The sequence below is a fragment of the Pontixanthobacter aquaemixtae genome, from assembly GCF_009827395.1.
Taxonomy (GTDB): domain Bacteria; phylum Pseudomonadota; class Alphaproteobacteria; order Sphingomonadales; family Sphingomonadaceae; genus Pontixanthobacter; species Pontixanthobacter aquaemixtae.
The window spans coordinates 1167410-1225080 of the sequence record NZ_WTYX01000001.1; the positions used below are offsets into that span (position 1 = coordinate 1167410).

Here is a 57671-nt window from a genome sequence, read left to right on the forward strand (position 1 = left end):
CCGATTGATTGTCGGACAGGGCGCGTTTCAGCCCGGCCATTCTGGAAAGGGACAGCTTCTTAGGCATTAGTCACAGATCCCCGCATCAGAGCCATAATTTGCCTGGTCGGCAAAAGGCTGGTTCTTCTTCACTGCTGAAGAGGTGATTTTTCGAGCTCTCGCACCGCCTGGCAGGAAGGGATTGGGAAACAGCGGGTCATAGGTCACGGTAACGGTGTAAATTACAACGTCGCCCGCGCCGCCATTGCCGGACACACCAATGTCCGAATCCCAGTTGCCATTGCCGTTCTCGTCGACATAGGCTTCGCCATCATTGCAGCTGCCATCGTCGTTTTCGTCGTTCCATGATTCCGGGCGCTCGACATCTTCAAAGTCAAAATAGCTAACCCGGCTCGACGTTACCGTCGCGTCAGGCGCAACTGTGCGAATGATCGAGGTCACCGCCGCATCCGCGGTAGTCGTATTCCCGGTTTCCAGCGAGGAATCGCGCGCAGCATCCTGCGTCGCACCGCGGAGAATCGCATTGGCGTAGGCAAGCTGGCCCAAATCAAACAGGCCGAGCAACAGCGTCATGAAGACGGTCACCATCAGCCCGAATTCCATCACGGTGGTCCCGCGCTGGTCCTTCGACAGGTTGGTCAGCAGCCCGCGAAGGCCGGTATTGGCAGTACGAATAGTCATTATTGAACCACCCGCAATTCGCCGACGTCCTTGGCGATTTCCTGGAAAGCAGAGTTCAGCTGCGATGCGCTGGCCGCAGGGAACGCGCTGTCAGCCGAAGCGCAGGATTCGAGATTGGTCGTCAATGCCGAGGCGAAAGCGATAACCCAAACGCGAATACCTTTGGCTTTAGCAGCTTCGCAGACGGCCAGGAACCTTGCCGAATGGCGATCATTGTTGTTGCTGCTGCCGTCATCGGTCACGCGACGATCGTGCCATTCCACACCCCACGCGGTTTGCGAACCGGTGTTGGTCGACATCTGACCGTCCGTCATGAAGATGATGTGGCGCGCCACCGCACCGCCATTTGCAGCGGATGACAACACGTTGGACTGGAAGATACCATCTGGCGACGAAAGCCGTGCGCCCCAGATCATCCCGATATCGTGATAGGTTGAACCCTGAGGATCGAGCGAGTCCGCATAGGCATCAAATTCGGATTCCGACATCACTGTCAAAAGCTGCGCCGCTACAGGGCACGCCTCTGAGGTCTTGTCACCATAGTCACTCGAATTTGCGCTGGAGTAGTAGCGGTTCGAAGAGCTGGTGGTCCGGTAATAGGAAATCTCCGGCCACAGCGGACGCCACTTCCTTCCCGCACTGCCGTTCGGTTCGGTGTCAATGTCCAGATCGTATGCAGCTTGTGGCGTAATTCCGTTGACGCTTGAGTAGCTGAACGTGTCTTGCGCCACCGTGTCGCGTTCCTGGATGCACCCTGCCCAGGTTGACGATTGCGCGGCACCATCTGTTCCTGTTGGCGTCGTTACTGCCGAGAAGGTTTTGTAGGTGCTGGTGTCATATGTGACAGGTGTATAGTTCCACTTGTCGAACACAGTCGTGCTGGTTGTCGTGGTGATCGGATCTTCGGTAGCAATCGAATTTTGATCGTAGCTGCGTTCCTGGGTCCGATAGATGATGTAGTATCTGTTGCTGCGGTACCGGTAGCACGCATAATCGGTGCGGCGCTGTTCTTGCGACGTGGTGGTCGTCGTTACGCGCTGACCGGCACTGTTAATTTCCTGCGACGTGCTCGTGTTGGAGCCGCCGTGGTTCGCCCAGGAGGTATCGTTGGGCTTGTCGTCTTCGCAATCGTCGCTGTCGCGGTAGCGGACACCATCATAGTAATACCAAGAGCCAGAACTGGTATCTGTGTACCCTTCGCTGCTGGTGTAAACTGGGGGTTCCCACCCGGTCGTGGTGGTCGTTTCCTCGACGTCGTAGACCGGCTCTCTTGATTGATAGGTCCAGCTATCAACAATGTAGCTTGGGTCTTCGTCATAAAGCAGCTGGCCGACATTTACCGACTGGCTGTAAGGTACAAAGCCATAGCGAACGCGCGAATTGCCGCCGGACTGGGCCGCGGCGACAGTATCGTAGAAATCTTTCATCGCTGCGCGCAGATAGGTGATCCGGCGCAAGGAATCGTCCGAAGTGGTCGAACCTCCAATGGTCCAATCCATCGAACCCGTGGTGTCGAGCACCATCATCACATCGCTGTTGCCGACAGACATCGAGGCAGAGCAATTAACGGACAGGTTAAACTGGCTAAATCCGAACAACCGCATAACCATGGTGCTGAGCTGCGTCGTTGCGGTTGCTTCTACGCTGTTCCCGCCATCGGGCGTGGTCGGTGTGAAAGTCGTGGCGGTTGTGCCTTCGGTGGTCTGGTCGAAATTGGTGTCAAAATACCGGTCGGCCTGCGCTTTGGCCTGAGTATCAAAACCGTCATCATCAACCGCACGGCGCCCCGCCAGCACGCCCGCATCGCAGGCGTTCTGCAGGCGGTTCTGTACCATATAGGCGCGCGAAACATCGACGCCGCCGCCAACCATGCCGGCCATCGCAATCATACCGATTGCAGCCATAGGCATAATGTTGCCGCGCTGATCGTTCAGAAAACGCAGTAATCCCCTGCAGGAATTCGATCCGTTTTGATGCGCCATTGAGATTTCGCCCCGTTTCATGAGCCGTCGGGATTAGTGGCAACGCATTAACAAAATATAAAATCGGAAACGGAACGGTAATCACCTGATTTTGTTGAGGTGTTGTTAACCACGCGCATTTACCGCGCCATCATCTCCTGCCGCTAATCCGCAGCGCATGTTGGAGAAAAGTGACCCTTTCGAAAACGCATCAGGTTTTCTCACCCGGCTGGCCAAAGACCCGTCGGGCAATACCCTTGCGTTGCTCGCAGCGGCGATCCTTCCCTTGCTGGGATTGGTCGGCAGCGGGATCGATATGGGCCGCGCCTATCTGGCCTCTAGCCGGCTGCAAGCAGCATGCGACGCGGGCGTTCTGGCCGCGCGCAAACAATTGGGCACCGAAGCGGCGGTAACCGGCAACATCCCGAGCGATGTTGCAGCTCAGGGGCAGAAATTCTTCAATCTTAACTTCCGGTCCGGGAATTACGGTTCCGAGAACCGCAAATTCACGATGACGCTGGAGGAAGATTACGCGATCACCGGCAATGCCGAGGTCGAGGTTCCGACCAGCATCATGACCGTTTTCGGCTTTGATCGGGTTCCGGTATCGGTCGATTGTCAAGCGCTGCTCAGCGTTCGCCAGCTTGATGTGATGATGGTGCTCGATGTCACCGGATCGATGCGTCACACCAATGATGGTGACTCCCAGTCGCGGATTGAAAGCCTAAAGGCCGTTGTCCGGAACTTCCACGCGCAATTGGAAAGCGCCAAGTCACCAGAGAGCGAAATTCGCTATGGCTTTGTTCCCTACGCGACGAATGTGAATGTCGGCCATCTGCTTGAAAATGACTGGGTCGTCAGTGATTGGACCTATCAATCCAGGGTAGTGGACAGCACCGAGACTGTATCCTCTCCCAGTACCACCTATGGAAATTGGCAGTATGTCAGCGGCCTGAGAACACCGTGGGTCACAATAAATGAATACGACGCGACATTCACGCCTAGTGAAGGCGACACCGAAGGATCGTGGAGCTGCGGCAATCCTCTTCCACCGAACACTTGGACTTACCAAGACCAACTTGTTTCTACAGAGACAGTGACCAATCCGGATGGCAGCGAGACGGTGACCGAAACCTATCGCCGGACCCATAATGGCACGCGGTATCATCAGTATCGGAGCGGCGAAAACTGCATCGTACAGTCGTCTACTGATACAAACTATATTCAAACCTATGACCGGGTCACATCCGACAACCAGTATGAGCGAAACACATACGAGTATCGCCCGGTTTCTTTCGACGTCAGCAACTGGCGCAATGACTTTGAAGGCTGCATCGAAGAGCGCAAGACCACCGAAATTACCGATTACACCAATGTCGATCTTACGCAGAATCTCGATCTGGACCTCGACACTGTCCCGACGCCTGGTGACACCGATACGCAGTGGCGCCCGGCCAATCCCGGCGTAATCTACGCGCGCTCATTCTATAATTCGGGCAGCGGCTCGTTCACCAAAGAACCAGTCGTCACGACATCGACATTTGCAGCGACAGGAACATGGTGGTTTTCCGATTGCCCAGCCAGAGCACAGAAGCTGCAACCGATGGATGCAGAGGCATTGGATGCCTATCTGTCCACCCTCGCCCCCTATGGCGCGACCTATCACGATATCGGGATGATCTGGGGCGGACGCCTCATCTCGCCCACCGGTCTCTATGCAGCCGAGAATACTGATACCGACGGTTCGGACCGTGCCCGCCATCTGATCTTCCTTACCGACGGTCAGACAGAACCGTTCGATCTGGCCTATGGCGCCTATGGCATTGAAGGACTCGACGAACGCCGCTGGAACCCATCCTCTGCCTTGACGCTGGCCGAAACGATCGAGGCGCGTTTCAGCGTAGCATGTGCCGAAGTGAAAAAGCGCAATGTGACCGTCTGGGTCATCGCGTTCGGCACGCATTTGAACGATGCGATGCTGCAATGTGCGGGCAATGGTCAATATTTCGAGGCCAGCAGCGCGGAAGAGCTCAACAAGGCTTTCACCTCGATCGCGAAGTCGATCGGTGATTTGAGGATATCACAATGATCGCGCGCGCTTTTCAAACTTTGCGGCGTGACGAGCAGGGTGTTTCCATCCTCGAATTTGCGCTGATCGCGCCGGTTCTGCTCACGATGATCCTCGGCTTGTTCGACTTGTCTTACAATATGTATGCGAACTCGATGCTCCACGGCGCGGTGCAACAGGCAGCGCGCGAATCCACGCTGGAAGGTGCGAGCGAACAGGGCGTAGATAGCGCGGTCACAGATGCTGTGCACGACGTGGTTCCGCACGCGACCCTGACATTCGACCGCAAGGCTTACGCCAGCTTCACCGCCGTTGCTCAGGAAGAAGCCTTCACCGATGTCAACGAAGACGGCACTTGTAACGAGGGCGAGCCGTTCGAAGATGCCAATGGCAACGGCATTTGGGACCGCGATCAGGGTGAAGCGGGTATGGGCGGCGCGCGCGATGCGGTGCTTTACAACGTCACCATTTCCTACCCCCGCGCCTTCCCCATCGCGCCTTTCATCGGAATATCGCCATTCCAGCAAACCACAGCGACAACGGTTTTGCGCAACCAGCCATTCGACGATCCCAAAGACCGTTCGGCAATCGGGAACTGCCCATAATGGCTATGCGCAAACTTCTCTCGCGGCTGGCCTCCAGCAAACATGCCGTTGCCATGACCGAATTCGCGATGGCAACACCGCTGGTATTGACGGCCGGACTGTGGGGCCTCGAAACCGGCAATCTCGCAATTACCCATTTGCGGGTGAATCAGGTGACGATGCAGATCGCCGATAATGCCTCGCGCATTGGCGACACTTCCACCCTGTCCAACCAGAAAATCTACGAACACGATATCAATGACCTGCTGCGCGGGTCGGATATTCAGGCGGGCGAACAGCTATCGCTGTATGAATATGGCCGTGTGATCATCAGCAGCCTGCAAGTCGAACCGGGCAGCGACAACGACCAGCAATATATCGCATGGCAGCGCTGCAAAGGCAGAATGCAGGTCGGTTCAAGCTATGGCGTGCAAGACACCGGGAAAGGCGATCCCAGCTTCGTTGGCATGGGCCCTCCGGGTGAAGAAGTCGCGGCCATGCCCGATGATGCGGTGATGTTCGTCGAGCTGCATTATTACTATCAACCGATCGTGACCGACGCCTTCATCTCTGACCGCATCATCAAATCGCGCGCCGCATTTCAGGTCCGCGCCAATCGGGACTTGTCGGAGATCTATCAGCGCGACGATTCCGATCCAGATGAAATCGCGCGCTGCGATGTCTATGATTCCTACAAGGAAATCCCGCCAGAGCATCACAATACCGGCGGCTGGGACTGGATCTTCAGCGACAATCCGGATGTAGGCACAACCAGCTCGAGCACGTCTTCGACCAGCACGGGCGGTTCCACTGGCAACAATGGCTCAAGCGGAAACAACAACGGCTCGAGTGGCAACAACAACGGGTCTAGCGGTAACAACAACGGCTCGAGCGGGAACAATAATGGCTCGAGTGGCAACAACAACGGCTCGAGTGGCAACAACAACGGGTCTAGCGGTAACAACAACGGCTCGAGCGGGAACAACAACGGTTCTAGCGGCAACAACAACAGTTCGAGCGGGAACAACAGCTCCAGTGGCGGCGGAGGAGTCGACGATACGGTTTGTACGTTGCTGCCGTTCCTATGCTAAAACGATAGTGCAGCCAGACACCGGCTCGCTATTCGCAAGCAAGCACGCCGGTCTCGCATCGATTTAGTCCTGGACGTAGCAGACCTTCTTCACCGTCTCGACAATCCGCGCGGTGTCAATCAGAGCCAGCTTCTCGAGATTTGCCGCATAGGGCAGCGGCACATCTTCGTTGCACACGCGCATGACCGGTGCATCGAGGTGGTCAAAGCCTTCTTCCATACAAATTGCGGTAATCTCCGACGCAATCGAGCAGACCGGCCAGCCCTCTTCCGCGATCACCAGACGATTGGTCTTGGCGAGACTTTCGAGCACTGCCTGTTTGTCGAGCGGACGCAGGGTGCGCAAATCGATGACTTCCGCGTCGATCCCCTCACCCGCAAGTTCCTCTGCCGCTTCCAGCGCAAGGCCGACACCGATCGAATAGCTGACGATCGTCACGTCTGACCCTTCGCGCATGATCCGCGCTTTGCCGATGGGCAGAACGTGGTCATCCAGTTCGGGCAATTCGAAGCTGCGACCGTAAACCAGCTCGTTCTCCAGGAATACCACCGGATCTTCGCACCGAATTGCCGCCTTCATCAGGCCCTTGGCATCCGATGAATCGTAGGGCGCAATAACTACCAGACCGGGAACGCTGGCATACCACGGTCCGTAATTCTGGCTGTGCTGCGCGCCCACACGGCTCGCGGCGCCATTGGGCCCGCGGAAAACCACCGGACAACGCATCTGGCCGCCCGACATGTAGTTGGTCTTCGCAGCCGAGTTGATGATGTGGTCAATCGCCTGCATCGCGAAGTTGAAAGTCATGAATTCAACCACAGGACGCAGACCGCCCATCGCCGCCCCTGCCCCGATCCCGGCAAAGCCATATTCGGTAATCGGCGTATCGATCACCCGCTTGGGGCCAAACTCATCAAGTAAGCCCTGCGTCACCTTATAGGCGCCCTGATACTCGGCGACTTCTTCGCCCATAACAAACACGCGTTCATCGCGGCGCATTTCTTCGGCCATACCATCGCGCAATGCTTCGCGAACGGTGACGGTTGCCATATTGGTGCCGTGCGGGATTTCCGGATCCTGTTTTGGCTTCGCTTTGACCGGCTTGGTAATCTCGGCCTTGCTGGGCTCTTGCCCGACATCCTCGCCCTCCCCCTTATCAGCGGGTGTGGCTTCGGGAGATGGCGCAGGCGCAGCATCGCTGCCCTCGCCTTCGAGCATTGCAATCACGGTGCCGACCGCGACGTTCTCGGTCCCTTCTTCGACCATGATCTTGCCAACCACGCCATCGTCGATGGCTTCAAATTCCATCGTGGCTTTGTCGGTTTCGATCTCGGCGATAATATCGCCCGGCGCAATTTCGTCGCCTTCCTTGACCAGCCATCTGGCCAGCGTGCCTTCTTCCATGGTGGGTGAAAGAGCGGGCATTTTGAGTTCGATTGCCATGATCAATACTCCTCCACCAGAACATCGGTGTAGAGTTCGCTCGGTTCGGGTTCGGGCGAGTTTTCGGCAAAATCGGCAGACTCGGCTACCCGCGCGCGGATTGCCTTGTCGATCGCTTTCAAATCCTCTTCGGTCTTTCCGCGCTCCAGCAGCACTTTCTTGATGCCTTCGATCGGATCATGGTGATCGCGTTTTTCCTGCACCTCCTCGCGCGTCCGGTATTTCGCCGGGTCGGACATCGAGTGGCCGCGATAGCGATAGGTGTTGAGTTCCATCAGAACCGGGCCCTTGCCGCTGCGCACATGCTCAAACGCCACTTCGGCAGCATTGCGAACTTCCAGCACATCCATGCCGTTCACATCCATGCCGGGAATGCGGAATGCCGTTCCGCGCCGGTAAAATTCGGTTTCGGCCGAGCTGCGCTTGACCGCAGTTCCCATCGCGTAGCCGTTGTTTTCGATCACAAAGACAATCGGCAGCTTCCACAAGGCCGCCATGTTGAACGTCTCGTAGACTTGCCCCTGGTTCGCCGCGCCATCGCCGAAATATGCAAGGCAGATACCGCCATCGTCATTATACTGATGCGCCAGCGCCAGTCCGCCGCCAAGCGCAACTTGCGCGCCCACGATGCCGTGCCCGCCATAGAATTTATGCTCGGTCGAGAACATGTGCATCGAGCCGCCCTTGCCTTTCGAAATACCGGCTTGGCGGCCAGTCAATTCCGCCATGATGACATTGGGATCGATACCGTATGCGAGCATATGGCCATGATCGCGGTAACCGGTGATCACGCTGTCTTTGTCGTTGTCGAGCGCGCTTTGCAGGCCGATCGCGACCGCTTCCTGCCCGATATAGAGGTGACAGAAACCGCCAATCAGGCCCAGCCCATATAGCTGGCCGGCCTTTTCCTCGAACCGGCGGATCAGCAGCATCTGCTCGTAGAAAGTCAGCAGCTCTTCGTCGCTGGCATCATAGCGGGGCGACTTCTCATGCGCGTCCTGCAGACTGTGCAAAGCAAAGTCATCGTCAGGCGCTGCATCCTTGGCCGCGGCTTTCTTCTTCGCGGCAGGTTTCTTTGCCGGTGTCTTCTTGCTTGTGGTCTTTTTCGCAGTGGGTTTGCGGGTCCGGGCGGGTTTTGCCAAAACGGATATTCCTCAACTGATCTGGGGCCTGGGGAGGCAGGATGCGCGTTGCGCTCTAATGGCTCAGCTATAGCCGCATCGCCGCATCGGGCGCAACGCCTGCAACGCCCGTGAATACGAAATCTCTGTAGGTTTTGGCGGGGTTGGCGCTATGCTTCAGTCCTGCGTTGGCAGGATCAAGACCACTTCATCAGGGTGCAGAACGTTGAGGTCGCTGCGCAACTTTTCGCTGACCAAATCGGGATCGGCGCTATTGGGATCGAGCAGTCCGACGCGGTTCTTCAGAATATCGCGTTCCTCGGTCAGCGCGGCAATTTGCGCATGGCGCTGATCGCGCAGCTGCAGATTTTCATTCCACGCCAGAAGTCCGCTTGGGCCAGCGATCGCAAGCCCCAGAAGCAACAGAAGCAAGGCAAGCGCCAGCCCCTGTGTCATCTGCTCTTTCGGCAGCGCAATCTTGTGTCCCTGAGACGTCATAATTCCCTTAGAATCACAGTTGATTCGCCGATTCAAGCATTAATTTCAATTATCTGGTCGAGGGGAGCAAATTCTGCGTCCAGACGCGTGCCCTACTCGGCCAGCTTGACCTCTACATCGAAAGTGGTTACATATGAAACTATATTGAGATGGAGTGAATAATGACAGAGCTTTTTGAAAATCCTGCCGGACTAGACGGATTTGAATTCGTTGAATTTTGTGCCCCGGAAAAGGGTCAGCTCGAACCCGTTTTCGAAGCAATGGGTTTCACTTTGGTCGCCAAACATCGCAGCAAAGATGTCGATCTTTGGCGTCAGGGCGGTATCAATCTGATCGCCAATTACGAGCCCCGCTCCGCCGCATGGTTCTTTGCCCGCGAACACGGCCCAAGCGCATGCGGAATGGCGTTTCGCGTCAAAGACGCAGTCAAAGCCTATGATCATTTGATCGCGCAAGGCGCGGAACCGGTCGCCAACGATCCGGGCCCGATGGAACTGCGCATTCCGGCCATTCGCGGCATCGGCGGCGCCATCCTATATCTGGTTGACCGCTATGCCGATGAAGATGGCAATGGCCTGTCGATTTATGACATCGATTTTGAATATCTGCCGGGTGTCGAGAAGCACCCCGTCGGCGCCGGCTTCAACATCATCGATCACCTCACTCACAATGTTTACAATGGCCGCATGTCCTATTGGGCGGACTATTACGAAAGCCTGTTCAATTTCCGCGAGATCCGCTTCTTCGACATCAAGGGCGAATATACCGGCCTGACATCGAAAGCGCTCACCGCGCCTGACGGCAAAATCCGCATCCCGCTGAACGAAGAAGGCGAAGGCGGCAAAGGCCAGATCGAAGAATTCTTGCGCGAATTTAATGGCGAAGGCATCCAGCACATTGCCCTGATCTGCGATGATCTGGTCGCCTGCTGGGACCGTCTCAAAGAATTCGGCGTTCCCTTCATGACCGCCCCGCCGGAAACCTACTACGAAATGCTTGACGAGCGTCTGCCCGGTCACGGCGAAGATGTTGATGCGCTGAAGATGCGCGGCATCCTGATGGACGGAACGACGGAAGGCGGACAGCCGCGTTTGCTGCTGCAGATATTTGCCGAGGCACAGGTCGGCCCTGTGTTTTTCGAATTTATCCAGCGCAAAGGCGATGAAGGATTTGGCGAAGGCAATTTCAAAGCGCTGTTCGAAAGCATGGAGCGCGACCAGATCAATCGCGGCGCGTTGAAAGTCGATCAAGTAGAGCCAGCGGAATGAGCAAGTCGTCACACCCGATCAAACTGGGCGGCGTTCATCACGCTGCCTATCGCTGCAAAGACGCCAAAGAGACCGTCGAATGGTACCAGCGTGTGATGGGCATGGAATACACATCGGCGTTCTCGGAAGATCATGTCCCCTCAACGGGCGAGTATGATCCCTACATGCATGTGTTTCTCGACGCCGGGAACAACAACATCCTCGCCTTTTTCGAACTGCCCAATCAACCCGAAATGGGCCGCGACGAAAACACACCGGCATGGGTGCAGCATCTGGCCTTTCGGGTCGCATCGGAAGAAGAATTGCTGGCGGCCAAAGCGCATGTCGAAAGCCTGGGCATCGATGTGTTGGGCCCGACCCATCACGGCATTTTCAAATCGATCTACTTCTTTGACCCCAACGGTCACCGCGTAGAGCTCGCTGCCGATATCGGCACGAACGAACAATATGCGGAATTGAAGAAAGTCGCGATGCCAATGCTCGACGAGTGGAGCGAGACCAAGAAGGCCCCTCGCCACGCAGACTGGCTCCACGAAATCGCTCGCCAGGAACACGGCAACAGCTGACCGGTTTTTCCCGTTCGAATTCAAACTTGAGATTTGCAACCCGTATTGTTAACGTTCACAAAAAGTCGCCTGTAGAGGCCGAACGCAGAACACGAACGGGAAGTTGGATCACATGTTTGGGAACTGGAATACCGCCGTTGCTCTCGCAGCTGCGCTCTCAATCTTCGGTTTAGGCCAACCGGCACACGCACAAAAAAGCATGTCAGCCGAGCTTCGTGCGCTCGATGCACAGCTGCCAGGCACGTTGATTAATGACCCCAGCGTGATCGACTGGGAAGTCTATGGCGATATAGCAGACGAACCGGTCCGCGACGCTTCAATCCCGGGTGGTGGCGCAGCTCTGCGTGTCGAAGTAAAGACTGCGTCGGAGTTTATTTACACCGCCGGAATCAAGCTCCCGCTGACCAAAAAGGCGGAAACCGGCAAAGACATAACGATCGGATTCTACGCCCGAACGGTCACGGCACGAACGCCGGATGGTAATGGGGTTGTGCGTGTTCGCTTCCAAAAAGACGAAGCCCCCTTCCCCGGCTTCGGCGAAGAAACGCTATCGATCGGTAAGGATTGGGATTGGTACGAAGTCACCGCCGATGTCGAACAGACATTGCGCACCAAGGATGGCATCGCGGTTATCCAGTTTGGCCGAACCAAACAAACGCTGGAATTCGGACAGGTGATTATTGTCAAAGGCGCCAAAGCGATTGCAGCCGCACCAGCGCCAACTTCCACCGCTCCAAAGCCCGCGCCGTCTGCAACGCTTCCGGCCTCGCTTCAAGGTGCGGGGACATTGATCAATGACCCGTCCAAAGCGAACTGGCATTTCGAAGGGCCGGCGGGTGAATTCAATGCGCTCGACGATGTCGCGATTTTCGGGACACAGGCGACACGGCTTACTGTTACCAAAGCGAATAGCAAACCGCATGACCTGTTCGCAGCAATTCCGCTGACCGGCGCGATTGCTGAAGGCGATGAGCTGCTGATCGCGATTGCCGCGCGCAGCGCAGCCGATAATGGTTCCGCTGCCCCAGCACAGTTTGCAATCCGGATCGAAGAAGCAAAGCCTCCCTATGACGGCTTTTCCGACAACCAGATTGCTCTCAACGGGAAATGGCGCCTTATCCGCGTGAACACCAAGGCGCCGCGGGCACTGGCCGCCGGAGAAGGTCAGCTTGCGCTGCATTTTGGTGGCGCGCTCAAGACAGTTGATATCGGCCCGGTGTATATATTGAAATCCAACTAGGCCCGGCGCGAGATTGCGGTTCATTTTACAGCTTGCGGAACCAACTGGCCGATTTGCCGTTGGTTACCGAAATAGGGGATTCCATGCAGGCCGAAACAGTTCCGCAAACGACTAACGAACTCGATAAAACTCTCAACACCTTCGCCACTCTGCAAGACCAGCTTGTAGAAATGGGCGAAAGTCTTGTCCGCGCATTGCCCAATATGGCGATTGCGCTCGCGATTCTGCTGGTGACTTGGATAGTCGCCAAGTTCGCCATTCGCATCGCAGATCGCATCACCGGCAAGACGGAAATGCGGCCAAGCCTCAAGAACCTGATCGACACGCTTGTAAAGCTGGCAATCTGGATTTTCGGATTGATGATCGCGCTTACGGTGGTCATGCCCGGGCTTACCCCTGCCAGCTTGATCGCCGGCCTCGGCATCGGCGCAGTCGCAATCGGTTTCGCGTTTCAGGACATTTTCGAGAACTTCCTTGCGGGCGTGCTGATCATGCTGCGCGAAAAAATGCGGATCGGCGATGTGATCGAATGCGATGGCATCACCGGCAAGGTCGAACATATTACCTTGCGCGAGACCTATGTGCGCAAATTGTCCGGCGAAGTGACGCTGGTCCCCAATTCCATGCTGTTCAAGAACCCGGTTGAAATCCTGACCGACGAGATTGAACGCCGCCATGAAATACTTGCGGGCGTGTCCTACGACACCGATCTCGATCAGGCAGCCGATGTGATCCTGAAAGCGGTCGAATCCGTTGACGGTGTGCTGACCAAAAAGGGGATCGATGTTTTCGCATGCGAATTCAATTCCAGCTCGGTCGATTTCAGAGTCCGCTGGTGGGCAGGATCAAAGCCGCGCGACATGCATGAAAGCCGCGACAAGGTGATCCGTGCAATCAAGCGCGCACTGGATGATGCAGGCATCGAAATTCCATTCCCATATGTGACGCACACCTTTAAGGAAGCGGTCCCATTGGGTAGCGAGAGCTAAGCAATCGCCGCCCATCCCGCTCCAGGAAGGCCCCATGCCAGAAACCAAACAATCTGGCGCCTTCCTGAGCCGGGCGACTGAATTTTCGCTTGCAGCCATTGGCGGGGTGATGGTCGCCAATGCCTATTACATCCATCCGATAATTTCCGAAGTCGCCGCCGATTTCGGCGTCAATGCGGCGACCATTGGCTTGGTCCCCGCTCTCAACCAGATCGCGCTTGCGGTTGGGATCTTCTTGCTGCTTCCTCTCGGTGACCGCTTCAGCAACCGGCAATTGGCGATCCTGTTCGGCATCGGGCAGACCGTTTCGCTCGGGCTCATGGTTTTCGCGACATCGTTTGAAGGCTTTTTGGCCGGTTCGACGATCCTCGGTTTCTTCACAATCGCACCCTATTTGCTGCCCGCTTACGCATCAAAGCGCGTCAATCCGGACCGTTTGGGCGCGGTCACGGCGACGCTGACGCTCGGTACGATATTCGGAATTCTGGCTGCGCGTGTTGGTGCTGGGGTTATTGCCCAATATTACGACTGGCACCTCGTTTACGTCCTTGCGGCCATTTTGATGGCGGTCACCACCCTGTCGCTTCCCTTCATTCTGGAAGGGCGCAAAGGCGCGCAGGACGATCAACCCAAACAGAGCTATTTCGCGCTGGTTGGCTCGCTTTTCTCGCTCCTCAAAGAGCATCCGCAGGTCATCATATCGGGCATCATCCAGGCGCTGAATTTCGGCATATTCCTGGCGGTTTGGCTTGGTCTCGCGCTCCATTTGACCAGCGCGGAAATGGGATACGGGGTCGACATAGTCGGCTATCTCGCGGTCTTTGCGATCGTCGCGATGTTTGTCACTCCAAAGCTCGGCGCGCTTGCCGACCGGATTGGCGCAGAGCAAGCGCGCTTCAGAATCTCACTGGTGCAAATGGCCGGAATTGCGCTGCTCTATCCCTTGGGCGGCAGTCTCTGGCTGCTCATCATCCCGATAATCTGCATGAACACTGTCGGCCCCGGGATCGATGTTACGGGCCGTATGACAACGCTTTCGCTCGCGCCAGAGGCGCGCACGCGGCTCATGACGGGGTATATCATGCTGATGTTCATGGGCGCCGGGATTGCAAGCTGGGCGGGCACTGCCGCCTACGAAGTGGCCGGATGGGCCGGAAACGCGGCTTTGGCGTTTGCGATGTCTGTTTGCCTGGTTGGTCTGTCGTGGCGTCAAGCGGTCAAGGCACGCGCCAGAACTTCATGACAATGTAGTGAGTGGTGCGCCCGACAGGATTCGAACCTGTGGCCCCCAGATTAGGAATCTGATGCTCTATCCGACTGAGCTACGGGCGCCGCCGCCCTCGCCTCTAAGGCCGCTTATCGCGCGATGCAATCAGTTCAGATCGTCTGGCGGGGCAACGGGGAACGGCAGAGGCGATACGGCAATACCTTCATCGAGCAAGTCCTTCGCCTCTTCGAGCGTCGCCTCACCATGGATGGTTTCCTTGTCGTCCTCTCCATAATGGATCGCGCGTGACTTCTCGGCGAAGTCCTTCCCGACCCACTTGCTGTCTTTCAGCGCTTCGGCCTGTACCTGGGCAAGTTTCTTCATCGCCTCTTTGACTTTGGGAGGGAGCGGGCCGTTGGTAATCGGAGCCTTCCGTTCCGGCTTGTCGATTTCGGCTTGGACAACTTTGCCCGCGCGGCTGTTCGATTTGGCGGAAACTGCCGGTGCCATCGGCGCTTTCGTAACCTCAACCGATCCGCATTGCGGGCACGAAACCAGCCCGCGCTCTTTCTGCGTTGCAAAATCATCAGACGAACCGAACCACCCTTCGAAGCGGTGGCCGTGATCACAAGAGAGGTCGAATACTATCATTGGTTTGGTGATCTAGGGATATCGCGCCGATTGGCAAGGCTGGGTATTTGCGCCCTCACCTCTTCGATCCGACCCAGATCGATATCGCAGAATGCCAATCCGGCTTCGTCCCCGCCCATATCGAGCAGCACTTCACCCCATGGATCGACCACCAGAGAATGCCCGTAGGTTTCGCGCCCGTCCGCATGTTGGCCTACCTGAGCGGCGGCGACAACAAAGGCGCTGGCTTCTATCGCACGGGCACGCAGCATCACATGCCAATGCGCCTTGCCGGTGGGAACGGTGAAAGCTGCGGGAACCGCGATGACATCGCATTTGCGCTTGCCCAACTCTTCGAACAGTGCGGGGAAGCGCATATCGTAGCAGACCGACAAGCCGATCCTGCCCACCGGTGTGTTCTCAACCGTAACAACCTCGGTTCCCGGCCTATAGGCACCGCTTTCACGCCATGTTTCGCCGGTCGAAAGCTCGACATCGAACATATGTATCTTGTCGTAAGTCACCGGATCAACCGGCCCCGGGCAGTTGCGATCAAAATACATCGATCTGTTGGCATAGCGGTCACCATCACCAGGCACCGCCATCGATCCAAGTGCGATATCGATATCGAAACGCTTCGCGCAATGCGTCAGCTGTTCCTGCAACTCCGCAACGAGCTCCGGATTAATTAATCCGGCTGCGCGCTTCCTGTCGCGATCGAGCAACATCGACATTTCGGGAGTAAACAGCACTTTCGCACCCGCAGCCGCCGCCTTTTCCGCAGCCCCTTCTATCGCGGCAAGATTTTCCTGCGGGTCGATGCCCGAAGTCATTTGCAAGATGGCGATGCGGGTCAATGTCGCGGCTTACCCGGCAAGCAGCGCGTCGAGTTTGCCTTCGCGTTCCAGCGCGGCAAGATCATCCGACCCGCCAATATGCACGTCACCGATAAAGATTTGCGGGACTGTCCGCGCAGCGGGCGCCCGTTCAAGCATCCGCGCCTTATCCGGTCCGCCCATCGAAATGTCGAATTCGTTGAACTCGACACCTTTGCTGGTCAAAAGCTGCTTTGCCCGGTGGCAAAAACCGCATGTAAATTTGGTGTAAATATCGACGGTGGGAGCGCTCATTGCCGTGTCCTCAAATTGGTCCAGATTGCTTTCGCGGAAAGAACTTGAAAGCGATTTTCCTGCTTCCTAGATAGTATTTGCTCCCGGTGCCACAATGGGTCGGGGCAGTAATCGGCACGGTGCCGCATATTGCGGGCTTTGCCATGTCAAATTGCTCAATGAGGATTTGTAATATGTCACGTTTTGATTTTACCCCCTATCGCCGTAGCACCGTTGGTTTCGACCGTCTGTTCGACTTGCTCGAAAACCAGTCGCGCAACAGCGGCGGTGAAAATTACCCCCCTTTCAATATCGAGCGCCGCGGTGAAGACAATTACCGGATCACGCTGGCCGTCGCCGGTTTCAAACCGGCGGATATCGATATAACCGCGCAGCAAAACCTGCTGACCGTGCAAGGCAAGAAGCGCGAAGAACCCTCGCCAGACAGCGATATGCTGCATCTCGGCATTGCCAATCGCGGGTTCGAACGCCGCTTTGAACTGGCCGATTTTGTGCTGGTCGAGAATGCCGGGCTCGAAGACGGGCTGCTGACGATCGATCTGGTGCGCGAAGTGCCCGACGCGATGAAGCCGAAAAAGATCGCGGTAAACGGCCAACCCTCGCTCGAAGTCGTGAAGAACGACGACGATTCAGCCGACGCGGCCTAAGCTAAACTCTTTGATTTGGAATTGGCCCGGGGCAGATTGCTGGCCCGGGCCTTTTTCTTGGACTGCCTAAATGGAATTGGGGTAGATCCGAAGACCTACCCCAGCGGCGCATAACGCCGCCCTGTCCGGATTTGATCGTTCGGGTCGCAAAAGACGAACATATCCGAGACAAGCCAGAAAACTTGTGAACTCTCCAGGCGCGCGAAATGACCCAAATCGCCAGGGCGAAGTTGCTAGCCCTTGCTAGAAAACGCCCCAAAGATAAAGGGCGATGCGCGGCGCTGTTCCAAATGTAGACTTGGCAACGCCCCCTGATTCACACGGGACTTGCCTGCTTTCAGAAAAAAGCGCGCCGTAACCCTTTGATTCTTCGGGGCCGAGAGGCGAGCTCGCTAAACGAGGCGCGATTGCCGGAGGGCGGCTGAAATAAACCCGTCAAACAGCGGATGAGGTTCAAATGGCCGCGATTTCAGCTCGGGATGGAACTGGACACCGACAAACCAGGGGTGGTCCGGCCTTTCAACGGTTTCCGGCAGCAGCCCGTCGGGAGACATACCCGCGAACATCAACCCGGTTCCTTCCATAGCCTCACGATAAGCGCCGTTGACTTCATAACGGTGACGATGCCGTTCGGATATTTGCGTCGCGCCGCCATAGATCGTGCTGATATGGCTGTTCGCGGCGAGCTTCGCATCATAGGCGCCAAGCCGCATGGTTCCGCCAAGATCGCCGCCGGCCTCGCGTTCTTGCAATCCCTCTTCAGACATCCATTCGGTAATGATCCCGACAACCGGTTCATCGGTGTCGCCAAATTCGGTTGAGGATGCACTTTCATGGCCGGCAAGCCGCGCTGCTTCCACGCAGGCCATTTGCATGCCCAGGCAGATGCCGAAGAATGGAACATTGCGTTCACGCGCAAAGCGGACGCTGGCGATCTTGCCTTCGGATCCGCGTTCCCCAAAGCCGCCGGGCACAAGAATGCCGTGCAAAGGCTCTAGCTGGGCGGCAATATCCGCATCGTCCTGCTCGAATACCTCCGCATCGATCCACTCGATGTTGACTTTCACCCGGTTGGCAAGGCCGCCGTGTACCAGCGCTTCGTTGAGCGATTTATAGGCGTCTTGCAGGCCGACATATTTGCCGACCACGCCGATTGTCACTTCGCCTTCGGGGTTGAAATAGCGGTCGGTAACATCATCCCAGCGCGAAAGGTCGGGCTTGGGCGCATCGGTAATTCCAAATCCGCGCAACACTTCGCTGTCGAGGCCAGCCTCGTGATATTGGAGCGGCACCGAATAGATTGACGGCGCATCCAGCGCTGGAATGACCGATTCCGGGCGCACATTGCAGAACTGGGCGATCTTCCTGCGTTCACCATCGGGAATTTCGTGTTCGCTGCGGCACAGAAGCACGTCGGGCTTGATGCCCAGTGCTGCCAGTTCTCTTACCGAGTGCTGGGTCGGCTTGGTTTTGAGCTCGCCTGCCGCGGCGATGTAGGGAACCAGCGTGACATGCACGCTGAGCGTCTGGAACGGTTCCAGTTCGTTTCTGAGCTGCCTGATCGCCTCCATAAAGGGCAGCGATTCGATGTCGCCAACGGTGCCGCCGATTTCGCACAGCACGAAATCGAGATCGTCGGTATCAGCAAGCGCGAAGGCCTTAATCTCATCGGTAACATGCGGGATCACCTGCACCGTCGCGCCGAGGTAGTCTCCGCGCCGTTCGCGAGCGATAATGTCCTGATAGACGCGGCCGCTGGTCACATTGTCGCTTTGCCGCGCCGAAACGCCGGTAAAACGTTCGTAGTGGCCAAGATCGAGATCGGTCTCTGCCCCGTCATCGGTGACGTAAACCTCGCCGTGCTGATACGGGCTCATCGTGCCCGGATCGACGTTGAGATAGGGATCGAATTTGCGAATCCGAACCTTGTAGCCGCGCGCCTGCAGCAACGCTGCCAGACTTGCTGCCATGAGACCTTTGCCGAGCGAGGAGACCACGCCGCCGGTGATAAAAATGTACCGCGCCATGGGAGTTGGGCCTTAAGGCTCAAATGTGAGTCGGGGCAAGCACAATGGTGCGGCGAATTGCCGCAATCCACAACTTGTCATGATTTATTCTGCTTTGCTTAGCCTGCGACGTCCGCCAGCGGATCATCGGATGGCGCTTCTGCGGGCGCTTCAGTCGCGGGTGCAGCATCTGCAGGCGATCCGGTGATCGGATCAGCTGGTGCGCCTGCGCCGCGCTCGACAGTCGATGTAATCGCGCTCGATCCGGTTTCCTTCACCGCTACGGCTGCAAGAGCAATCGACAGGGCGACAAAGCAAATCGCCAGCCATTTGGTTGATCGTGAAAGAAAATCAGCCGCGCCGCGCGCGCTCATCATGCCATTCGGGCTGCCGCCAATACCCAATCCGCCGCCTTCCGAACGCTGCATCAAAATGGTGATGACCAACGCCGCAGCGACAAGCAATTGCACGACAGTGAGAAACAGAAAGAGAGACATAGTCAGATTACTCTAAATTACCTGAGCTGCATGTAGGGGCGCGATTGGCCGAGGGCAAGCCACCCGGAGCGCACCGCCTAACCGGCAGCCGTGTCTTATTGGTCCTGCAGCTCTGCAGCGGCCAATACAATTCCGAGGAAGCTTTCAGCCGTCAGGCTTGCACCGCCAACCAGCGCGCCGCCCACTTCGTCAGCCGCGAGAAGCTCCTTGGCATTATCTGCATTTACGGAACCGCCGTAGAGGATGCGGACCTGATCGGCCATTTCTTCGCCATAGAGATCGACAAGCAAGGCTTTGATCGAACGGTGCATCGCGCCAATATCGTCCACTGTCGGTGTCCGGCCCGTGCCGATTGCCCAAATCGGTTCATAAGCGATCGTCAGAACTTCATCGGCATTGTCGAGCGTTTCGGGCAGCGAGCTTTTGAGCTGGCGTGCGACAAAGCTCTCGGCCTTGCCCTCGTCACGGGTTTCCTCGGTTTCACCGCAGCACAAAATGACGCGCATTCCGGCTTCGATCGCCGATTCGACCTTGGATTTGATCAGGGCATTGGTTTCCCCGTGATCCTGGCGCCGTTCGCTATGGCCCAAAATTGCAAATTTTGCGCCTGCATCCGCCGCCATCGAGGCAGAAATGTCGCCAGTATGCGCACCGTCCGCTCCGGGCGAAACGTCCTGCGCACCAACGCCGATCTGTTCGACTTCACGGTGAACCGCGTGAATCAGAGTGAAAGGCGGCGCCAGCGCCACTTCCACTTTCATCACACGCTGCGAAGTACGGTCAATCGCGCGCGCTTCAGAAAGCATGGCGCGCGTGCCATTCATTTTCCAGTTGCCAACAATATAGGGCCGGTCGGCCATATCAAATTCCTGAAATAGTCTAAAATGCGGGCGGATGACTCGTGCCATCCATTTGGTCGCCACTTATATGGGGTGTGTGGACAGGTCCGCTAGACGCAACGAGCCAATAGGTCAAAAGACTTTCCAACCTGTTGCGGGGAGGACGCAGGCCAGATAAAGGCCTGCACATACAACGAACCCTCCGGAGATATAGTCCGGACCAGACCGGACGCAAAAGACACCATGATCCAGTTTTTCCGCAAGTTCTTCCAATCGAAAGTCGGAATCGCCGTAACCCTGGCATTTCTCGGCCTGATTGCCTTCGCCTTTGCCAGCGCGGACGTTTCCAGCACCGGCACATTCGGCGGCGTATCCGGCGGTGATCGCGTGGCCGTTGTCGGCGATGAAAAGATCAGCACTTCGGATTTGAGCCGCGCGGTAAACAATGCCGTGGACAGCATGCGTCAGCAGAACCCGACAATTTCGATGGAAGCCTTTCTGGAGCAAGACGGCCTGGAGCAAGTGCTTGACCAAGTGCTTGAACGCGCCGCGATTTCCGGATTTGCAGATAAATACGGCCTGCGCGCGGGTACAAATCTAGTGAATAGCGAGATTATCTCCAGCCCGGCCTTTCGCGGGGCTGACGGTAATTTCAGCGAAGAAAGCTATCGCCAGTTTCTGACGCTGCGCCGTTTGAACGACACCATCGTGCGCGAGGATTTACGCTCCGGCTTGCTTGAGCGTCAGGTGATCATCCCGTCGGGCCTGGGTAGTGTCGCCCCGGACAAATTTGCCTCGCGCTATGCCGCGCTGCTCAAGGAAACGCGCAAAGGCTCGATCAGCATTGTCCCTTCCAGCGCATTCGCGCCTTCGAAGGACCCGAGCGATGCGCAGTTGAAGGCCTTCTACGAAGAATCAAAGGGCGACTATATCCGCCCTGAGCGGCGGACCATCCGCTACATCACCTTCGGCGACAATGAATTGGGCAAGCTCCCCGCGCCGACAGAGCAGGAAATCGCGGCCAATTACGAAGAAAATCGTGAACAATTCGCGGCCAGCGAAGAACGCACCATTACGCAGATGATCGTTCCCACCAAACAAGCGGCTGACGCGGTTCGCAACCGTGTTCAGGGCGGCGCAACCCTCGAAGTGGCTGCGCGCGAGGCCGGCCTTACAACCGCGAAACTGGGCCCGGTATCGCGTTCGGATTATGCATCGCAATCTTCCGCGGCGGTTGCCAAGGCAGTGTTTGAAGCCAACAACAAAGCCATCGCCGTTCCCGCGCGGAGCGGATTGGGTTTCCACGTCGTCCGGATCGACGCGATTGATCGCCAACCGGGCAAAAACCTAGATCAAGCTCGGGCCGAAATCACCGCCGCTTTGCGCGAACAAAAACGCCGCGCTGCGCTGTCCGATCTTGCCGCGCGAATCGAAGAGCAAGTCGATGACCGCGTTTCGCTGACCGATATCGCTGCCGAGCTGAAAGTGGATATTGCCACGACCAAGCCGGTGACCGGTGCGGGAACCGTTTACGAGAACCCGCAAGAACAGGTTCCGCAAATTCTGGCTCCAGCGCTGCAATCGGCATTCCAGATGGAAGAAAGCCGGCCGCAGCTTGCAGAGATCGTCCCCGGGCAAACCTTCCTTGTGTACGAAGCGTCAGACATCACGCGTTCTGCCGCTGCACCCTTGGCTGAAATCCGCACTCGCGTTGTCGATGCGTGGAAACTGTCCGAAGGTTCTAAAGGCGCGAAGGCTGCTGTTGACCGGATCATGAAGCGCATTGCCGAAGGCGTTGCAGTTGCCGGTGCGGTTGCGGCGGAGAAATCGCAATCACGCTTCCCGCCCGTTGATGAGATCAATCTGAACCGCGAACAATTGGTCGCGCTGGGCGGAAATGTACCCGCGCCGCTCGCATTGTTGTTCAGCATGGCCGAAGGCACCACAAAGAAGCTTGAAGCCCCCAACAATGCGGGCTGGTTCGTGGTGCAGCTTGAAGACATTGAAGAAGGCACAATCTCGAAAGAGGACGAGCTGTTCACCCAGACCAAGCAGAGCCTGGGGCCCATGCTGGGCAGCGAGTACAGCGAACAATTGCGCTCGGCGGTCCTCACCGAAATCGGGACGGAAACCAATGAGGCCGCAATCGAAGCCGTGCGCAAGCAGCTCGCTGGCGAGAATTAAGGCGGCTTGATCCTCCGCACATTGCCTTATGTCCCAATCAGCGAGTTTCCGCCTAGCCAATGCCGATAAAGCTCGCGAACAGCTGGCCGCGGGGAAACCGGCGCTTGTCTGGCGCAAGATCATTGCGGACGCCGAAACTCCGGTTGGCGCGGCGACCAAGCTGATCGAACCCGAACGCGGCGATTTCCTGCTCGAATCGGTAGAAGGCGGTGAAGTGCGCGGGCGATACAGCTTGCTCGGGCTGGATCCCGATCTGGTGTTTCGCGCATCGGGCGAGACGGCAGAAATCAATCCCCGCTGGAAACAGGATCGCAGCGCTTTTGAACAATGCGAAACCGGAACGCTTGGCGCGCTCAGGCAGCTGGTCCAGCAATGCCGCATCGACGTGCCTGAAGCGCTTCCCCCGGCCCTCGCCTGCCTTGTCGGTTATTTCGGATATGAAACCATCGGCCTCGTCGAGAAACTACCGCGCGCTGCTGAAAACCCGCTCGAACTGCCCGACATGCTGTTTGTCCGCCCGACGGTTATTCTGGTGTTCGATGGCCTGACCGAAGAATTGTTTGCCATCGCCCCGCTATGGAATGACGATGCCGATCCAGAGCGCCTGATCGAGCGTGCGGGCGACCGGATTGACGAAACTCTGCGGCGTTTGACCAAACCCGGGCCGGCGGCTGCGGCGCAATCCGATCTGCCAGACATGGCGCTCAACCCCACGATGGAAAGGGCCGATTACGCAGCGATGGTCGGTAGGGCGAAATCCTACATCGAAGCGGGCGATATTTTTCAGGTGGTGCTGGCGCAGCGTTTTACCTGCCCCTTCCCGCTTCCCCCGCTCGACCTTTACCGCGCACTGCGCCGGGTAAATCCGTCACCGTTCCTGTATTTTCTCGATCTGCCCGGTTTTGCCGTGGTTGGCTCCAGTCCCGAAATTCTGGTGCGCGTGCGCGATGGTGAAGTGACGATCCGGCCCATTGCCGGAACCCGGCCACGCGGGGAAACCGCCAGCGCGGATCGCGAAGCCGAGGCGAGCCTGCTCGCCGATCCGAAAGAGCGCGCGGAACATCTTATGCTGCTTGATCTGGGCCGCAATGATGTGGGCCGCGTGGCCAGGGAAGGAACGGTGGAAGTCACCGATAGCTACACCGTCGAACGTTACAGCCATGTGATGCATATTGTCAGCAATGTGGTGGGACAGCTTGCGCCCGAACATGACGCGCTCGACGCGATGTTCGCGGGCTTTCCGGCGGGTACGGTCAGCGGCGCGCCCAAAATACGCGCCTGCGAAATTATTGCAGAGCTGGAGCCGGAAACGCGCGGCGCCTATGCCGGCGGGGTCGGCTATTTTGCGCCCGATGGCTCGGTCGATAGCTGCATCGTGCTGCGCACCGGCGTAGTTAAAGACGGCACGCTGCATGTTCAGGCAGGGGCCGGAATCGTTGCAGACAGTAACGCCGAATATGAACAGCGCGAATGCGAGGCAAAAGCCGGTGCGCTGATTGCCGCAGCAAACGAGGCCGCACGGGTAGCCGGCGAACCGGGATTTGGACAATGAAACGACTATTGATCCCTGCAATTGTTCTGATGCTTTCGGGCTGCAATCCGGAACCTGAAGGCGAGCCTGTGCTGCGCACCGAGATCGGAAGCGGCGTTGCCGAGGAAACCGCAAGCGCCCCCGCGCGTGATTCCGCCTGCCGCAAAGCAACCTTTGAACAGCATTCCTTCACCCATTGCATTGCCGATCCCGCCAAGCATCGGATCACCACTGCGCTGGGTCCCGATGGCGGCACGCCCTATCGCAGCCTAGCCAATCTGGCCGCCGGGCGATCCGCCGATGCGCCGCTGGTCGCCTTTGCGGTCAATGGCGGAATGTTTGGCGATGACGGCAAGCCGATCGGATACTACGTCGAGAATGGCGACCGCATGAAAGAACTGAGCCGCGCCGACGGGCCGGGCAATTTCCACCTCAAGCCCAACGGTGTTTTCTACGGAACCGGCGACAAATGGGCCATCCGCACAAGCGAAGATTTCTATTCGAATGTGGGTGATCGCCCGCAATTTGGGACGCAATCGGGCCCGATGCTGGTCATCAAGGGCAAGCTGCACCCTGAAATTGCCGAAGATGGCCCATCGAAGGCTATCCGCAACGCAGTGGGCATTGACGCGAAAGGCCGCGCGCATTTTGTCATTTCAGACAAACCTGTGTCATTTGGCGCATTGGCACGCTTCTACCGCGACGAGCTCAAGACTCCCGACGCTTTGTTTCTTGATGGCAATGTCTCGGCGCTATGGGATCCGGCAAGCGACCGGCTCGATCTGGGCGCCGCGCTAGGACCGCTCATCGTGGTCGAAATGAAAGAATGATATGATGGATTACAGCCGCACGCTTTACCCGCCGATCGAGCCCTATGAAACCGGCATGCTCGATGTCGGTGAAGGCCATTCGCTTTATTTTGAACGGTCGGGCACGCCGGGCGCGAAGCCAGCAGTATTCCTCCATGGCGGCCCTGGGGGCGGAATGGCGCCTTCGCATCGCCAGCAATGGGATCCCGAGCTGTATGATGTGTTGCTGTTCGATCAACGCGGCTGCGGGAAATCAACGCCCTTTGCCGAGATCGAGAACAACGACACATGGCGCATTGTCGAGGATATCGAGCGGCTGCGCAAAATGTGCGGGCATGACGCGTGGCAGGTCTTCGGCGGCAGCTGGGGCGCAACGCTCGCCCTTGCCTATGCGCAGTCGCACCCTGAACGCACCACCGAACTGGTCCTGCGCGGTGTCTTTCTGGCGCGGCAAAAGGAAAAGAACTGGCTTTACAAATACGGCGCGAGCGAGATCATGGCCGAACAATGGGATGCATTCTCCGGCCTGATCCCAGATGATGAACGCGGCAATCTGGTCGAAGCCTATTACAAACGGCTGACCAGCGATGATGAGCAAACGCGTCTTTCCGCCGCGCGCGAATGGTCGCTTTGGGAGGGCAATGTCGCGACTTTGCTGCCCGACGAAGATCTGCTCGGTGAATTTGCTGATCCATCCAAGGCGGTTCCCTTCGCTCGCATCTGTGCGCGGTACTTCCTCGAAGATTTCTTCCTCGAAGAAGCACAATTGCTCAGCGGCGCAGACAAGCTGAAAGGCATCCCCGGCATTATCGTGCAGGGCCGCCACGACATTTGCACCCCGCCCACTTCGGCATGGGAGCTCAAGAAAGCATGGCCAGAAGTCGATCTTCGGATTGTGCATGACGCCGGCCACAGCGCGGGCGAGCCGGGCATTATCGATGGCCTCGTGCGTGCGACCGATGAACTGGCGGGCAAGACTGTCTGACAATGCCGCCAGCTTTCCTTGCTTGATTGCGCGCGGGAGACAGGCAAAGGCGCACCTATGATACTCGTCATCGACAATTACGACAGTTTCACATTCAACCTGGTCCATTACCTGATGGAACTGGGCGCGGAAGTGCGCGTGGAGCGCAACGATGCGATGTCGGCGGCCGATGCGATTGCAACCGGCGCGCGCGGGTTTCTCATCTCCCCCGGCCCGTGCACCCCGAATGAAGCGGGAATCAGCCTCGATCTGGTTGCCGCCTGCGCTGATGCGGAAAGGCCGCTTCTCGGCGTGTGCCTTGGGCACCAATCGATTGGCCAGCATTTTGGCGGCAAAGTCGTTCGCGGCGGTTTGATGCACGGCAAAACATCGCCCGTCATGCACGACGGAACCGGTGTGTTCGAAGGCCTGCCCTCGCCCTACACCGCCACCCGCTATCACTCGCTGATCGTGGAAGACATTCCCGATGTGCTCAGCGTCAATGCGACCAGCGAAACACCGGGTCAGGACGGAGAGAAAGTGATGGGGTTCCACCACCAGACGCTGCCCATTCACGGCGTGCAATTTCATCCCGAAAGCATCGCGACCGAGCACGGGCATGCCTTGCTCGCCAATTTCCTGCGCATTTGCGGCATGACGCCGAAGGAACTTCCATGAAAACGCTCCCTCTCGAAGTGCCGCATATGAACGAGGCCGAGGCTGAAGATGTGTTCGGCTGGATCCTCGACGGCGAAGCGAGTGACGAGGAAATTGGCCGCTTCCTGCTGGCGATGACCGAACGCAGCGAGACGGCGGAGGAAATCGCGGGCGCAGCGCGCGCTTTGCGGGCGCGTTTGATCCCGATTGCGGCGCCCGAAAACGCGATCGATGTGTGCGGCACCGGCGGCGACGGGCATCATACGCTGAACGTTTCAACCGCGGTGTCGTTGGTCGTAGCGGCAAGCGGCGTTCCGGTGGCCAAGCATGGCAACCGCGCGGCATCTTCCAAATCGGGCGCCGCAGACACGCTGGAGGCGCTCGGGCTCGACATGGATGTGGCCGGGGCAACTGCCGAAAAGACTCTCGCCGAACTGGGCATCTGCTTTCTGTTCGCGAAAAACCACCACCCCGCGATGGGGCGGATTCAGCCGATCCGGCAAAGGCTGGGCAAGCGGACGATTTTCAACCTGATGGGGCCGCTATCCAATCCTGCCGGTGTAAAAAGCCAGCTGATCGGAATTGCACGGCCCGCCTATGTCCCGATCTATGCCGCGGCCAAAGCTGCGCTGGGCACCAAGCGGACCATGATTGTTTCGGGCGATGAAGGGCTCGACGAACTGAGCCTCGCCGGCGGAAACGAAGTCGCCGATGTGCAAGGCAGCGAATTTGAAATGAAACGCGTGGATGCGTCTTTGGCTGGTCTGCCGCATGCACCGGTAGAGGCCATCCGAGGCGATGATGCGGCGCATAATGCAGCCGCGCTTAAGGCTCTGCTCGATGGCAGCCCCGGCCCCTATCGCGATGCGGTGATTTTCAACGCCGCCGCGTCGTTGATTGTTGCGGGCATGGCCACGGATTGGGCCGAAGGCGCCGCGCAGGCACGTGAAGCTCTGGATTCGGGCAAGGCAAAGGCCCTGCTGCAAAGCTGGATTGCGATGACGCAATGAACAAGCTTGACGAAATATGCGCGACCAAGCGGGACGAAGTGGCAGCGCGTAAAGCCGCCAATTCGCTCAGCACCTTGGAAGCACGCGCCAGCGAACAGAGTGCACCGCGCGGTTTTCACGCTGCGCTCAAGGCCAAAGCAGAACGCGGCTTCGGCCTGATCGCCGAAATCAAGAAAGCCTCCCCTTCCAAAGGCTTGATCCGCGAAGACTTCCGCCCTGCCGATCATGCACGCGCATATGCAGCTGGCGGCGCGGCCTGTTTGTCTGTGCTGACCGACGCGCCCTATTTCCAGGGGCATGAGGATTTTCTGATCGAAGCGCGCGCCGCCTGCGATCTGCCTGTGCTGCGCAAGGATTTCATGGTCGATCCATGGCAAGTCGCCGAAGCGCGGGCGATTGGCGCGGATGCGATCCTGATCATTGTCGCCGCTCTCGATGATGGCGTAATGGCCGAAATAGAGGCCGCCGCAATCGCACATGGCATGGATGTGCTGGTCGAAGTGCATGACGAGGAGGAAATGGAGCGCGCGGCTTCGCTGAAATCACGACTGATCGGGGTGAACAATCGCGACCTCAAACGTTTTGTCACCGATTTGGGTGTTACCGAACGCCTCTCGAAACTGGCTCCTGAAGGCACGTTGCTGGTGGGTGAAAGCGGTATTGCGAGCCATGCTGACTGCAACCGCCTCGCGCAGTCGGGCGTGCGATGTTTCCTTGTCGGCGAAAGCCTGATGCGGCAGGCCGATGTCGAGACGGCGACGCACGCCTTGCTCAACGGCTAGGCAAAGCTCTGTCCTACTCGCAACGCCTGTGGCACAAGCGCCCCATGCGATCACATTTCAACATCAGATGTTCAGCCCGCAAGCAAGCCTTGCGCGCTGCCGGGAATTTTGCCTTTGAACAGTGGTCCATGTGGTCCGTCTGTTCAATAAAGAGCGCAGAACTATGAATGGCCTCACGCATCTCGATGACGAAGGCAATGCGCGCATGGTCAATGTCGGCGGCAAAGCAGAAACCGCTCGCACGGCGACTGCGACGGGCACAATCACGATGAGCAGCGCGGCATTGGACGCCATTCGCGACGGAAATGTCCCCAAGGGTGATGTGCTGGCGGCAGCGCGGATCGCGGGAATAATGGCTGCAAAAAAGACATCGGAGCTGATCCCGCTTTGCCATCCGCTTGGCCTAGATGCGGTCGAAATCGCATTTGCGTTTGAAAGTAATGCGGTGAGAGCCACCGCGACAGCATCGCTAACCGCAAAGACCGGCGTGGAAATGGAAGCATTAACAGCTGTTTCCATCGCGCTTTTGACAATTTACGATATGGCAAAAGCCATCGACAAAGGCATGGTGATCGAAGGCGTCAGGCTGCTTTCGAAAACCGGCGGTAAATCGGGCGATTGGCACGCCGGTCAATGATACCGCCCATCCCTTTGCACGAAGCACAGGCGCGGTTGCTTGAACTGGTACGCCAGACACCGGTTGAAACGGTGCCATGCGAGGATGCACTTGGCCGCTATCTGGCAGAGCCGGTTCTTGCAGGCCGCCGCCAGCCATCTGCAGACCTGTCAGCAATGGATGGTTTCGCGGTCGCTGCAGATGGCCCCTGGCGGATTGTGGGTGAAAGCCGCTGTGGCGCTCCCTTTGAAGGCACGCTCAAGCCCGGGGAAGCGACGAAAATATCGACCGGCGCGCATATGCCGGTCGGGGCAGACGCCGTTGTCGTCATTGAAGATGCCGAATTGGGCGACGCGAACAGCTTGCGCGCGGCCGAGACACCAGTGCCGGGCCGCCATATCCGCCGCGCCGGAGAGGATTTCGAAGCTGGCTCGCGCATTCTCGATGCCGGAACGCGGGTGATGGCGCCGCAAATAGCGCTCGCCCGCATGGCCGGGGAAAGCGCGCTGCGTGTTCGCGCGGTTCCCAAGCTTTCCATTCTGGAATGCGGCGACGAACTGGCAGAAGATCAGGCCGATTGCGCCGCGCATCAGATCCCGGCCACCAATGGCGCCATGCTGCGCGCAATGGCGAAGGCCGAGCGGGTGCACATCGAACACGGGCCGCCCGTTGCCGATAATCTGGACAGCCTCATCGCAGCTGTGGAGGCGCAATCCGCCGCCGATCTTCTGGTCTTCAGCGGCGGAGCCTCCGTAGGCGATCACGATCTCGTCCGGCCGGCGCTGGAACGATCAGGCGCCAATATCGACTTCTGGCGCGTCGCCATAAAGCCGGGCAAGCCGCTGATGGTCGCGACACGCGGCAGCCAGATTATCCTTGGCCTGCCCGGCAATCCGGTCTCCAGCTACGTAACTGCATTCCTGTTCATGCTTCCGGCTCTGCGCAAAATGCTGGGCGCCGAGCGCTGCATCCCGCATCCGCTTGCCCTACCTTGCAGCGAGGCATTGCCCGAAGGCGGGCCGCGGCGGACGTTCATTCGTGCGAGATTGGAGAATGGAACAGCGGTTCCGCTAGCCCAGCAGAGCAGCGGCGCCTTGGGCGCGCTCGCCCAAACCGATGTGTTGATCGAACGCGCGGAACATTGCGCAGCCACCGATGCGGGCGCGCATGTGCCTGCCTATCTCCTCGGAAACGGCTACCTAGCTTGACCTTTCGCCATAAGTTGCCTAATTGTTCCGCATTCGTTCACCGTTCGGTACCGAATCACAGGAAGCGATCAAGGAGCATTCCGCAATGCTGACGGCAAAGCAGCACGAACTTATCCGCTTTATCCAGCAAAGGCTGGAAGAAACCGGCATTTCCCCATCTTTCGAAGAGATGAAAGAGGCGCTGGATTTGAAAAGCAAATCGGGCGTCCACAGGCTGATTTCCGCTTTGGAAGAGCGCGGCTTTATCCGGCGTTTGCCCAATCGTGCGCGCGCTTTGGAAGTGTTGAAAAACCCGGAAGATGTGCTTCCCGGCGCTGCCCCCAAAGCTGCCAATGATGTTGTTGCAAAGACCACATCTGCGCCTGCTGCTGCGCCTGAGCCGGCAAATGACGTGATTGAATTGCCATTGCATGGCCGCATTGCGGCGGGTGCTCCGATTGAAGCGCTGGAAGGCCAGAGCAGCTTGCCTGTTCCTGCTGCGCTGCTCGGCCCAGGCGATCACTATGCGCTCGAAGTATCGGGCGACTCGATGATCGAAGCGGGCATTTTTGACGGCGACTTTGCATTGATTAAACGCACCAATACCGCGCGGGATGGCGAGATCGTGGTGGCTTTGGTCGACAACGAAGAAGCAACGCTCAAATATCTCCACCGTGATGGTGCAAAGGTGCGGCTTGATCCGGCCAATGCCAGCTATTCAGCACAAGTGTATAATCCGGGACAGGTGGAAGTTCAGGGCAAGCTCGCAGGGCTGCTGCGGCGCTATCACTGATTGCGCGGCGTGTAGCGGTTAGCGCCGATTTGCGCGCCACCAGCCATGCTCTCCTTGTGAATCGGCAACACTGTCAAAGCTCTCGTTCCCGAGATCGATCGCCAATCCGCCGGTTGTGTCGAGCAAGTTGCGGTCGGCCTTGAGCCATTTGGGCTTGCAAGAACGCGGCAAGTACCGGTCTGCAATGACAATATCCGCCTGATCACATGCGGCGGCGAGCGCCCTCGCCTCGACCCGGTTGTTGCTTCGCGCCATAAGGATGCGCCAGCTACGCTCCCCGCGCACAAGCGGGATGACACAAAAGTCGCGGCTGCAATCGGCCTCGGGCCACTCGGCCAGCGGCACCGGAACGCCATCCATCCCCGCCAGTTCCAACAGATTGTCGCGCGCATAATCGCTCCGGCTTTCGCGCAGGACCAGCAACTGATCGCCCTCCCCCGCTATCCCGACATGCCTGCCATCTCCGGACACCAGAATATCGGGGACCGGCCGGAACAGGAAGATCAGCGTCGCAATGCCGGCAGGGAGAAATCCAAACAGGCGAACCCGCCCGCGCCACAGCCCGATCCACAGTCCGCCCGCAAGGAACAGCGCAAATATGCCCCACCCCATCTCCGGCATCAGCTTCACAGCCCCCGGCTGGTCCGCGGTGAAATGCGCAATCCCGATCAGCAGGTCGAGCGATTTGCCCGCCAGCCACCACACCGGCGCACCCAGCCCGAAAATATCAAGCAGCAGCGCCAGCGCGATCAGCGGCATCGAAGCAAAGGTTGTGAGCGGGATCCCGATCACATTGGCGAAGGCGCCGTAAACACCGGCCCGGTGAAAGTGGAACAGAACAATCGGCATCAGTGCCAGCTCGATCACGAAACCCGTTGCCAGCAGCATGGCCGCCCGCCGCCCGCTTCGCGCCAGCCAACTTTCCTCTCTCGGCGCGAGGAATGCCTTTACCCGCGCCGTATTGTGCAGCGCGACGATCGCGAGCACCGCAGCGAAACTCATCTGGAAACTCGGCCCGATAAGCGATTCAGGCCACAAAACCAGCACAAACAGAGCAGCAACCGCAACCATTCGCAGCGACAACGCCTCGCGGCCCAGCGCGAGTGCAATGAGCACCAACATCGCGCCAACGCAGCTGCGCACGGTCGGGACTTCGGCACCGGTAAGCAGCGTATAGCCAATCCCCGCCAATGCCGCGACGCATGCCGCCACCAAGGGCAGCCGCACCCTGAGCGCGAGCCATTGCCACAAGGCCAGCAGCTTGATCGCCAGCAAATAGGCCGCGGCAATAACCGCGCTTACGTGAAGCCCGCTGATCGAAAGAAGATGGGTCAGCCCCGCATCGCGCATCGCCTCTTCATCGGCATCGCTGATCGCGCCGCGGTCGCCGCTGGCCAGCGCTGCGGCGATGGAGCCCGCCGATCCGTCCAACCGGCTGCGCACATGCGCGGCAAGCGCCCTTTGCGTGGCGGCCAGTCTATCGCTAGATCTCGCAGCTTCGACAATCTCGATGTCACCGAGCACCGATCCCGTCGCAGCAAAGCCCTGAAACCACGCCGAGCGCGCAAAGTCATACCCACCAGGCAACATTGCCGGTGCAGGCGGCATCAGCCTCGCGCGCAAACGGATGAGTGCACCTTCCGAAAGGCCGCCTTGGTCTTTCGCAATTGGCAGATTAACGCGGACTTTGCGTGCCCTCCCTGTTTCCGGATCACGAGACGCCAAAACAAGTCGCACGCGGTCTTGCGCCGGTTGCTCGTCCCGTTCGAGTATGCGCGCTTCGAAAACGGTGACTTCCGGGCGGGCAATAGCTTCTGCGCCGATCATTTCCGAGCGGACCCAGATTGCAGTACAACCCAATGCAAACATCACCGCAATCGCCACCACCGATCTCTGGATTTCCACCCTGTCAGTGGCATCGCGCCATGCCGCCACGGCTCCCAACGCGGCAAGGCTGCAGACACCGATCAACGCCGCCCATTGCCATGCATGGCCCAATGCGAACCACGCTGCTATCCCCGCGCCAAATGCCACTGTCAGCCACGGGCCTTTGTCGAATCCCGCCTCGCCCAAAAACCGGTTGATCTGGCCGAGAATACTGGACATTTGCGGTGCTTTGGGCCAAGTGCGCTGCACTGCAGCATTCCCGGTCTCAACGGCTTTTTCCGGCGTTTCGTCAGCCCCGTTTTCCAAGGGTACAAGAACGTCGTCAGCAGCCATGACCACTATTGGATAGGAAATCACTGACTATGGCAAGCAATAGAGGGCCAATAAAAGGCGAAGTTGTTACTCGCTTCGCGCCCTCGCCAACCGGCTTTCTTCATATTGGCGGAGCGCGAACTGCCCTGTTTAATTGGCTGTTTTCGCGCCATTACGGCGGAAAATCGCTGCTGAGGATCGAAGATACGGACAGGAAGCGGTCAACTCAGGAGGCAATTGACGCCATTCTGGATGGACTTTCCTGGCTTGGCCTGGAGTATGACGAAGAACCCTTCTTCCAATCCCAGCGTGCCGATCGCCATGCGGAAGTGGCGCAGCAATTGTTGGCCAGTGGCCATGCCTATCGCTGCTATGCAACGCCCGAAGAGCTGGAGGAAATGCGTGCGCAGCAGCGCGCCGCAAAGCAACCCATGCGCTATGATGGCAGGTGGCGTGACCGCGACCCGTCGGAAGCACCCGAAGGCGCTAGCTTTGCTGTACGACTGAAGACACCGACCGAAGGCGAGACATCTATCGACGATCTCGTTCAAGGCCGGGTGACAGTTCGCAACGAAGAGATTGACGATTACATCATCCTTCGCGCTGACGGCACGCCAACCTATATGCTCGCCGCCGTTGTCGATGATCATGATATGGGCTGCACGCATATCATTCGTGGTGACGACCATCTGAACAACGCGTTCCGGCAGTTGCCGATTTACCACGCAATGAATGCGATCGAAGGCGGATGGGACGATCCAACCTACGCCCACATTCCGCTGATTCACGGCAATGACGGTGCAAAACTATCCAAACGGCACGGTGCATTGGGGGTCGATGCCTATCGCGATGAAATGGGCATTCTGCCAGAGGCGCTGTTCAATTATCTGCTGCGCCTTGGTTGGGGGCATGGCGACAAGGAAGAATTCACGCGCGAGGAAGCGATCGAGCTGTTCAGCCTCGACGGGGTCGGCAAGAGCCCATCCCGCTTTGACATCAAGAAGCTGGAAAACTTCAATGGCCATTACATGCGCGAAGCCGACGATACGCGGCTCGCTGAAATAGTTGCCTCGCGCCTTGGCGCAGAAGCGAATGTCGATTTGCTGGCCAAAGCCATGCCGGTGATGAAGACTCGCGCGAAAACCATTGACGAACTGGTCGATGGTTCGCGCTTTCTGTTTGCGACGCGGCCGCTGCAAATGACGGAGAAAGCAGCAAAATTGCTTACCGATGAAGGTAGACAATATTTGTTTGCGGTATCCCAACGATTGAAATCTGAAAATAACTGGACAATTGAGGCTCTCGAAGCCAGTACAAAGGCACTCGCCGAGGACCTTGAACTGGGCTTCGGCAAACTGGCGCAGCCAATGCGCGCTGCGCTGACCGGAACGACAACGTCACCCGGAATTTTCGATGTGCTGGTCCTGTTGGGACGAGACGAGGCGCTCGCGCGGATTGACGCGCAGGCAGTTGCGCCAAGTCGCGATTGAACCAGACATGATTGAACGGGCAAAGGAGAATGAACTTGGCGGATGAACAGGCAAAACTGGCGCTAAACGGACAAGACCACGAATATCCCGTGCTGAAAGGCAGCGTCGGGCCAGACGTGGTGGATATCCGCAAATTGTACGGCCAGACGGGCGCCTTCACTTTCGATCCGGGGTATAAATCAACCGCCAGTTGCGAAAGCGCGCTGACCTATATCGATGGCCAGGAAGGAATCTTGCTCCATCGTGGTTATCCTATCGGACAACTGGCTGAACATTCCAGCTTTATGGAAGTCGCCTACCTGCTGCTCAATGGCGAGCTGCCTTCTGGCGATGAGCTTGCGGACTTCGACAACACCATCACGCGGCACACAATGCTGCACGATCAGCTACGTCAGTTCTACCAAGGTTTCAGGCGTGACGCGCACCCGATGGCGATCATGTGCGGCGTTGTTGGTGCGCTCTCTGCATTCTACCACGATAGCACCGATATATCCGATCCAGAACACCGCAAGATCAGCAGCCACCGATTAATCGCAAAAATGCCAACCATCGCTGCGTGGGCGTACAAATATGCGATCGGGCAGCCATTCCTTCAGCCTGATAACTCGCTGAGTTACACCGGCAACTTTCTGCGAATGACCTTCGGTGTTCCAGCAGAAGAGTACGAAGTTGTACCCGCCGTTGAGAAAGCAATGGACCGGATTTTCATCCTCCATGCCGATCACGAACAGAATGCGTCAACTTCGACCGTCCGTTTGGCCGGTTCGTCGGGCGCGAACCCGTTCGCCTGTACCGCAGCGGGCATAGCCTGCCTGTGGGGCCCGGCACATGGCGGCGCAAACGAGGCGGCGCTCAACATGCTGCGTGAAATCGGTACGCCCGATAAAATCGCACATTATATCGAGCGCGCGAAAGACAAGAACGATCCGTTCCGCCTGATGGGCTTTGGCCACCGCGTTTACAAAAACTACGATCCCCGTGCGACGGTGATGCAGAAAACCGTTCGCGAAGTGTTTGATGCGTTGAAAGTCAGTGATCCGGTCTTCGAAACAGCCCTGCAGCTCGAAGAAATGGCGCTGAATGACGATTATTTCAAAGAGAAGAAGCTGTTCCCCAATGTGGACTTCTACTCTGGCGTGATCTTGTCTGCGATTGGCTTCCCGACAACGATGTTCACCGCTCTATTCGCTCTCGCCCGTACGGTCGGTTGGGTCGCGCAGTGGAACGAAATGATTTCCGATCCGGCTCAGGTTATCGGTCGCCCGCGTCAGCTCTACACCGGGCCAACGCAACGCGATTATGTTCCGGTAGACAAACGGTAATCCTATTTCCCTGCTTCGGCAGCGGGCAGATCAAGTATAAAGCGCGCTCCTTCACCGGGCGCGCTTTTTACTTTCAGGTCACCGCCCATCGCGCGCGCAATGCGGCGGGAAATATAGAGGCCGAGCCCCGAGCCGCCATCGCCGGTCCGGCCAAGCCGTTCGAATTTCTCGAAGACGACCGCTTGCTGGTCATCGGTAAGCCCCGAACCTTGATCGCTGACCGTCACGCGCGCACCCGATCCGGTTTGCGCTACGCCGATTTCCACGGTGGATCCCTCGGGTGAATAGCGGATCGCATTGGTCACGAGATTGAGCAGTATCTGCAGCACGCGCCTGAATTCCGCGGTCGCCGGGCAAGTGACATCACTCGCTGGGGCAACAAGCTTGATCTTGTTCTCCATCGCCCGGACATTGAGGATGCCGACCGCGCGGCGCGCCACATCGGCTGCATCAATCTGATCCGGAGCGGTTGTGAAGCTTTCAGATTCAACCACTTCAAGATCGGACAGATCCTCGATCAAAGCCATCAAGTGCTGGCCTGCCGACGCAATATCGGACGCGTAATTGCTATATTCCTCTGCCAGAGGGCCTGCCATTTTCGACCGGATCGTCTCGGCATTGGCGATAATGCGGGCGATCGGTTGCCGCAGCACCGGCGACAGATCCCTGCCTATAGAGTGCATCGTTTCCGGCTTGGTTGCCGGCTGCGGTTTGCGCCGGTCGATCAGCGGGCGATTGGGCACCAGATAGAGATCAAATCCGCTGCTTCCCGGCTCTGGCTGGCCCAGAGGGATCAGGCTGGCGGTCCAAACCCGGTCAGACCCTTCGATCCGGCATTCCGCGCCATCGAGCAGGCGCCAATGGAGAGGCTGCTGGTGCGAGTTGCCCGGAAAGGTGACAAATTCTGTCCAGGGATGGCCGCGCGACTGGCGCATCCGCGCGGTCAGATCAGCCAAATCGCGCGCTTCGCTCTCTACCGTCAAAACGCCTTGTTTGGCATCGAGCCGCGCCGTCAATTCAGAGATGGATTGGTCAATATCCCGCTTGCGCGCCACCTCTGCCGCCTCTGACTCGTCGGGCAGCGGAGAGGTTTGCCAACTGGCAACGCCGATAAAGCATCCGCCTTCCTCGCGTCCGGTTGGTGTCGCCTCGACCCAGGCGCTCACGATTTCATCACCCGTATGGGCGTGGACGGTGCGCGCGAGGCGCAGGCCGGAATCGGCAACTTTTTGAACCAGTTCGCGCAGTTCGGGAATCGCTATCACGCCGGGAATTTCGCCGCCGCAATGCTGCTGGAGCGAAGCGAGCGGTTCCTGCGCTTCAATCAACCGGTTGGCGCTGTCAGTCCGCGCACGAGCGATAAATGATCCGGATAGCGAGCTCATCAGGTCAACCCGCCGCCATTCCGCCAGACGCGGCAAGTATTTCCGCCGCGCGATCGCGGCGCAGCATGTCGAAGCCTTCGGGCAAAGCTATTTCCGGATGGATATAGAGGAATTGCTCTTCCACTTCTTTAGGCTTGAGACCAGCGGCACGCAGCGACAGCGCGAGCCGGCCGACTTGCCGGTCATTGGTGGAAAGCACGGCGATTTCGCGATCCTGGTTCGATCCCAGCGCCAATGCCGTCAGGAAGATGGCAACGCCAGCGTGCGAAACCGAAAGTGCGGCCATTGCACCGCTGCTCATTCCTGAAACCAACCGCGACAGGAGCCCCAATCGGCTGGCTCCTTCGTCATAATCCGCGCGCAATTTCATTTCCGCCAGCGCGGTAATCTCGTCGAGGCCTTCGCCGGCATGGGTACGCCATGTCAAAACAGCTGCGTGGAACAGATCGCCGGGCAGCTCTTTCAGTGGAAGCTCCATGCGCCCTTGCTGCTGGATAAAGCGCGCCTGCGCCGCCAGAACCGCCATGGCAGTGCTCGAAACAGCGCCGTCATCCGAAGCGATCATGGCCTGGGTCAGGGGCGACAGGACCGGATCGATAGTGCTGCGTTGTTGGAGGGAAAGCGCCAAATTCCGCTCCACCGCGAGCGAGTGGCAATGCGCGAGGAATTGCGTGTTGCCGAGCAAATGCGCGATCAAATCCTCGGCCTGCGACCGGATGAACCCCAAAATGTCGTCTTCGCCGGCCTCTTTTGCCTGCGCGAAGAGCATTTGCGCGGCAACGTGAGAGGCCATTCCGCGAACCTGCGCGACGATCTCGTCGCTGAATAGCGAATTGTCCGGGCTGGCAACCAGATGGCCGATGATTGGCGCAACTGTTCCGAGCACAGCATCACCATGCGCAAGCTCGTCGCGCAGGATCCCCTCCACTGGAATGTCAGCTGACTGGTTCATAGCCGTTCCGTCCATCGCACCGCTTTAGCGCGACATGGTTAATCGCCCGTTAGCTTGACCGAGTAAGATTGAACCAACAGGGCGATCAACAAAAATGCGGCAAGCAATTGAATTACAACAGTTAATTGCCCAAAAGCCAGACCAACCCCGAGAATTCCCGACAACACGCCCCGATCTTCGAGCAATTCTCGCCATTTTCCGGGCCTTGAAGGTGCGGTAGAAACCACACCAAGGCGCAGCAACCCGAAGAGCATCAGCACGGCAAACAATGCAGCCGTTTGCGCGGCCGGTTCGACAGTCTGAATCACCAACACCATCAGCACGAGGTCCAACACCGCCGGTGGCAATTTGGCCAGTATCTTGCCGCCTTTGGTTTGATCCCCGCTGCCGCGCAATATCGCCGATATCGTCAGGCTGAAGCGCGCCGCAAAGGCAGCCAATGCGGCGGCCACAAAGCCTGCGATCGGAAAACCGAAATATCCACTCACAAGCGCGAGCGCCAATAATGCATATCCAAGCCCGCCAACGGCGCGCGCGGCGCTGATGGGCCGGTCATGGCGCTTCAGCACGGTCAGCGCCGCTCGATCCGCCGCCGCGGTGACAGGGGCGACAAAACTCGCAGGCTGAGCCGCATTGCCGAGCCAGCGTTTTTCAAACTCCTGCAGCTTCCCCTGCTCCTGAACCAAAATCCATTGGTGATCGGCAATTGCATGATCGGGAAGCGGAGCGGTCTTTGTTCCGGATTGCAAAGCCAGTCTCAGCAAGCTGGACTGCGGATCAATATCGGTCGGCATCTGAGCCAATTGCTCAACCAATGCTCCGCTCGCCAGCATCAACCCGCCCCATGCAACATCGCGATCAAGCCGCTCAAAGCCTTCAGGAACAGCGGTTTCCGCGGGCAGAATGACAACTTTTCGGCGTCCAACCAGAATTTCTTGCGCCAATTGACTGTCAAACGCCAATCCGTCCGCAATGACCAGCAGTTCATCGGCGGAACTAACCAGGCCTGAAAGCGGCCTGAAGTCACGGATCGTTTGGAAGCGAACGCCAGCCCTTTCGGCCTTTTGCTGCAACGAAATCAGTTCCGGATGCAGCGTTTCAGACAGGCACACGACAGTTTCGCATTGGTTCGCCAACGCGAAATCAAGCTGCCGCTCAAGCACAGTGCGCCCGCCTATCCGCGCGAATGCACGCAGCTTGTGGCCATCACCTGATAGCGTTTCAATTGAAGATAACAGCGCGACCCGCACCCATACGCTCCCTTTTCAGGAGCACGTGCTTAGGCGGGCACTCGCGTCGTGCCAAGCGCCCTTAACTGTGGTCGCTTACAAAGTCCTGATAGAAGGCTTCGATTTTCCGGATGATAACCGGCTCGCCGGGCGCAGATTCGAGCGCTTCCGCCGACAATTTCAGCAATTCTTCTGCATGGAAACTGGCAGCCACCCCTTTCAGGCGAAGCGCGGCCATGTTCCAGTTTCCGTCGCAGCGTGATCGTTTCAGAAAGTCGATCTGGCGTTCGACGCTTTCCGCGAATGCATTGCGCAATTCGGCCATCAGCGCAGGGTCTTCCCCCGCTGCCGCAGCCAAAGTCGCATCAAGAGTGCCGTTTTCATACAACATGACGATCCGAAATACGCTCCACGATGTTAAGATGGGGTTTCACCCTGTGGAAAAAGTGCTAGATTCTCCACATGACCGGGGAAACCAACTTACGAGCTGTTGGCAGTAATGAACCGCAAGATGCGGATATTGATGCCAATTCCGAAGCGCATGACGAAGTTTTGTCGTTGACCGAGGAGGTTGATGACGAATGGGATTATGAACAACCGGCCCGTTCGCGCCTTGGTTGGATCGTTCCCGCAGCGGCAATATTGACGGCAATCGGCTGGACCGCATTTTATGGGTGGGCCCATCAGTCTGAACTGCTTTCCGGTGGTACACCGCAGCAATGGACAGGCTGGATCACAGCGTGGTCGATTCCGGTTTTGCTGATCGTATCCTTTTGGCTGCTGGCAATGCGCAACAGCAAGCGTGAGGCCGAGAAATTCGGCGCGATGGCGCATATGCTGTCGGAAGAATCCGCCTTGCTCGAGCAGCGTTTGCTGACCGTCAACCGAGAGCTCAGCCTTGCGCGCGAGTTTCTTGGATCTCAATCGCTGGAACTGGAATCGCTTGGCCGCATCGCCAGCGAGCGTCTGTCCGAACATGCGGACCGGTTGCAATCGCTGGTCCGCGACAATGGCCAGCAGGTCGATGCAATCGCCAGTGTCAGCACCACTGCGCTGGAAAATATGGGCAAATTGCGCGACGATCTGCCGGTCATCGCCAATTCTGCCAAGGATGTTTCGAACCAGATCGGCACTGCCGGACAAACCGCTGAGAACCAGATTGCCGGCCTCGTGTCCGGATTTGAACGGCTCAACGCGTTTGGGAAGGCAAGCGAGGATCAGGTCGACTCAATCCAATCGAAAATCGAAGCTGCGCTCGCTACATTCGAGGCGCAGACAGCCGAGATGGAGGATCTCGCCGAAACCCGTTTCAGCGCACTACGCCAAAAGAGCGACGACTTCCGAACAGAGCTCGACAGCCGCGAAGTTGAAGCCCTGGCGGCAATGCGTCGCCGCGCCGATTCCCTGGCCGAAGAATTCGCCAAAACGAAGGAAGGTCTCGACACCGAGGAAGAGGAAGCGCTGCGATCTTTGCGAGCGCGCCTCAACTCGCTGCGCGAGGAAGCCGGAACAGTCAGCAATTCATTGCAGGAAAGCGAAGCCAACGCGCTTGCAAGCTGGGAATCGCGCACTGCCACTTTGAAGCAGCAACTTCTGGACGCGATTGACGAGGTCACGCGCATTGACCAAACCGCTATCGGATCCGCCAATGCCAAGCTCAATGCCTTGCGCGAGGAATCCGAAGCGATTGATGCCGGGTTCAAGCAGCGCGATGAGAAGCTGCTCGAACAGCTCAACACCCGCCGGCGCATTCTGTCGGAAAATGAAGAACAGGCGATTGAATCGCTCTCCGCCCGCCTCGAAAGCTTCGATGAAGCCATTGCCGAGCGCCAGGAAGCGCAGAGGAGCGAATCCGAACAGTTCGCCCAGCGCAGCGAGGCGATTGCCGAACGCATCGATAGCCTGCGAACGACACTGACCGAGATGGCTGAGCTCGGCTCGCAAACAGAAGCAAGCCTCACCCAAAGCGTGCAAGGTATCGCTGCGGCACTTTCCCAAAGCCGGGAACAGATCGATGGAACCGATCAAGCCGTCAGCCAGCTGACCGATGCCAGCGTTCGTCTGCTGGAACTTATACAGGCAAGCGCTCAGCACAGCGCGGTCGATCTGCCAGAGGCTCTGACAACTGCCGAGGAACGTCTGATAGAGGTGCGCGAAAGTGCCGAAAGCCTGAAAAGCGTGGTCGGCGAAGCCAGCGACAAGGGCGAGGAGCTCTCGAACTACGTCCTGGCCGCGAAGGAAACCAGCGAAGCATCTGCAGAACAGCTCGACGCGCTGCGTGAACGCGTGGCGGATTCCAATGCCGAAACGCAAGAAACGCTCACCAATCTAACAACCGGCTTGGGCAAATTGAGCGAAGAAAGCGACCTGCTGTCAGCAAAGGCTCAGGATCAACTCCGGCAAGCGATTACCGCGCTGGAGGAAGCGGCTCGCAATGCTCCGGCTACAGTTGAGACGCGTCTCTCGGGTAGCATTCATACGGTTGCTGCCAATTTGAGTGCACGCGCGCGAGAATCGCTCGACAAAGCGCTGCAAGACGCATCGCGCGACTCGATTGCGAAGCTCGAAGATGCGGCATCGCAAGCAAGTGCGGCAAGCCGCGACGCTGCAATCCACCTGCGCGATCAACTCACCAAAGTAGACGAGTTGGCTGGCAATCTGGAAAATCGCGTCGCCCGTGCCCGGGAACAGGCTGAGGAGCAGGTTGGCAATGATTTCGCCCGGCGAATGGCGATGATTACCGAAAGCCTCAATTCAAATTCGATCGACATTGCCAAAGCCATGTCGAACGATGTCACCGATACGGCTTGGGCTTCCTATCTGCGCGGCGATCGCGGCATCTTTACACGCCGCGCGGTGCAACTGCTTGGCAGCACAGAAGCGCGCGATATCGCCGAGATTTATGATGATGATCCGGAATTCCGCGAGAATGTCAGCCGGTACATCCATGACTTCGAAGCAATGCTGCGCAGCATGCTTTCCACGCGTGACGGCAACGCGCTGGGCGTAACGATTCTCAGTTCCGATATGGGCAAGCTCTATGTCGCACTGGCGCAATCGATCGAGCGCCTCCGCGAGTAAGCGTTAAGTCGGCGTACTGAGCAGTTCCTCGAACAGATTAAGCGCGTCTGCGCCGACCCAGCCATAGATGTAATTGAGCACGAACAATGCTGTCAAAATGGCAGCAACGATTGACGCGCGGAAAGCATGCCGCCCGGGCTGGAAATTTGCAGGCGCGCTATCGGCCTGACCGGGCACCTTGGCAATGCCGGCCTCGTCATGCGTTTTCACTCCGAAAGGGAGCATGATGAACGCGCTCATCACCCAGATAAGCGCATAGATCGCGACGATAGAGGTAATTTTCATGGCTTCATCCGCCGGTTAGCATCACTTTGACTTGCGGCCGTTTCCCGCTCCAACGTTGCGCCGCTCTGCGCGTGGCAAGTCGGGCGGCTTCTGCAATCGCGCCTGCATCGCTTCGCGCGCTGCCTTTGAGCTTTTTCAAGGCATCCGCGATATCCGATTTTGCTTCGGCGATGAAGTCCTCATGGTCCTCATCAAGCGGCAGTCCCAGCGCCTCGATACTTGCCCTGCCCTTGGGATCGAGCGCAACGACGACAACGCCATTATAGGCCATCCGCCGCCTCATCGCGATCGATTCGCCATCGGCCGGAACAATTAGATCGCCATCCAGAACCAGGCGCCCTGTACGAGTTTGTGCCAACCGGGAAGGTTTGCCCGGCGCCAGGCGCACAATGTCGCCGTTTTTCTGAAAGAGGTTATGCGGAATCCCCGCGGCACGGCCAACGCGAGCCTGCTCCTGCATATGGCGTATTTCGCCATGAACGGGAACGAGCACTTCCGGCCTGAGCCAGCCATACATCGCCTCAAGCTCTGGACGCCCCGGATGCCCCGAAACATGGATTGCGCTCTGCCGCTCGGTCACCATCACGATGCCGCTATCAGCCAGCTTGTTTTGTATCTTCCCGATGGAGATTTCGTTGCCGGGGATCTGCTTGCTCGAAAACAGCACGACATCGCCAGCAATCAGTTCGAGCGGATGGTTGGATTCAGCTATTCTGGACAAAGCCGCGCGTGGTTCGCCCTGACCGCCGGTTGCAACAATCATGATTTCGCCGCGCGGCAGGCCCATCGCGGTGTCAAAATCAACCGGATCGGGGAAGTCGAGCAAGTATCCATTGGCTTGCGAAACCTCGAGAATCCGGTCGAGCGAACGTCCGGCAACGCAAATCTGACGGCCATTGGCTTTCGCTACCTCGCCAAGCGTGTGCAGCCGCGCCACATTGGATGCAAAGGTGGTAACCAGCACGCGCTTGCCTTTATGGCGTGCCACTTCGTCCATCAGGCCTTTATAGACGGCCCCCTCTGACCCGCTGGGTTCGGGATTGAACACGTTGGTGGAATCGCACACCATCGCGAGGACGCCTTCATCGCCGATCACGGTGAGTTCTTCCTCGGTCGTGGGTTCACCGACGATTGGGTCCTCATCTAACTTCCAATCGCCCGTGTGGAATATCCGCCCATATGGCGTATCGATGACCAGCGCATTACCTTCTGCGATTGAGTGCGCTAATGGGACATAATTGACATCGAACGGACCAACGGAAAAGCTGTCCGTACCCTCAATCACGTGCAGTTCGACCTCGTTGGTAATCCCCGCTTCTTCGAGCTTGCGACGGATCAGCTCGGCAGTGAACGGCGTCGCATAAAGCGGCACGCCCAGATCAGCGGCGAAATAGGGGATCGCGCCGATATGGTCCTCATGCGCATGCGTCAGAACAATGCCCGCCAGATCATCGAGCCGTTCCTCGATGAATTCCAGATCGGCGAACACCAAATCGACCCCTGGATACTCGTTGCCGGAGAATGTCATGCCCAGATCGACCATCAACCATTGGCCATCGCAGCCATAGAGATTGACGTTCATCCCGATTTCGCCCGAGCCGCCGAGCGCGAGGAAGAGCAGTTCGTTTTCGGGTGTGTAGTCTTTCTTCACGAAGCCGCCCGGTTGGCCAGAATCGCAAGTCCCTGGATCGTCAAATCCGCATCAACTTCATCGAAAATCTCGGTATTGTCATCGAACAGGATCGCAAGCCCGCCGGTTGCAACGACTTTCGCGGGCCTGCCTATTTCAGCGCGCATTTTCTCGATCAGGCCTTCCATCATCGCGACATAGCCCCAGAACACGCCGATCAGCATCTGATCCTCCGTATTGCGCCCGATCACGCTTTTGGTGTCGGGGGCCCGGATCGCAATGCGCGGAAGTTTGGCGGTTTTGCCGACCAATGCGTCGAGCGACAGATTTATGCCGGGTGCGATGATCCCGCCTTTGTAGGTTCCGTTGAAATCGAGCGCTTCAAACTTCGTCGCCGTGCCAAAGTCGACCACAATCAGATCGCCCTCGTACTTCTCGTGCGCCGCAACGCAATTCAGCGCGCGGTCCGCACCCAGGGTTTCCGGGCGATCAACGTCAATTTCGAAGCCCCAGGCCGCATCGCCCTTGCCCGCTATCAGCGGAGTGATCCCGAAATATTTCTGCGAAAGAACAGTAAGGTTGTGGTCAGCGCGCGGCACCACAGAGGCAAAGATGATCTGGGTAATATCCTCCCGCGAGTAACCTTCGATTTTCATCAGCTGGATCAGCCAGACGGCATATTCGTCACCTGTCCGGCGCGGGTCGGTCGCGATACGCCAGCGTGTCTTGATCTCGCCCCCGTCAAACAGGGCAAAAACCACATTGGTATTTCCGACATCGGCTGCAAGCAGCATAGTTCGTTCCTTCTGGCCAATAAATTCAAGCCAACATTACATCGCCGGCGTGAATGGCACGCTGGGAGCCATCCGCCAAGCGCAGTAATAGCGATCCATCTTCGCCGAGCCCGGCAAAGCTGCCTTGCTGCGGTGTGGCGTCACCATCGTGGAATGTCAGCGCAGTCCCAACCGGGTGCGCGGCTTTGGTCCAGCGGCGGATAAGCGGTTCCAATCCGAAGCTGCGCCAGCGTTCCAATTCGGTCGCAAACACATTGGCCAATCTCTCAGCGAAATCATCGCGGTCAGGAGTGGGGCCCAGTTTGGACAATGCAATGGTTTGGCGATCAGTTAATTCAGGCGCGGCGGCCAAATTGACCCCGATGCCCACAACCACGGAATTGCCCTGCCCTTCAAGCAGAATTCCCGCAAGTTTGGCCCTGCCTATGAGGACGTCGTTGGGCCATTTGAGCGACATTGCGGACGGATCGGGAACGAGCGGCAAGCACGCTTCATACACAGCCAGCCCGGTCAACAATGCCAATGTCGCGCCTGCCGGGTCGCCTTGGGCAAGATGGACCACCGTTGATCCCATGAAATTGCCCGAACCGTCAAACCAGTCGCGCCCCTGGCGCCCGCGCCCCGCGCTCTGGCGATCAGCGACAAGCCATTCGCCTTCGGGAACACGCTCTTTTCCGGCCAAGCGCGCTGCCAGATCGGAATTGGTAGATCCGGTTTCTGTGACGTAGTGGATCAAACGACGAAGAACAGCGCTGATGCGGCGCGTTCGGTTACCCAATCAAGGCCAGGCGTGAGCAAATAGCCGAGCGGAGAGATTATCAGCGCACTAAGCGCCAACACGATCCAGCGTGCTTTGCTTTGGTCCGCAACCACCACATCGGCGGGCTCATCAAAGAACATCACTTTGACGAATTTGATATAATAGAACGCGCCGATCACACTTGCCGCGATACCGACTGCAGCGAGGATGACCATGTCAGCCTCCACCGCAGCCTGGAAGATCACGAATTTGCCGTAAAAGCCCAACAATGGCGGGATACCGGCAAGGCTGAACATGATCGCCAACAGGCACCAGGCCAGAACCGGACGCGTGCTGGACAGGCCCGAAATATCGCCAAACGTCTCGAGCTGGTTTCCGCCACTATCCTTCAGCATCATCAAGGCGACAAAGCTGCCCAGTGACATCACCACATATATCGCAAGATATGTCAGCATGGCGCCTGCCCCGGCTGCGGTGGCAACGGCCAGGCCGATCAGAATGAAACCGATATTGTTGATCGAAGAATAGGCGAGCAGGCGTTTCAAATTCTGCTGGCCAATAGCGCCCAATGCACCAACCACGATTGACGCCAGAGCAGCAAAGATAATGATCTGCTGCCAGGCTGCCGCATTGCCCCCGAATGGATCGAGCGCAATTCGCATTGTGATTGCGACCGCAGCGACTTTTGGCGCGGTTGCAAAGAATGCTGTGACCGGTGTCGGCGCGCCCTCATAAACATCGGGCGTCCACATATGGAACGGCACCGCAGCGATCTTGAAAGCTAGGCCCGCAAGTACAAAAACAACGCCGAACAGCGCGCCAGTGCTCAAACCATCGCCAAGCGCGGCACGAATGCCCAGATAGCTGGTCGATCCGGTAAATCCGTAAACCAGGCTCATCCCGTACAGCAGGATCCCGCTGGCTAGCGCGCCCAGAACGAAATATTTGAGACCCGCCTCAGCCGAGCGGCCATCATTGCGGCTGTAGCTGGCGAGAACATAGGAAGAGAGGCTGCTCAGTTCGAGGCCGATATAGAGCGTCATCAGATCAATGGCCGAAACCATCAGCCCCATCCCGACGGCTCCGAACAGCATCAGCACCGGATATTCGGGCCGATACGCCCCTTTAGCGTCGAAAAACTTGGGTGCGACAATCAAACATCCGATAGTAGCGATATAGATCAGTATTTTGGCGAAGCTGCCAAAGGCATCCATCCGGTAAAGCCCGCTCCACACATCTCCGCCCAGTTCGAAGGCAGAATTGGTGAACAGATTTACCGTAAACGCCGCTGCACCCAATAGAGCCAGAACAGCCAGAGCCGTTACCGTCTTCGCCGATTTCTGCCCTGCAAATGCGGCAACAATCAGCAGGATAAGACCCGCGACTGAAAGCTCGACCTCGGGGCCGGAGAGGTAAAAGGAATTAAGATAGCCCATTAGTGCGCCCCCTCACCGTCATGCTCTTTGGCATCGATGGTATTGGCCGCCCCAGCCTTCGGTTCGCCTACCTCAAGCTTGGCGTCGCCAATCGGCGCAGCACGTGCAATCCGCGCATCCAGCGCCGCGATATCGGCGCGCATCGGCGCAAGGAAACTCTCGGGATAAATCCCCATCCACAATACAGCTGCGGCTATCGGGCCCAGCATAATCCACTCACGCACAGACAGGTCTTTCATTGCGGCCGCATCGGCATTCTTCTGTTCGCCAAAGGCCACGCGGCGATAGAGATAGAGCATGTAACCCGCGCCCAGAATTATGCCGGTGGTCAGGACAAAGGTCGCCAAGCTGGAGATTTTGTAAACGCCTGCAAGGCTCAGAAACTCTGCCACAAATCCGCTGGTGCCGGGCAAGCCAATGCTCGCCATCGTGAACAGCAAGAAGAACAGCGCATATTTGGGCATGTTGATCGACAAGCCGCCATAGCGGTCAATTTCGCGCGTATGCAGGCGGTCGTAGATCACGCCAACACACAGGAACAGCGCGCCCGAAACCAAGCCGTGGCTGAGCATCATGATCATCGCGCCCTCAAGGCCCTGCACGTTGAAGGCAAACAGGCCCGCAGTTACGATCGCCATATGCGCGACCGAACTATAGGCGATCAGCTTCTTCATATCGTGCTGGACCAGCGCGATCAGGCTGGTCACAACCACAGCAATCATCGACAGGCCTAGGATCAGCCACACGAATTGCGCAGACGCTTCGGGGAACATCGGCAGGCTGAAGCGGATAAAGCCGTAACCGCCCATTTTCAGCAGAACACCCGCCAGAATGACCGAACCTGCCGTTGGCGCCTGCACGTGCGCATCGGGTAGCCATGTGTGCACCGGCCACATAGGCATTTTCACCGCGAAGCTGGCGAAGAATGCCAGCCACAGCCATGTTTGCGCCTCGGGCGCGAAGTCGTAATTCATCAGCGTCGGGATGTATGTGGTGCCCGCTTCGTTCACCATCCACAGCATCGCGATCAGCATCAACACCGAACCGAGCAGCGTATAGAGGAAGAACTTATAACTGGCGTAGATCCGGTTATCGCCGCCCCAGATGCCGATGATCAGATACATCGGGATCAGACCCGCTTCGAAGAAGATATAGAACAGGAACAAATCCTGCGCGGCGAACACGCCGATCATCAGCAATTCCATCAGCAGGAACGCTGCCATATATTCGCCAACGCGCTTCTGGATCGAGTCCCAGCTGGCAAGAATGCAGATCGGCATCAGGAATACCGACAGCACGATCAGCATCAAGGCAATGCCATCTATGCCCAGCGCATATTTGAAGCCGGCGAACAAATTCGCCTCTTCCTGGAACTGCCACTGCGCGCCGCCGATATCGTAATTGACCCACAGCAGGATACCCAGCGCGAGATCAATCAGCGTTGCCACAAGCGCAATCATCCGCGCTGCCTCTGCTTTCACAAAGAAACACGCGGCCGCCGCGATCGCGAGAACCGCCAGCATTACAGATAGGATGGGAAAACCGTCCATTACATCAGCACCCAGGTGATCGCCGCGACAAGCCCAAGGAGCATGATCAGCGCGTAGCTATTGAGATATCCGGATTGGACCTTCTTGGCTGCGAGCGAGCCTTTCTCGACAACCCAGGCCGCACCATTGGGACCGAAACGGTCGATGATGCCCTGATCGCCAATGATCCAGAATTTGCGGCCCAGCCAGAAAGCGGGCCGGACAAACAGGAAGTTGTACAGCTCGTCAAAGTACCATTTGTTGAACACAAATTGGTGGATGTATTTGAACTGCTGGACAAATTTGCCCGGAATGGATGTGTCTTTGATGTAGGCGAGCCATGCGCCGACAAAGCCGAGTACCATCACGATCAGCGCCGCATATTTCACCGGATAGGGAACCGCGTGCATCGCATGGATAAGAGGCTCGTTAAAGAACACCGAGTCTGCCCAGAATGCAGCCCCGTCGAGGAAACTTGGCGCAAAAACCTGTCCGGCAAAGATCGCGCCCAGCGACAACACGCCCAGCGGTATCAGCATCGACAGCGGGCTTTCATGCGGGTGATACCCGCCAGTTGTGTCCTCGCCGGCCTCTTCAGGCGTTTTGTGAACGCTATGCTGGATATGCTCGCTCTCGATCCAGCGGGGCTTGCCCCAGAAAGTCAGGAACATCAGGCGCCAGCTGTAGAAGCTGGTCAGCAAAGCGGCGAACACACCCATCCAGAAGGCGAATGTACCGAGCTCTGTTCCGCGCGCGAAGGCAACTTCCAGGATCGCGTCTTTTGACCAGAAGCCGGCAAAACCCGCGCCCAAATGATAGATGCCGACGCCGGTAATCGCGAGCGTACCGAACATCATCGCCCAGAAGGTCAGCGGGATCTTCTTACGAAGGCCGCCGTAATAACGCATGTCTTGCTCGTGGTGCATCGCGTGAATGACCGAGCCGGCGCCCAGGAACAGCAGTGCCTTGAAGAACGCGTGGGTAAACAGGTGGAACATCGCCACACCGTAAGCACCAACACCCGCGGCGAAGAACATATAGCCGAGCTGCGAGCAGGTCGAATAAGCGATGACGCGTTTGATGTCCCACTGCGTCGTGCCGATGGTTGCGGCAAAGATACAGGTGGCCGCGCCGATAAAGGTTACCATTCCCAATGCAATCGGCGCTGTTTCGAACATCGGCGACAGGCGGCAAACCATAAACACACCGGCGGTAACCATCGTTGCGGCATGGATCAGCGCAGAGACCGGAGTCGGGCCTTCCATCGCGTCAGGAAGCCATGTGTGCAGGCCGAGCTGCGCGGATTTGCCCATCGCGCCGATGAACAGCAGGATGCACAGAATATCCATCGTGTGCATGCGGTATCCCATGAACCCGATTGTTGCGCCGCTCATCGCTGGCGCAGCTTCGAGAATTTCAGGAATGCTGGTTGTGCCGAACACCAGGAACGTGCCGAAGATACCCAGCATGAAGCCCAGATCGCCCACGCGGTTGACCACGAAAGCTTTGATCGCGGCGGCATTGGCAGACGGTTTCTTGAACCAGAACCCGATCAGCAGATAGGAGGCGAGGCCCACCCCTTCCCAACCGAAGAACATCTGCACGAGGTTGTCCGCCGTCACCAGCATCAGCATGGCGAAGGTAAACAGGCTGAGATAGGCGAAGAAGCGCGGCTGATCCGGGTCTTCGTCCATATAGCCCCAGCTATACAGATGGACGAGCGCGGACACGGTGGTGATCACCACCAGCATGACCGCGGTCAGCGTATCGACGCGCAGCGCCCAGTCAAAGCTGAGATTACCCGATTGCACCCATTGGAGGACGGGAACGACCTCAGCGGTGGCAGTGCCACTGATAAAGCCGAGGAAAATCGGCCAGCTCAGCGCACAGGAAACGAACAGCGCTCCGGTCGTCAGCGATTTGACAACCGTATTGCCAAGCGCCCGATTGCCCAGCCCGCCAATAATCGCGGCCAGCAAGGGCAAGAAAACGATAATCAGGATAGTGGTGTTCAGCACCTTTTATCCCTTCATCTGGTTGACGTCGTCCACGGCAATTGTGCCGCGACCACGATAGTAAATGACAAGGATGGCAAGCCCGATGGCCGCCTCTGCCGCGGCAACGGTCAGCACGAACATCGCAAAGATTTGCCCGACCAAATCGTTCAGGAACGCGCTGAACGCGACCAGCTGGATATTCACCGCGAGCAAAATCAGTTCGATCGCCATCAGAATGATGATCACATTCTTCCGGTTGAGGAAGATGCCGAGAACCCCCAGCACGAACAGGATCGCGCTGACGACCAGATAATGTTCAATTCCAATCACAGTTCGATCCCCTTGCCAATTTCGGGGTTCTTCATTTCGGTTGCCTCTTCAGGACGGCGGCGGTTCTGTTTGCCGATATCCTGATGGCCCCGCGCGCCTTCGGGGCTTTCGCGGTGAGTCAGGACAATCGCGCCAATCATCGCCACCAGCAGGATGATCCCCGCGGTTTCGAACAGGAAGATATATTTGCTGTAGAGCAGCGCGCCGATGGAGGTGATGTTGCTCGCATCCGCCAGCGGTGCAGCCGAACCATCCGGAACGCCAAGCTCCAGCGCACCGGCCTGATACGCACCGATGCCCAGCACCAGCTCCGCCAGCAGGACCATTGCAATTGCAATCCCGAGCGGAAAGTTTCTGATAAATCCGGCGCGCATTTCGGCGAAGTCGATATCGAGCATCATCACCACGAACAGGAACAGCACTGCGACCGCACCGACATAAACGATAACCAGCAGCATCGCGATGAATTCGGCGCCAACCAGCACCATCAGCCCCGCTGCATTGAAGAACGCCATAATCAACCACAGCACCGAATGTACCGGGTTGCGCGCGGTAATCGTAAACACGCCGCTGGCGATCACGAGCAGCGCGAATAGGTAAAAGGCGAAAGTCTGGATCATAGTTCCGCGCGGCCCCTATCTATACGGCGCATCGGCTTCAAGGTTTGCGGCAATCGCGCGCTCCCACTTGTCCCCGTTCGCCAGCAATTTCGCCTTGTCATAGAGCAATTCTTCGCGCGTTTCGGTCGCATATTCGAAGTTTGGTCCCTCAACGATGGCATCAACCGGGCACGCCTCCTGACAGAAACCGCAATAGATACACTTCGTCATATCGATATCGTAACGCGTGGTGCGGCGGCTGCCGTCTTCGCGCGGTTCGGATTCGATCGTGATTGCCTGCGCCGGACACACCGCTTCGCACAGCTTGCACGCGATGCAGCGCTCTTCTCCGTTGGGATAGCGCCGCAAAGCATGCTCACCGCGAAAACGCGGGCTCAGCGGGTTCTTCTCGAACGGATAGTTGATCGTCGACTTCGGTTTGAAGAAATACTTCAAGGTCAGCATATGCGCCTTGACGAACTCCCAAAGGGTGAAGCTCTTGATGAGGTGTGTGAGGGTGCTCATTGTTTGCTCTCGGATTTCTTGCAGGTGCCGAGCATGATGAGTTGAAGAATCTCGCGCCGCTCATCTTCCATTATTACCGAGCCCATAGGCGTCAGTGAAAAGGAAGCCTTGCGCTTGTCGATGTCCGATATCTCGACAAGTGCTCCGCATCCAAGCTCTGTGAAGAGGCAATTCTCCGACTTGTTGGTCGAGAACGCGAACTGACCCGGAGCAAGTGACATCGCCGGGTAATCGCCCCCTACGCCGACGGCATCCAGAATTCCCGGATCGTGCGACACTGTGATTGCGCCATTAGCGGCGCGGGTTGCAACAAACGTCCATCGGAAGGTGTCGCGACTGTCTTTGTCTACGTCACTAGCCGAGTAATTCCATTCACCCTTGTCGCTCATTAGGACGAGCTGCTTCTCAGCCTGACAATCATAGGTTGTCGAATGGCCACTAGTGGTCGCTAAGGCAGCGAGGATCGCCAGCAAGCTCATACCGCATACCTCGTCAGCATAAGATATCCCGAAATCAGGAAGATGAAGAGCAGGCTCAACGGCAGGAATACTTTCCAGCCAAGCCGCATCAACTGGTCATAACGGTAGCGTGGTACAGTCGCCATGACCCAGCTGAACATGAAGAAGAAGAAAAACGTCTTGAGCAGGATCCACACGATGCCGGGCACCATATATAGCGGCTCCCAATCAATCGGGGGCAGCCATCCGCCGAAGAACAGGATCGCATTGAGCATGCACATCAGCAGGATGTTGGCATATTCGCCAAGCCAGAACAGCGCGAAGCTCATCGAGCTGTATTCGGTCTGATAACCAGCGACGAGTTCGCTCTCTGCCTCGGTCAGGTCGAACGGCACGCGCGCTGTCTCTGCGAGGCTGGAGATAAAGAACATCACCCACATCGGGAACAGCAGCGGATGCACGACATAGGCATTGATCACGCCCAGGCCGAAACCGCGCTGCGCCTCGATAATGGCGTTCAGATTGAAAGTGCCGGCGAACAGCACCACGCAGACCAGAATGAAGCCGATCGAAACTTCATAAGAGATCATCTGCGCCGCGGCGCGCATCGCCGAATAGAACGGATATTTGGAATTGGACGCCCAGCCCGAGATCACCACGCCGTAAACACCCAGCGAGCTGATCGCGAGGATATAGAGCAGGCCGACATTGATATCCGCCAGCACCATCTTCGCGCTGAAAGGCACCACCGCCCAGGCGAGCAGTGCCACGGTGAAGGTGATAATCGGTGCGAGCAGGAACAGCCCCTTGTTGGAGGCGCTGGGGATGATCGTTTCCTGCAGGAACACTTTCAGACCATCGGCAAAACTTTGCAGCAAGCCGAACGGACCAACCACATTGGGCCCGCGCCGCAAATTGATCGCCGCCCAAACCTTGCGGTCAACATAGATGATCATCGCCACTGCCAGCATCAGCGGCAGCGCAATCAGCAGCACACCGGCAAGCGTAGCGACAAACCACGCCCACTCGTAATTCATGCCGAGAGATTGGAAGAATTCGGTCATTCCTTATCTCCCCGCTCGAAAAGCCAGATGTCGAGCCTCCAGACAATGGCGGCTCCCACGAATGCTGGCACAGCGGATGTAATTCCACCCAAAATACCTACCAACACCGCGGTCATCTGGAATCCGCCTCCCGCAGATGACATCGGCCCAAAGTTCAAGATCATCAGAAATGGAGAAACAAGACTGACAAGAACGATGACAATGGCAAGCCAGAATAGAATTCGGGCGGCATTTCGCATCAGATTTGAATATTCCATCACTCTGCCGCCTCCCGCATTTCTTCGCCGTGGAGCAGTTCTGCCGAACATTGCTGCATCACCGCGCTCGCACGGGCGATGGGGTTGGTCAGGTAGAAATCCTTGATCGGATAGGCATCGATTACGCCTTCGGCCTTGGCTTTGCTGTCTGCTTTCGGAAGATCGCCGTAATTGGCCAAACCTTCTTCACCCAGCGCTGGCACAGCCTTGATCATCGCGCTTTGCAACTGGTCAAATGTGTCAAACCCAACTTCAACGCCCAGCGCATCCGCCAGCGCGCGCAGAATTGTCCAATCCTCGCGCGCATCGCCCGGGGCAAACACGGCCTTTTCGGCAAATTGAACGCGGCCTTCGCTATTGACGTAGGTTCCGTCCTTTTCGGCGTAGGACGCTGCCGGCAGGATAATATCCGCCGCGTGCGCGCCTTTGTCGCCATGGTGGCCGATATAGACTTTCAGCGCATCGGCAAATGGCTCAAAGTCCATTTCATCCGCGCCCAGCGAAAGCACCACTTTGGGCTTTGCCTTGGCGATATCTGCCATGCCGTTCTTCTGCGCATAGCCGAGCATTAATCCGCCCATCCGCGCGGCGGAGAAATGCAGCACGTTGAAGCCGTTCCAGTCCTTCTTCACGAGCTTGTACTTGCTCGCAAAGGCGAGACCACCTGCCAGCGCGCCTTTTGCCAAGGCAGCGCCGCCCATGATCATCGCGGGGCGCTCTGCCCCTTTGAACGCATCAGCAGCGGCTTTGGGCAGCTTGGACACAACCGAAAGGTCTTCGCCCAGGAACGTCGCCGGATAGGTCGTTTCCCATTCAGGCCCGACGACAAACACTTGCGCGCCGTTCTTCACAGCCTTTCGAATACGCGCATTGAGCAGCGCCGCTTCCCAGCGAACATGGCTGCCCACGATCAGGATCGCGTCCGCCCGCTCAATACCGGCAAATGTCGTGTTGAAATTCACCGCTGCGAGGTTCGATACGTCATAATCCATGCCGGTCTGACGCCCTTCGAGCAGCTTGCTGCCCATCGCGCCGAGCAGCGACTTGGCCGCAAACATGGTCTCGCAATCGACCATATCGCCGGCAACTGCGGCAATCTTCTTGCCCGGCTTGGCTTTGGCAATGGCTTTGAACGCCTCGTCCCAGCTCGCCTCGGTCAGCTTTCCGCGCTTGCGCATGAACACTTTGTCGAGGCGGCGCTTGGTCAGACCATCGACTTGGTAACGGCCTTTGTCAGACAACCATTCCTCATTCACATCGTCGTTGATGCGAGGCAGCGCGCGCATGACTTCGCGGCCACGGCTGTCGAGACGGATATTCGCCCCCATCGCATCGGACACATCGATGCTGAGCGTTTTCTTCAGCTCCCAAGGCCGCGCCTCGAAAGCGTAGGGCCGCGAGGTAAGCGCGCCGACGGGGCACAAGTCAATCACATTGGCCGAAAGCTCGTGCTGGGCCGCCTGCTCCAGATATGTGGTGATTTGCATATCTTCGCCGCGGTAAAGCGCGCCGATCTCGTCCACGCCCGCAATCTCTTCGGAGAAACGCACGCAGCGGGTGCAGTGGATGCAGCGGGTCATCACCGTCTTGATCAGCGGACCCATATATTTCTCGGTCACAGCGCGTTTATTCGCGGTGTAGCGCGTTGCGCCGCGGCCATAGGCCACCGACTGGTCCTGCAAATCGCATTCGCCGCCCTGATCGCAAATCGGGCAATCGAGCGGATGGTTGATCAGCAGGAATTCCATCACCCCTTCGCGCGCGGTTTTCACCATTTCGCTATCGGTGCGGATTTCCTGCCCTTCGGTAGCGGGCAACGCACAGCTCGCCTGCGGCTTTGGCGGCCCCGGCTTCACTTCGACTAGGCACATGCGGCAATTGCCGGCAATGCTCAGCCGCTCGTGATAACAGAAACGCGGGATTTCCTTCCCCGCAAGCTCGCAAGCCTGAAGAACAGTCGCGCCGTCTGGAACGTCTAGTTCTTGGCCGTCTACGGTGACTTTAGGCATCGTCCAAAGTCTCCCGATAATTTATGAGTTGATCGCGATACATATTCAGCAAGCTGGAATTGATATCCAAAAGGCCGCCAATAATTCGCCCAAAGACCAGTCCAACCATACCGAGGACGGCTATGGGCCATCCCCACTCTTCGCCACCGAATCCGCCAAATGTGCCAACGACAAATGCGCCCAGCCCTAAAATGGCTGCAATAGCTGCCGTACTCGAGGAATTCCGGCTATGAGCACCATCACACCAGGCAATTTTGCGTTCTAGATCCGCGATGTAATCCCCTCGCCTCATTCCGCTGCCTCCGCAAATTTCGCATTGTGCTCTTCGATCCTGCGCTCCAGCTCTGGACGGAAATGGCGGATCAGGCCCTGGATCGGCCAGGCTGCCGCATCGCCGAGTGCGCAGATGGTGTGGCCTTCGACCTGCTTGGTAACTTGCTGAAGCATATCGATTTCTTCGATTGTCGCATCGCCGGTGCGCAGGCGCTCCATCATGCGCCACATCCAGCCTGTGCCTTCGCGGCAGGGCGTGCATTGGCCGCAGCTTTCGTGCTTGTAGAAATAGCTGATCCGGCTGATCGCGCGAACAATGTCGGTGCTCTTGTCCATGACAATAACCGCGGCTGTACCAAGACCCGATCCGACAGCTTTCAACCCGTCAAAATCCATCGGTGCGTCGATAATGTCTTTGGCAGGAACCAATGGCACAGAGGAACCGCCCGGAATGACCGCCAGCAGATTGTCCCATCCGCCGGTGATGCCTCCGCAATGTTTTTCAATCAGCTCGCGGAAAGGAATGCTCATTTCCTCTTCCACGACGCATGGCTTTTCGACATGGCCGCTGATCTGGAACAGCTTGGTGCCGTGATTGCCTTCGTTGCCGAAACCGGCAAACCAGCTTGCGCCGCGGCGCAGAATGGTCGGGACAACCGCGATTGATTCAACATTGTTGACCGTGGTTGGGCAGCCATAAAGGCCCGCCCCTGCCGGGAATGGAGGCTTGAGGCGTGGCTGACCCTTCTTGCCTTCCAGGCTCTCGATCATCGCGGTTTCTTCGCCGCAGATATAGGCGCCCGCGCCGCGATGCATGAAGACATCGAAATCATAGCCGGAACCGCTGGCATTCTTGCCGATCAGACCGGCGGCATTCGCCTCGTCGATCGCTTTCTGTAGCACTTCAGCCTCGCGGATATATTCGCCGCGAATGTAGATATAGGCCGCGCGTGCGCGCATGGCGAAACCGGCGACCAGCGCGCCTTCGATCAGCTTGTGCGGATCATGGCGGATAATCTCGCGGTCCTTGCACGAACCCGGCTCGGATTCGTCGGCATTGATGACCAG

General features: G+C 57.7%; 55 protein-coding genes and 1 tRNA gene (2 of these 56 running past the window's edge). 22 read left to right on the plus strand and 34 right to left on the minus strand.

Annotated elements, in window-relative coordinates; translation table 11 throughout:
* The 3 genes in view from GRI41_RS05640 to GRI41_RS05650 are tightly spaced (at most 26 nt apart) and all read right to left on the minus strand, a layout consistent with a single transcriptional unit that may run on beyond the window.
* Positions 1-40, minus strand: partial view of a TadE/TadG family type IV pilus assembly protein gene (locus tag GRI41_RS05640; RefSeq protein WP_160603769.1) — the 5' portion only. The gene continues 623 nt to the left of window position 1, outside the view; 40 of the gene's 663 nt are visible here — the first part of the coding sequence; the start codon lies at positions 38-40; the stop codon falls past the left edge of the window.
* 26 nt (positions 41-66) lie between these two features.
* Positions 67-681 carry a TadE/TadG family type IV pilus assembly protein gene (locus GRI41_RS05645; RefSeq protein WP_160603770.1) on the minus strand — a complete coding sequence of 205 codons (615 nt, stop codon included), beginning with the start codon at positions 679-681 and terminating at the stop codon, positions 67-69.
* On the minus strand, positions 681-2591 hold the full coding sequence (locus tag GRI41_RS05650) for a pilus assembly protein TadG-related protein (RefSeq protein WP_235901058.1): 1911 nt from the start codon (positions 2589-2591) through the stop codon (positions 681-683). The genes GRI41_RS05645 and GRI41_RS05650 overlap by 1 nt, the downstream gene beginning before the upstream one ends.
* Positions 2592-2820: 229 nt before the next feature.
* On the opposite strand from GRI41_RS05650, the gene GRI41_RS05655 reads away from it, so the two are divergent.
* Genes GRI41_RS05655 through GRI41_RS05665 form a run of 3 tightly spaced genes read left to right on the plus strand, consistent with a single transcriptional unit; the run spans position 2821 to position 6385 of the window.
* Positions 2821-4731, plus strand: coding sequence for a Tad domain-containing protein (locus GRI41_RS05655; RefSeq protein ID WP_160603772.1), 1911 nt, complete (start codon positions 2821-2823; stop codon positions 4729-4731).
* A complete protein-coding gene (locus GRI41_RS05660) occupies positions 4728-5315 on the plus strand; it encodes a TadE/TadG family type IV pilus assembly protein (RefSeq protein WP_160603773.1) in 588 nt (195 codons plus the stop codon). Before GRI41_RS05655 ends, GRI41_RS05660 begins: the two co-directional genes overlap by 4 nt.
* Positions 5315-6385: a hypothetical protein gene (locus tag GRI41_RS05665; RefSeq protein WP_160603774.1), complete on the plus strand. Its 1071-nt coding sequence runs from the start codon at positions 5315-5317 to the stop codon at positions 6383-6385. Before GRI41_RS05660 ends, GRI41_RS05665 begins: the two co-directional genes overlap by 1 nt.
* 63 nt (positions 6386-6448) lie before the next feature.
* Here GRI41_RS05665 and GRI41_RS05670 read toward each other — a convergent pair whose 3' ends face one another.
* From GRI41_RS05670 to GRI41_RS05680, 3 genes are all read right to left on the minus strand, one after another.
* The gene (locus GRI41_RS05670; protein ID WP_160603775.1) at positions 6449-7828 is read right to left on the minus strand and encodes a pyruvate dehydrogenase complex E1 component subunit beta; all 1380 of its coding nucleotides are present in this window, start codon (positions 7826-7828) and stop codon (positions 6449-6451) included.
* A gap of 2 nt (positions 7829-7830) precedes the next feature.
* Positions 7831-8970 (minus strand): pyruvate dehydrogenase (acetyl-transferring) E1 component subunit alpha, encoded by a 1140-nt coding sequence (pdhA, locus tag GRI41_RS05675; RefSeq protein WP_160603776.1) that lies wholly within the window; start codon positions 8968-8970, stop codon positions 7831-7833.
* 156 nt (positions 8971-9126) lie between these two features.
* The gene (locus tag GRI41_RS05680) at positions 9127-9447 is read right to left on the minus strand and encodes an FtsB family cell division protein (protein WP_235901059.1); all 321 of its coding nucleotides are present in this window, start codon (positions 9445-9447) and stop codon (positions 9127-9129) included.
* Positions 9448-9608: 161 nt separating this feature from the next.
* Here GRI41_RS05680 and hppD point away from each other — a divergent pair, with 161 nt between their 5' ends.
* The 5 genes from hppD (at position 9609) to GRI41_RS05705 (ending at position 14753) form a co-directional block, all read left to right on the plus strand.
* Positions 9609-10715 (plus strand): 4-hydroxyphenylpyruvate dioxygenase, encoded by a 1107-nt coding sequence (gene hppD / locus GRI41_RS05685; protein ID WP_160603777.1) that lies wholly within the window; start codon positions 9609-9611, stop codon positions 10713-10715.
* The gene (locus GRI41_RS05690) at positions 10712-11281 is read left to right on the plus strand and encodes a VOC family protein (RefSeq protein ID WP_160603778.1); all 570 of its coding nucleotides are present in this window, start codon (positions 10712-10714) and stop codon (positions 11279-11281) included. Before hppD ends, GRI41_RS05690 begins: the two co-directional genes overlap by 4 nt.
* A 199-nt stretch (positions 11282-11480) precedes the next feature.
* Positions 11481-12521: a hypothetical protein gene (locus GRI41_RS05695; protein WP_160603779.1), complete on the plus strand. Its 1041-nt coding sequence runs from the start codon at positions 11481-11483 to the stop codon at positions 12519-12521.
* An 83-nt stretch (positions 12522-12604) separates the two neighbouring features.
* On the plus strand, positions 12605-13510 hold the full coding sequence (locus GRI41_RS05700) for a mechanosensitive ion channel family protein (RefSeq protein ID WP_160603780.1): 906 nt from the start codon (positions 12605-12607) through the stop codon (positions 13508-13510).
* A gap of 34 nt (positions 13511-13544) precedes the next feature.
* Entirely contained in the window at positions 13545-14753 is a 1209-nt protein-coding gene (locus tag GRI41_RS05705; RefSeq protein WP_160603781.1) for an MFS transporter, read from the plus strand.
* 12 nt (positions 14754-14765) lie between these two features.
* Here GRI41_RS05705 and GRI41_RS05710 read toward each other — a convergent pair.
* The 4 genes from GRI41_RS05710 to grxC form a co-directional block, all read right to left on the minus strand.
* A tRNA-Arg gene (locus tag GRI41_RS05710) sits at positions 14766-14842 on the minus strand.
* Positions 14843-14882: 40 nt separating this feature from the next.
* The gene (locus tag GRI41_RS05715; protein ID WP_160603782.1) at positions 14883-15368 is read right to left on the minus strand and encodes a DUF1178 family protein; all 486 of its coding nucleotides are present in this window, start codon (positions 15366-15368) and stop codon (positions 14883-14885) included.
* The gene (locus tag GRI41_RS05720; protein ID WP_160603783.1) at positions 15365-16204 is read right to left on the minus strand and encodes a carbon-nitrogen hydrolase family protein; all 840 of its coding nucleotides are present in this window, start codon (positions 16202-16204) and stop codon (positions 15365-15367) included. Before GRI41_RS05720 ends, GRI41_RS05715 begins: the two co-directional genes overlap by 4 nt.
* Before the next feature lie 9 nt (positions 16205-16213).
* Positions 16214-16477, minus strand: coding sequence for a glutaredoxin 3 (grxC, locus tag GRI41_RS05725; RefSeq protein WP_160603784.1), 264 nt, complete (start codon positions 16475-16477; stop codon positions 16214-16216).
* 173 nt (positions 16478-16650) lie between these two features.
* Between grxC and GRI41_RS05730 the strand changes: the two genes are divergently transcribed.
* Entirely contained in the window at positions 16651-17124 is a 474-nt protein-coding gene (locus GRI41_RS05730) for an Hsp20 family protein (RefSeq protein WP_160603785.1), read from the plus strand.
* Positions 17125-17516: 392 nt separating this feature from the next.
* Here the strand turns inward: GRI41_RS05730 and GRI41_RS05735 are convergent, their stop codons facing one another.
* The 3 genes from GRI41_RS05735 to tpiA form a co-directional block, all read right to left on the minus strand.
* Positions 17517-19151: a CTP synthase gene (locus GRI41_RS05735; protein WP_160603786.1), complete on the minus strand. Its 1635-nt coding sequence runs from the start codon at positions 19149-19151 to the stop codon at positions 17517-17519.
* A gap of 98 nt (positions 19152-19249) precedes the next feature.
* Positions 19250-19627, minus strand: a complete 378-nt coding sequence (secG, locus tag GRI41_RS05740; RefSeq protein ID WP_160603787.1) for a preprotein translocase subunit SecG — start codon at positions 19625-19627, stop codon at positions 19250-19252.
* Positions 19628-19722: 95 nt separating this feature from the next.
* Entirely contained in the window at positions 19723-20487 is a 765-nt protein-coding gene (tpiA, locus tag GRI41_RS05745; protein WP_160603788.1) for a triose-phosphate isomerase, read from the minus strand.
* A gap of 222 nt (positions 20488-20709) precedes the next feature.
* On the opposite strand from tpiA, the gene GRI41_RS05750 reads away from it, so the two are divergent.
* The 10 genes from GRI41_RS05750 to lexA all read left to right on the plus strand — a co-directional run bounded on the left by GRI41_RS05750 (position 20710) and on the right by lexA (position 30999).
* Positions 20710-22650 (plus strand): peptidylprolyl isomerase, encoded by a 1941-nt coding sequence (locus tag GRI41_RS05750; protein ID WP_160603789.1) that lies wholly within the window; start codon positions 20710-20712, stop codon positions 22648-22650.
* A 28-nt stretch (positions 22651-22678) separates the two neighbouring features.
* Positions 22679-24202 (plus strand): anthranilate synthase component I, encoded by a 1524-nt coding sequence (gene trpE, locus GRI41_RS05755; RefSeq protein ID WP_160603790.1) that lies wholly within the window; start codon positions 22679-22681, stop codon positions 24200-24202.
* Positions 24199-25011, plus strand: coding sequence for a phosphodiester glycosidase family protein (locus GRI41_RS05760; RefSeq protein WP_160603791.1), 813 nt, complete (start codon positions 24199-24201; stop codon positions 25009-25011). Before trpE ends, GRI41_RS05760 begins: the two co-directional genes overlap by 4 nt.
* 1 nt (position 25012) lies before the next feature.
* Positions 25013-25975: a prolyl aminopeptidase gene (gene pip, locus GRI41_RS05765; RefSeq protein ID WP_160603792.1), complete on the plus strand. Its 963-nt coding sequence runs from the start codon at positions 25013-25015 to the stop codon at positions 25973-25975.
* A gap of 57 nt (positions 25976-26032) precedes the next feature.
* On the plus strand, positions 26033-26632 hold the full coding sequence (locus GRI41_RS05770; RefSeq protein WP_160603793.1) for an anthranilate synthase component II: 600 nt from the start codon (positions 26033-26035) through the stop codon (positions 26630-26632).
* Positions 26629-27621 (plus strand): anthranilate phosphoribosyltransferase, encoded by a 993-nt coding sequence (gene trpD / locus GRI41_RS05775; protein WP_160603794.1) that lies wholly within the window; start codon positions 26629-26631, stop codon positions 27619-27621. Before GRI41_RS05770 ends, trpD begins: the two co-directional genes overlap by 4 nt.
* Complete coding sequence (trpC, locus tag GRI41_RS05780) at positions 27618-28403, plus strand: indole-3-glycerol phosphate synthase TrpC (RefSeq protein WP_160603795.1); 786 nt, start codon at positions 27618-27620, stop codon at positions 28401-28403. The genes trpD and trpC overlap by 4 nt, the downstream gene beginning before the upstream one ends.
* Positions 28404-28566: 163 nt before the next feature.
* The gene (gene moaC, locus GRI41_RS05785; RefSeq protein WP_160603796.1) at positions 28567-29040 is read left to right on the plus strand and encodes a cyclic pyranopterin monophosphate synthase MoaC; all 474 of its coding nucleotides are present in this window, start codon (positions 28567-28569) and stop codon (positions 29038-29040) included.
* The gene (locus GRI41_RS05790) at positions 29037-30227 is read left to right on the plus strand and encodes a molybdopterin molybdotransferase MoeA (RefSeq protein ID WP_160603797.1); all 1191 of its coding nucleotides are present in this window, start codon (positions 29037-29039) and stop codon (positions 30225-30227) included. The genes moaC and GRI41_RS05790 overlap by 4 nt, the downstream gene beginning before the upstream one ends.
* A gap of 85 nt (positions 30228-30312) precedes the next feature.
* Complete coding sequence (gene lexA, locus GRI41_RS05795; RefSeq protein ID WP_160603798.1) at positions 30313-30999, plus strand: transcriptional repressor LexA; 687 nt, start codon at positions 30313-30315, stop codon at positions 30997-30999.
* Between the two features lie 18 nt (positions 31000-31017).
* Here the strand turns inward: lexA and GRI41_RS05800 are convergent, their stop codons facing one another.
* Positions 31018-33219 carry a ComEC/Rec2 family competence protein gene (locus tag GRI41_RS05800; RefSeq protein ID WP_160603799.1) on the minus strand — a complete coding sequence of 734 codons (2202 nt, stop codon included), beginning with the start codon at positions 33217-33219 and terminating at the stop codon, positions 31018-31020.
* A gap of 29 nt (positions 33220-33248) precedes the next feature.
* Between GRI41_RS05800 and gltX the strand changes: the two genes are divergently transcribed.
* Entirely contained in the window at positions 33249-34688 is a 1440-nt protein-coding gene (gltX, locus tag GRI41_RS05805) for a glutamate--tRNA ligase (RefSeq protein ID WP_160603800.1), read from the plus strand.
* Between the two features lie 29 nt (positions 34689-34717).
* Positions 34718-36010 carry a citrate synthase gene (locus GRI41_RS05810; RefSeq protein ID WP_160603801.1) on the plus strand — a complete coding sequence of 431 codons (1293 nt, stop codon included), beginning with the start codon at positions 34718-34720 and terminating at the stop codon, positions 36008-36010.
* A 2-nt stretch (positions 36011-36012) separates the two neighbouring features.
* On the opposite strand, the gene GRI41_RS05815 is transcribed toward GRI41_RS05810, so the two are convergent.
* From GRI41_RS05815 to GRI41_RS05830, 4 genes are all read right to left on the minus strand, one after another.
* On the minus strand, positions 36013-37395 hold the full coding sequence (locus GRI41_RS05815; protein WP_160603802.1) for a sensor histidine kinase: 1383 nt from the start codon (positions 37393-37395) through the stop codon (positions 36013-36015).
* Positions 37396-37399: 4 nt separating this feature from the next.
* Positions 37400-38347, minus strand: a complete 948-nt coding sequence (locus GRI41_RS05820) for a hypothetical protein (RefSeq protein ID WP_160603803.1) — start codon at positions 38345-38347, stop codon at positions 37400-37402.
* 38 nt (positions 38348-38385) lie between these two features.
* Entirely contained in the window at positions 38386-39510 is a 1125-nt protein-coding gene (locus tag GRI41_RS05825; protein ID WP_160603804.1) for a hypothetical protein, read from the minus strand.
* Positions 39511-39658: 148 nt separating this feature from the next.
* Positions 39659-39967 (minus strand): Hpt domain-containing protein, encoded by a 309-nt coding sequence (locus tag GRI41_RS05830; protein WP_160603805.1) that lies wholly within the window; start codon positions 39965-39967, stop codon positions 39659-39661.
* Between the two features lie 71 nt (positions 39968-40038).
* On the opposite strand from GRI41_RS05830, the gene GRI41_RS05835 reads away from it, so the two are divergent.
* Positions 40039-42657 carry a coiled-coil domain-containing protein gene (locus tag GRI41_RS05835; RefSeq protein WP_160603806.1) on the plus strand — a complete coding sequence of 873 codons (2619 nt, stop codon included), beginning with the start codon at positions 40039-40041 and terminating at the stop codon, positions 42655-42657.
* A 3-nt stretch (positions 42658-42660) separates the two neighbouring features.
* Here GRI41_RS05835 and GRI41_RS05840 read toward each other — a convergent pair whose 3' ends face one another.
* The 16 genes in view from GRI41_RS05840 to nuoF are tightly spaced (at most 25 nt apart) and all read right to left on the minus strand, a layout consistent with a single transcriptional unit that may run on beyond the window.
* On the minus strand, positions 42661-42942 hold the full coding sequence (locus GRI41_RS05840) for a DUF1467 family protein (RefSeq protein ID WP_160603807.1): 282 nt from the start codon (positions 42940-42942) through the stop codon (positions 42661-42663).
* A gap of 4 nt (positions 42943-42946) precedes the next feature.
* On the minus strand, positions 42947-44593 hold the full coding sequence (locus tag GRI41_RS05845) for a ribonuclease J (protein WP_328600518.1): 1647 nt from the start codon (positions 44591-44593) through the stop codon (positions 42947-42949).
* A complete protein-coding gene (locus tag GRI41_RS05850; protein WP_160603808.1) occupies positions 44590-45366 on the minus strand; it encodes a type III pantothenate kinase in 777 nt (258 codons plus the stop codon). Before GRI41_RS05850 ends, GRI41_RS05845 begins: the two co-directional genes overlap by 4 nt.
* A 25-nt stretch (positions 45367-45391) precedes the next feature.
* Complete coding sequence (locus GRI41_RS05855) at positions 45392-46102, minus strand: biotin--[acetyl-CoA-carboxylase] ligase (protein WP_160603809.1); 711 nt, start codon at positions 46100-46102, stop codon at positions 45392-45394.
* Complete coding sequence (gene nuoN, locus GRI41_RS05860) at positions 46099-47562, minus strand: NADH-quinone oxidoreductase subunit NuoN (protein ID WP_160603810.1); 1464 nt, start codon at positions 47560-47562, stop codon at positions 46099-46101. Before nuoN ends, GRI41_RS05855 begins: the two co-directional genes overlap by 4 nt.
* Complete coding sequence (locus tag GRI41_RS05865) at positions 47562-49112, minus strand: NADH-quinone oxidoreductase subunit M (RefSeq protein WP_160603811.1); 1551 nt, start codon at positions 49110-49112, stop codon at positions 47562-47564. The genes nuoN and GRI41_RS05865 overlap by 1 nt, the downstream gene beginning before the upstream one ends.
* Positions 49112-51106: an NADH-quinone oxidoreductase subunit L gene (nuoL, locus tag GRI41_RS05870; protein WP_160604645.1), complete on the minus strand. Its 1995-nt coding sequence runs from the start codon at positions 51104-51106 to the stop codon at positions 49112-49114. The genes GRI41_RS05865 and nuoL overlap by 1 nt, the downstream gene beginning before the upstream one ends.
* A gap of 6 nt (positions 51107-51112) precedes the next feature.
* Complete coding sequence (gene nuoK / locus GRI41_RS05875; protein ID WP_160603812.1) at positions 51113-51418, minus strand: NADH-quinone oxidoreductase subunit NuoK; 306 nt, start codon at positions 51416-51418, stop codon at positions 51113-51115.
* Positions 51415-52038, minus strand: coding sequence for an NADH-quinone oxidoreductase subunit J (locus GRI41_RS05880; protein WP_160603813.1), 624 nt, complete (start codon positions 52036-52038; stop codon positions 51415-51417). Before GRI41_RS05880 ends, nuoK begins: the two co-directional genes overlap by 4 nt.
* A gap of 15 nt (positions 52039-52053) precedes the next feature.
* Positions 52054-52542: an NADH-quinone oxidoreductase subunit NuoI gene (nuoI, locus tag GRI41_RS05885; protein WP_160603814.1), complete on the minus strand. Its 489-nt coding sequence runs from the start codon at positions 52540-52542 to the stop codon at positions 52054-52056.
* Positions 52539-53021 (minus strand): hypothetical protein, encoded by a 483-nt coding sequence (locus tag GRI41_RS05890; protein ID WP_160603815.1) that lies wholly within the window; start codon positions 53019-53021, stop codon positions 52539-52541. Before GRI41_RS05890 ends, nuoI begins: the two co-directional genes overlap by 4 nt.
* The gene (nuoH, locus tag GRI41_RS05895; protein WP_160603816.1) at positions 53018-54064 is read right to left on the minus strand and encodes an NADH-quinone oxidoreductase subunit NuoH; all 1047 of its coding nucleotides are present in this window, start codon (positions 54062-54064) and stop codon (positions 53018-53020) included. The genes GRI41_RS05890 and nuoH overlap by 4 nt, the downstream gene beginning before the upstream one ends.
* The gene (locus GRI41_RS05900; protein ID WP_160603817.1) at positions 54061-54324 is read right to left on the minus strand and encodes a hypothetical protein; all 264 of its coding nucleotides are present in this window, start codon (positions 54322-54324) and stop codon (positions 54061-54063) included. The genes nuoH and GRI41_RS05900 overlap by 4 nt, the downstream gene beginning before the upstream one ends.
* Complete coding sequence (nuoG, locus tag GRI41_RS05905; RefSeq protein WP_160603818.1) at positions 54321-56330, minus strand: NADH-quinone oxidoreductase subunit NuoG; 2010 nt, start codon at positions 56328-56330, stop codon at positions 54321-54323. Before nuoG ends, GRI41_RS05900 begins: the two co-directional genes overlap by 4 nt.
* Complete coding sequence (locus tag GRI41_RS05910) at positions 56323-56622, minus strand: hypothetical protein (RefSeq protein ID WP_160603819.1); 300 nt, start codon at positions 56620-56622, stop codon at positions 56323-56325. Before GRI41_RS05910 ends, nuoG begins: the two co-directional genes overlap by 8 nt.
* Positions 56619-57671, minus strand: partial view of an NADH-quinone oxidoreductase subunit NuoF gene (gene nuoF / locus GRI41_RS05915; RefSeq protein ID WP_160603820.1) — the 3' portion only. It continues 240 nt past the right edge of the window; the window shows 1053 of its 1293 coding nt (coding positions 241-1293); its start codon lies beyond the right edge, outside the window; it ends in the stop codon at positions 56619-56621. Before nuoF ends, GRI41_RS05910 begins: the two co-directional genes overlap by 4 nt.

Excerpts from the sequence above, each read along its gene's own strand:
- nuoI (WP_160603814.1), bottom strand. The coding sequence starts at position 52,542 with ATGAGCACCCTCACACACCTCATCAAGAGCTTCACCCTTTGGGAGTTC.
- GRI41_RS05820 (WP_160603803.1), bottom strand. The coding sequence starts at position 38,347 with ATGAACCAGTCAGCTGACATTCCAGTGGAGGGGATCCTGCGCGACGAG.
- GRI41_RS05770 (WP_160603793.1), top strand. The coding sequence starts at position 26,033 with ATGATACTCGTCATCGACAATTACGACAGTTTCACATTCAACCTGGTC.
- nuoH (WP_160603816.1), bottom strand. The coding sequence starts at position 54,064 with ATGACCGAATTCTTCCAATCTCTCGGCATGAATTACGAGTGGGCGTGG.
- GRI41_RS05760 (WP_160603791.1), top strand. The coding sequence starts at position 24,199 with ATGAAACGACTATTGATCCCTGCAATTGTTCTGATGCTTTCGGGCTGC.
- GRI41_RS05680 (WP_235901059.1), bottom strand. The coding sequence starts at position 9,447 with ATGACGTCTCAGGGACACAAGATTGCGCTGCCGAAAGAGCAGATGACA.
- trpE (WP_160603790.1), top strand. The coding sequence starts at position 22,679 with ATGTCCCAATCAGCGAGTTTCCGCCTAGCCAATGCCGATAAAGCTCGC.
- GRI41_RS05730 (WP_160603785.1), top strand. The coding sequence starts at position 16,651 with ATGTCACGTTTTGATTTTACCCCCTATCGCCGTAGCACCGTTGGTTTC.
- GRI41_RS05655 (WP_160603772.1), top strand. The coding sequence starts at position 2,821 with ATGTTGGAGAAAAGTGACCCTTTCGAAAACGCATCAGGTTTTCTCACC.
- GRI41_RS05840 (WP_160603807.1), bottom strand. The coding sequence starts at position 42,942 with ATGAAAATTACCTCTATCGTCGCGATCTATGCGCTTATCTGGGTGATG.
- GRI41_RS05645 (WP_160603770.1), bottom strand. The coding sequence starts at position 681 with ATGACTATTCGTACTGCCAATACCGGCCTTCGCGGGCTGCTGACCAAC.
- GRI41_RS05735 (WP_160603786.1), bottom strand. The coding sequence starts at position 19,151 with ATGGCGCGGTACATTTTTATCACCGGCGGCGTGGTCTCCTCGCTCGGC.
- GRI41_RS05660 (WP_160603773.1), top strand. The coding sequence starts at position 4,728 with ATGATCGCGCGCGCTTTTCAAACTTTGCGGCGTGACGAGCAGGGTGTT.
- GRI41_RS05670 (WP_160603775.1), bottom strand. The coding sequence starts at position 7,828 with ATGGCAATCGAACTCAAAATGCCCGCTCTTTCACCCACCATGGAAGAA.
- GRI41_RS05880 (WP_160603813.1), bottom strand. The coding sequence starts at position 52,038 with ATGATCCAGACTTTCGCCTTTTACCTATTCGCGCTGCTCGTGATCGCC.
- pip (WP_160603792.1), top strand. The coding sequence starts at position 25,013 with ATGATGGATTACAGCCGCACGCTTTACCCGCCGATCGAGCCCTATGAA.
- GRI41_RS05750 (WP_160603789.1), top strand. The coding sequence starts at position 20,710 with ATGATCCAGTTTTTCCGCAAGTTCTTCCAATCGAAAGTCGGAATCGCC.
- GRI41_RS05790 (WP_160603797.1), top strand. The coding sequence starts at position 29,037 with ATGATACCGCCCATCCCTTTGCACGAAGCACAGGCGCGGTTGCTTGAA.
- tpiA (WP_160603788.1), bottom strand. The coding sequence starts at position 20,487 with ATGGCCGACCGGCCCTATATTGTTGGCAACTGGAAAATGAATGGCACG.
- GRI41_RS05715 (WP_160603782.1), bottom strand. The coding sequence starts at position 15,368 with ATGATAGTATTCGACCTCTCTTGTGATCACGGCCACCGCTTCGAAGGG.
- GRI41_RS05705 (WP_160603781.1), top strand. The coding sequence starts at position 13,545 with ATGCCAGAAACCAAACAATCTGGCGCCTTCCTGAGCCGGGCGACTGAA.
- GRI41_RS05850 (WP_160603808.1), bottom strand. The coding sequence starts at position 45,366 with ATGCTGCTTGCAGCCGATGTCGGAAATACCAATGTGGTTTTTGCCCTG.
- GRI41_RS05650 (WP_235901058.1), bottom strand. The coding sequence starts at position 2,591 with ATGCCTATGGCTGCAATCGGTATGATTGCGATGGCCGGCATGGTTGGC.
- GRI41_RS05890 (WP_160603815.1), bottom strand. The coding sequence starts at position 53,021 with ATGAGCTTGCTGGCGATCCTCGCTGCCTTAGCGACCACTAGTGGCCAT.
- GRI41_RS05835 (WP_160603806.1), top strand. The coding sequence starts at position 40,039 with ATGACCGGGGAAACCAACTTACGAGCTGTTGGCAGTAATGAACCGCAA.
- GRI41_RS05800 (WP_160603799.1), bottom strand. The coding sequence starts at position 33,219 with ATGGCTGCTGACGACGTTCTTGTACCCTTGGAAAACGGGGCTGACGAA.
- moaC (WP_160603796.1), top strand. The coding sequence starts at position 28,567 with ATGAATGGCCTCACGCATCTCGATGACGAAGGCAATGCGCGCATGGTC.
- GRI41_RS05695 (WP_160603779.1), top strand. The coding sequence starts at position 11,481 with ATGTCAGCCGAGCTTCGTGCGCTCGATGCACAGCTGCCAGGCACGTTG.
- nuoG (WP_160603818.1), bottom strand. The coding sequence starts at position 56,330 with ATGCCTAAAGTCACCGTAGACGGCCAAGAACTAGACGTTCCAGACGGC.
- GRI41_RS05815 (WP_160603802.1), bottom strand. The coding sequence starts at position 37,395 with ATGAGCTCGCTATCCGGATCATTTATCGCTCGTGCGCGGACTGACAGC.
- GRI41_RS05665 (WP_160603774.1), top strand. The coding sequence starts at position 5,315 with ATGGCTATGCGCAAACTTCTCTCGCGGCTGGCCTCCAGCAAACATGCC.
- GRI41_RS05810 (WP_160603801.1), top strand. The coding sequence starts at position 34,718 with ATGAACTTGGCGGATGAACAGGCAAAACTGGCGCTAAACGGACAAGAC.
- GRI41_RS05690 (WP_160603778.1), top strand. The coding sequence starts at position 10,712 with ATGAGCAAGTCGTCACACCCGATCAAACTGGGCGGCGTTCATCACGCT.
- hppD (WP_160603777.1), top strand. The coding sequence starts at position 9,609 with ATGACAGAGCTTTTTGAAAATCCTGCCGGACTAGACGGATTTGAATTC.
- GRI41_RS05865 (WP_160603811.1), bottom strand. The coding sequence starts at position 49,112 with ATGGACGGTTTTCCCATCCTATCTGTAATGCTGGCGGTTCTCGCGATC.
- lexA (WP_160603798.1), top strand. The coding sequence starts at position 30,313 with ATGCTGACGGCAAAGCAGCACGAACTTATCCGCTTTATCCAGCAAAGG.
- nuoN (WP_160603810.1), bottom strand. The coding sequence starts at position 47,562 with ATGGGCTATCTTAATTCCTTTTACCTCTCCGGCCCCGAGGTCGAGCTT.
- GRI41_RS05830 (WP_160603805.1), bottom strand. The coding sequence starts at position 39,967 with ATGTTGTATGAAAACGGCACTCTTGATGCGACTTTGGCTGCGGCAGCG.
- secG (WP_160603787.1), bottom strand. The coding sequence starts at position 19,627 with ATGTCTCTCTTTCTGTTTCTCACTGTCGTGCAATTGCTTGTCGCTGCG.
- grxC (WP_160603784.1), bottom strand. The coding sequence starts at position 16,477 with ATGAGCGCTCCCACCGTCGATATTTACACCAAATTTACATGCGGTTTT.
- GRI41_RS05910 (WP_160603819.1), bottom strand. The coding sequence starts at position 56,622 with ATGAGGCGAGGGGATTACATCGCGGATCTAGAACGCAAAATTGCCTGG.
- trpC (WP_160603795.1), top strand. The coding sequence starts at position 27,618 with ATGAACAAGCTTGACGAAATATGCGCGACCAAGCGGGACGAAGTGGCA.
- trpD (WP_160603794.1), top strand. The coding sequence starts at position 26,629 with ATGAAAACGCTCCCTCTCGAAGTGCCGCATATGAACGAGGCCGAGGCT.
- GRI41_RS05700 (WP_160603780.1), top strand. The coding sequence starts at position 12,605 with ATGCAGGCCGAAACAGTTCCGCAAACGACTAACGAACTCGATAAAACT.
- gltX (WP_160603800.1), top strand. The coding sequence starts at position 33,249 with ATGGCAAGCAATAGAGGGCCAATAAAAGGCGAAGTTGTTACTCGCTTC.